Origin of the sequence: Kitasatospora sp. NBC_01300 (genome assembly GCF_041435235.1) — a bacterium.
Lineage (GTDB): Bacteria > Actinomycetota > Actinomycetes > Streptomycetales > Streptomycetaceae > Kitasatospora.
The window spans coordinates 566,595-621,850 of record NZ_CP108408.1 but is presented as its reverse complement, the minus strand read 5'-3'; the positions used below and the strand labels follow the sequence as shown (position 1 = coordinate 621,850).

The following is a 55,256-nucleotide window of genomic DNA, read 5'->3' as shown; positions in this document are numbered from 1 at the left end:
ACTCCTCGCGCAGCTGCGGGATCCGGGCCAGGGCCCGGCGCAGTCCGGCCTCGTCGCGGGCCATCCCGCACTCGTCCCAGAGGAGTTCGCCGAGTTCGCGGTGGAAGGAGTCGGGGGTGCGGTCGCCGTCCACCGCGAGGATGAGGTTCAGCCGGTCCCCGACCTCGGCCTCGGCCTCGGTGACCGCCGGGTGGTCGGCGGGGACGGCCGGCAGCGGGTTGCGGGCCAGGTAGTCGTTCAGGGTGGGCGGCAGGACGAAGTAGCCGTCGGCGAGGCCCTGCATGAGCGCGCTGGCGCCGAGCCGGTTGGCGCCGTGGTCGGAGAAGTTGGCCTCCCCGACGGCGAACAGGCCGGGGACGGTGGTCTGCAGGTCGTAGTCGACCCAGAGTCCGCCCATCGTGTAGTGGATCGCGGGGTAGATCCGCATCGGCACCCGGTACGGGTCCTCGGCGGTGATCCGCTCGTACATGTCGAACAGGTTGCCGTACTTGGCGGCGACGGCGTCCCGGCCCAGCCGGCGGATGGCGTCGGCGAAGTCCAGGTAGACGCCCTGCCCGCCGGGGCCGACGCCGCGGCCCTCGTCGCAGACGTTCTTGGCGGCCCGGGAGGCGATGTCGCGCGGCACCAGGTTGCCGAAGGCCGGGTAGATCCGCTCCAGGTAGTAGTCCCGCTCGTCCTCGGGGATCTCGGCCGGCGGCCGGGTGTCGCCCTGGGCCCTGGGCACCCAGATCCGGCCGTCGTTGCGCAGCGACTCGCTCATCAGGGTGAGCTTGGACTGGTGGTCGCCGGAGCGCGGGATGCAGGTGGGGTGGATCTGGGTGAAGCACGGGTTGGCGAAGTGGGCGCCGCGCCGGTGGGCCCGCCAGATCGCGGTGGCGTTGGAGTTCTTGGCGTTGGTGGAGAGGTAGAAGACGTTGCCGTAGCCGCCGCTGGCGAGAACCACGGCGTCGGCGGTGTACGTGCTGATCGCGCCGGTGACCAGGTCGCGGGCGACGATGCCGCGCGCCCGGCCGTCGACGACCAGCAGGTCGAGCATCTCGGTGCGCGGGTGGATCTCCACGTTCCCGGCGGCGATCTGCCGGGACAGCGCCTGGTAGGCGCCGAGCAGCAGCTGCTGGCCGGTCTGGCCGCGCGCGTAGAAGGTGCGGGAGACCTGAACGCCGCCGAAGGAGCGGGTGTCCAGCAGGCCGCCGTACTCGCGGGCGAACGGGACGCCCTGGGCGACGCACTGGTCGATGATCTCGACCGACACCTGGGCGAGCCGGTGCACGTTGGACTCGCGGGCGCGGAAGTCGCCGCCCTTGACGGTGTCGTAGAAGAGCCGGCGGATCGAGTCGCCGTCGTTGCGGTAGTTCTTGGCCGCGTTGATGCCGCCCTGGGCGGCGATCGAGTGGGCGCGCCTCGGGGAGTCCTGGAAGCAGAACTGGACGACGTGGTAGCCCTGTTCGGCCAGCGTGGCGCCGGCCGCGCCGCCCGCCAGGCCGGTGCCGACCACGATCACGGTGTGCTTGCGCCGGTTGGCCGGGTTGACCAGCTTGGCCTCGAACCGCCGCTGGTCCCAGCGCTGTTCGATCGGCCCGGCGGGGGCCTTGGTGTCGGCGACGGGCTCGCCGACGGTGTAGTCCAGGTAGCTCATTTGACGACTCCGAACATCACGGCCACGGGGACGGACAGGAAGCCGGCGGTCAGCACGAGCGCCAGGCCGTTGGCGGTCAGCTTGAGCGCCCGGTCCCGGCGGGCGTTGTTGGCACCGAGGGTCTGCGCGGCGCTCCAGAAGCCGTGCCGGATGTGCAGGCCGGCGGCGAGCATCGCGACGATGTAGATCAGGCAGCTGTACCACTGGCCGAAGGAGGCCACGATGTTCTGGTACGGGCGGCCGTGTTCGGCGGCGGGGTTCACGGTCAGCGTGGTCAGGTCGAGGATGTGCCAGACGATGAACAGCGCCAGGATCACCCCGCCCCAGCGCATGGTCCGGGTCGCGTAGCTCGCCCGGCGGCGCTTGTGGACGTACTTGCTCGGCCGGGCGGCGAGGTCGCGGCGGCTGAGCTGGTAGGCCGAGACGCCGTGCAGCACGACGGCGGCCAGCAGGCCGAAGCGGGCGATCCACAGGAACCACTCGTGGCCCAGGAACGGCTGGCCGATGGTGCGCAGCCAGGCCGCGTAGCCGTTGATGTCGTCCGGGCCGGCGAACACCTTGAGGTTGCCCAGCATGTGCGCGACCAGGTAGAGCAGCATGGCCAGGCCGGTGACGGCCATGACCGCCTTCTTGCCGACGGTCGACCGCCAGAGCGTCGCCAGGGTGGACGGATGCCGGGCCGTCCGAGTCGCGGTTGTCATGGCTGCAACGGTAAGGACGAACGCCAGGGTGCGTCCAAGACATGCTACGGCTCGTGACAATAGCCCTGGCCTATCGATGCGGCCTATCCTGGCCGGGTGCAGCTCCAGCAACTCCGCTACTTCCTGGCCGTCGCCGAGACCCGCCACTTCACCCGGGCCGCCGAGGCGGCACACGTCGCCCAGCCCTCGCTCTCCCAGCAGATCCGTTCACTGGAACGGGAGTTGGGCGCCGAGCTGTTCCACCGCACCCGGGGCAACATCGCCCTGACCGACGCCGGGGAGGCGCTGCTGCCGCTGGCCCGCCGCATCCTCGCGGACACCGAGAGCGCCCGGCTGGCCGTCCAGGAGACGGTCCAGCTGCGCCGCGGCCGGGTGCGGCTGGGGGCGCCGCCGAGCCTGTGCACCAGCCTGGTGCCGGACGTGCTGCGGGTGTTCCGGGACCGCCACCCGGGGGTGGCGCTGGCGGTCCGGGAGGGCGGCTCGCGCGACCTGGTCCGCTCGCTGGCGGCGGGGGAGCTGGACCTCGCGCTGATCATCACCCCGCCGAGCGGGGAGGCCGCACCGGCGCTGGCCGTCACCGAGCTGTTGCACGAGGAGCTGGTGCTGGTCTCCGCCGAGCGGCAGACCCGGCGCAAGGCGCGGGTGGCGGAGCTGCGGGGCCGCCCGCTGGTGATGTTCCGGGAGGGCTACGACGTCCGGGAGGCGACGTTGGCGGCCTGCCGGGCGGCCGGCTTCGAGCCGGAGTTCGCGGTGGAGGGCGGCGAGATGGACGCGGTCCTCGGCTTCGTCCGGGCCGGACTCGGGCCCGCGGTCGTCCCCGGCATGGTCGCGGCCCGCTCGGGCCTCGCGGTCACACCCTTCGCCGGGCCGGGCCTGGGCCGCACCATCGCCGTCGCCCACGGCCACGAAGTGCCACTCACCCGCGCCGCAGAGGCCCTGCGCACGACCCTGCTGGCACATCTGCACCACGCCGCCGGCTCCGGCGAACTCCCCCCGGGGACCCGCCTGTTGCTCTGACGGGGAGGGCCGCCGGACGCGACCCTCCCCACCGGCGGGCGGATCAGGCCGGGAGGACGGCCTCGATTGCGGCGGTCAGCTCGTCCGACTCCGGCTCGATGCGCGGCCGCAGGCGGGCGGCGACGGTGCCGTCGGGGGAGATCAGGAACTTCTCGAAGTTCCAGGCGACGTCCCCGGTCTCGCCCTCGGCGTCGGCGGCCTGGGTCAGCTGCCGGTACAGCGGGTGCCGGTCGTCGCCGTTGACGTCGATCTTCTCGAACAGCGGGAAGGTGACGCCGTAGGTGGTGGAGCAGAAGGTCTGGATCTCCTCGGCGCTGCCCGGCTCCTGCCCGGCGAACTGGTTGCAGGGGAAGCCCAGCACGGTGAACCCGCGTGCGGCGTACCGCTGCTGGAGCTTCTCCAGGCCGGTGTACTGCGGGGTCAGGCCGCACTTGGAGGCGACGTTGACGATCAGCAGCGCCTTGCCCTTGTACTCGGCCAGCGAGGTGCGCTCGCCGGTGAGGGTGTGCAGCGGGATGTCGTACAGGCTCACGGGGGTGGTCCTTTCGGCAGGTGTGCGGAACAGGGTGTCGCCGAGCCACCGTAGTGGCCGTGACCACCTGAGCCGGGCCCGACCTACCGGTCTTCCGGCAGATCGGCCCCGAAGGTGGAGAAGTCGGCGCTCGACCAGTGCTCGGGGCGCATCCGGAGCGTGATGTCGGCGGCCAACTGTTCCCGGGCGGAGGCCAGGTAGTCGCGCGCGGCCTCGGGCGCCAGGTAGCGGTTGGCGAGGGCGGCCCACTCGTCCGGGTCGAGCCGGTCCTCGATCGCCACCACCGGGCCCTCGACGCTCACGTACGCGGCCGGGTACTGCTCGTGCTGGGCACAGAGGGTGAACCGCCCGGCGGCCTGGATCCGCCGGGCCTTGACGGAGTCGCGGCCGGTGATGACGGTGAGCAGGCCGCCCGGGACGTAGGAGTACCAGACCGGTACGGCCAGCGGGCCCCGCTCCGGTCCGGTGCCGGCGTCGACGGCCAGTACGCCGACGTGCGGTGCGGCGAGGAACCGCTCGCGCTCGGTCCTGCTCATGCTGAAGGGCATGGTGTGCGCTCCCGGGGGTTCCGGGCCCGCGCGCGGAGGTCGGGCGCGAGCGTCGTCCGGTTTGTACCCGGTACGCCTGCGGGCCACTCGGGGCGGGTGCGGTGCCGCGCCCGCCCCGGGTGGCCCGCGGCGGGGTCAGAGCGCGAGCGGCTTGACGGCGGTCGGCGCGTGCTCGGGGAGGGTGGCGATCTCCTCCCACTCGTTGACCTTGTCGATGTCGGCGGCGGCCATCGAGATGTTGGTGACCCGCTCCAGGATCGCCTCGACGACGACCGGGACGCGGAACTCGGCGGCGAGCTTCTTGGCCTCCTCGAAGGCCGGCAGCAGGCCTTCGGGCTCGGTGACCCGGATCGCCTTGCAGCCCAGGCCCTCGGCGACCCGGACGTGGTCCACGCCGTAGACGCCCAGCTCCGGCGCGTTGATGTTCTCGAACTCCAGCTTGACCTGGAAGTCGATGTCGAAGTTGCGCTGCGCCTGGCGGATCAGGCCCAGGTACGAGTTGTTCACCAGCACGTGGACGTACGGGATGCGGTGCTGGGCGCCGACGGCCAGCTCCTCGACCATGAACTGGAAGTCGTAGTCGCCGGAGAGCGCGACGACCTGGCCCTCGGGGTCGGCGGTGGCGACGCCGAGCGCGGCCGGGATGGTCCAGCCGAGCGGGCCGGCCTGGCCGCAGTTGATCCAGTGCCGCGGCCGGTAGACGTGCAGCAGTTGCGCGCCGGCGATCTGGGAGAGGCCGATGGTGGTGACGTAGCGGGTGTCCGGGCCGAACGCCTTGTTCATCTCCTCGTAGACGCGCTGCGGCTTGAGCGGCACGTTGTCGAAGTGGGTGCGGCGCTGGAGCCGGGCCTTGCGGTCCTGGGTGGCGGCGGCCCACTCGCTGCGGTCCTTGAGCTGCCCGGCGGCCTGGAGCTCCCGGGCGACCTGGAGGAAGAGCTCCAGCGCGGCCTTGGCGTCGGAGGCGATGCCGAGGTCGGGGGCGAAGATCCTGCCGATCTGGGTGGGCTCGATGTCGACGTGGACGAACGTGCGGCCCGCGGTGTAGACGTCCAGGCCGCCGGTGTGGCGGTTGGCCCAGCGGTTGCCGATGCCCAGGACGAAGTCGGAGGCGAGGAAGTTCTCGTTCCCGTAGCGGTGCGAGGTCTGCAGGCCGACCATGCCGGCGTTCAGCTCGTGGTCGTCGGGGACGATGCCCCAGCCCATCAGGGTCGGGACCACCGGGACGCCGGTCAGCTCGGCGAACTCCCGCAGCAGTTCGGCGGCGTCGGCGTTGATGACGCCGCCGCCGGCGACGATCAGCGGGCGCTCGGACGCCTGGAGCAGGGCGAGGGCCTTCTCGATCTGGATCCGGTTGGCGGCCGGCTTGTAGACGGGGAGCGGCTGGTAGGCCTCGGGGTCGAAGTCGATCTCGGTCAGCTGGACGTCGATCGGCAGGTCGATCAGGACCGGGCCCGGGCGGCCGGAGCGCATCAGGTGGAAGGCCTGCTGGAACACGCCGGGGACCTGTGCGGCCTCCAGCACGGTGGTGGCGGCCTTGGTGACGGGCTTGGCGATCGAGGCGATGTCGACGGCCTGGAAGTCCTCCTTGTGCAGGCGGGCGACGGGCGCCTGGCCGGTGATGCACAGGATCGGGACGGAGTCGGCGATCGCCGAGTACAGGCCGGTGATCATGTCGGTGCCGGCCGGGCCCGAGGTGCCGATGCAGACGCCGATGTTGCCGGCCTTGGCGCGGGTGTAGCCCTCGGCCATGTGGGAGGCGCCCTCGACGTGCCGGGCCAGCGTGTGCCTGATCCCGCCGGAGGCCTTGAGTGCGGCGTAGAACGGGTTGATGGCCGCGCCCGGCACGCCGAACGCGACCTCAACGCCTTCGAGCTTGAGGATCTCCACGGCCGCGCGGGCGGCTGTCATACGAGGCATCGGGTCTCTCCTGCGTCGGCCCGCAGTGGGTCGGAGGGCTCATCTCCAGAATTCCACCATACGGAAGAATGGTTTCTGTATGCGGAAATACGGTACGACTGGGCTCGGCGGGGCGTCAAGAGGGGGTTCAACAGAATGTGGACGTCGGCCCCGGAGGGTGAAACCGCAGGTCGCCACGGGCGTCCGGGGGTGGGGAGGCGGGGCCGGGTTCGTACAGGTGGGCGCCGATCGTGCTGGTGTGCCCGGGGAACCGGCTGTTCCGCGCCGGAAAGCGCGGCCGGTGTGCAGTGCGGGTGAAGGGACGGTGCCCGAGGTCGGCCCACCCCGCACCCCTGGGTACCGTCGGTGGCACGCCGGGCCCGTGATGTCCAACTGAGGCCGCGGCAAGGGGGATTCGGGACGGTCCGGGAGCGGGGGAGCTCCGGCGGCCGGTCCCGTCCAGGACCAGCGCGCCCGGTCCGCCGCACCCGAGCGAGGGACGCACCCCCTGGCCGCACCGACCCGACACCCGCCGCCGCCGTCCGGTCCACCCGGACCTGCGGCCGTACCGCTGTCGCCCCCACCGTGCGGTCCACCTCCCTTTCCCCTCCTCGCCCCCGTGACCTCCTCACCCCCCTGTGACGGCGTGCCCGCAGCGGCGGGCGCGCGAAAGGAACGCCGCCATGCGCTGTCTCCCTGCCTGCCCCCCGGTGGTGACCGGGTGAGCCGAACTCCCCGCCGCCGCAAGGCCCCGCCGGGCCATCCCGGCAAGGCCGCCCCGCCGGGCCGCCGCCGGCCCCCGCTCGCCGTGCTGCGCGCCGTCCCCTGGCGCTACGACCTGCCCGCCTCGCTGGTGGTGTTCCTGGTCGCCCTGCCGCTGTGCGTCGGGGTGGCGGTCGCCTCCGGCGTTCCCGCCGAACTGGGTCTGGTCACCGGCATCGTCGGCGGCCTGCTCGTCGGCGTCCTGCCCGGCAGCAGCCTCCAGGTCAGCGGCCCGGCCGCCGGGCTGACCGTCCTGGTCTACGACGCCGTCCAGCGCTTCGGCGTCACCGCCCTCGGCCTGCTCGTCCTCGGCACCGGGCTGCTCCAGATCGCGATGGGAGCCCTCCGGCTCGGCCGCTGGTTCCGGGCGATGTCCGCCTCGGTGGTGCACGGCATGCTGGCCGGCATCGGGCTGACCCTGCTGTTCGGCCAGTTGTACGCGCTCGCCGACCGCCGCGCCCCGGCCACCGGGCCGGAGAAGATCGCCGGACTGCCCGACCTGCTGGCGGACGTGGTCACCGGCGTGGCCAACCCGAGCGCGGTCGCCCTGGGCCTGGCCACCCTGCTCGTGCTGGTCGGCTGGAAGTACCTGCCCGGGCGCGTCGCCCGCGGCGTCCCCGCGCCGCTGGCCGCCGTCGGACTGGCCGCCGCCGTCACGGCCGCCGCCGACCTGCCGGTGGCGAGGGTCCGGGTGGCCGGCCTGCTCGACGTCGTCCACCTGCCCGACCGCGCCGCGCTCGACGCGGTGGCGGGCACCGCCGGCCTCGGTACGGTCGTCGCCTTCACCCTGATCGCCTCCGCCGAGACGCTGTTCAGCGCCGCCGCCGTCGACCGGATGCACCACGGCCGGCGCACCGACTACGACCGTGAGTTGACCTCCCAGGGCATCGGCAACACCGTCTGCGGGCTGCTCGGCGCCCTGCCGATGACCGCGGTGATCGTCCGCAGCGCGGCCAACGTCCAGGCGGGGGCGCGGACCAAGGCCTCGCGCACCCTGCACGGGCTCTGGCTGCTGCTGTTCACCGCGCTGCTGCCCGGCGTGCTCGGGCTCGTCCCGCTCACCGCGCTGGCCGCCGTCCTGGTCCACGCCGGCGCCAAGCTCGTGCCGCTGCGGCGGATCGCCGCGCTCTGCCGCGACCACCGGGGCGAGGCGCTGGTGCTCGCGGTGACCGCGGGCGCCATCATCGCCACCGACCTGTTCGAGGGTGTGCTGATCGGCATCGGCCTGGCCGTGGCCAAGTCCGCCTGGCAGACCTCGCACCTGCAGATCGGCCTGGAGGAACTGGTCCTGCCGTCCGGCGAGGCCCTGCAGCGCGTCCGGCTCAGCGGCAACGCGACCTTCCTGCGGCTGCCCCGGCTGCTGGACGCCCTGGAACGGCTGCCGGCCGACCGGCCGGTGGAACTCGACTGGTCCGGGCTGCGCCACCTGGACCACGCCTGCACGGTGGCCCTCGCCGCGTGGGCCGCCCAGCACCGGGCCCGCTCCACCGCTCCGCTCGCGGTCGAACCGCCGCTGCCGACCGTGGTGTGAGGACGGGCGGGCGCGGCCCGGGTCCGTCGACGGACTGACCCCGCACAAGTCAGTCCGTCGTGCCGTCCGTTGAGCCGCCGAGCTGTCGTGCCGGCGTGCCGTCGTGCCGTCGAGCCGTGCCGTCCGTCGAGCTATCCGCCGGCCGGGTTCTCAGCCGACCGCCGGGCCGGGGGCGCTCAGCCGGCCCGGCCCGGGTGTGCTCCCGCCGGGGCGGGCTGGGCGGCCGGCTCGGCCGTGCTGCGCCGTATCAGCAGCCGGTCCAGGGCGTAGGGGCCGGAGCCGAGCACCGCGATGGCGAGGAAGGCCCAGCAGAACATGACGGAGGGTTCGCCACCGTTCTGCAGCGGCAGCAGGGAGTGCTCCTGGTGGACGGTGAAGTAGGCGTACGCCATCGAGCCGGAGCAGAGCAGGGCGGCGGTCCGGGTGCCGACGCCGAGCAGCACCAGGGCGCCGCCGAGCAGTTGGATCAGCGCGGCCCACCAGCCGGGCCACTGGCCGAGCGGGACGGTGCCGCCGCCCTTGGTGCCGCCGAGGACGCCGAAGAGCGAGGCGGCGCCGTGGCAGGCGAAGAGCAGCCCGACGACGACCCGGAAGGCCGTCAGGACGAGCGGGCGGGCGGCCTCGGCCGCCCGCTGGGGAGAGGTGGGAAGGTTCGCGGGCATGGGGAAACGCCTCCTGTGGGGGGAGGAGGAGGTACGGGGCGGTAAGGGTAGCCTTGGTCTAGTCCACTTGGCAATGCTCCGTCAGATCCCACGTGTGCGACCTTCGAGGTGGATCTTGACCGACCGTTCTGGAAAGGGTTAGCGTTCACCCATGGCGCGAACGAAGGAATTCGACCCGGACGCCGTGCTCCAGTCGGCCCTTGAGCTGTTCTGGCGGCGCGGTTACGAGGCCACCTCGATGGCCGACCTGGTCGAGGAGCTCGGGATCGCCCGGGCGAGCATCTACGCCACCTTCGGCAGCAAGCACGAACTGTTCCTGCGGGCGCTGGAGCGGTACGGCGAGCAGGCCGACCCGGTGCTCGTGGCCGAGCTCTCCCAGCCCGGCCCGGTGCTGCCGGCCGTCCGCGCGCTGGTCCGCCGGTTCGCGGCGGAGTCCGCCGAGGACGGGCTGAAGCGCGGGTGTTTCATCACCAACACCGCCATCGAGCTCGCCGCGCACGACCCCTCGGCGGCCCGCCGGGTGGAGGCCGGGCTCGGCCACCTGGAGACGGTGCTGACCACCGCCCTGGTCCGGGCCGAGGCGCAGGGCGAACTGCCCGCCGGGCGGGACCCGAGGGCGCTGGCCCGGATGCTGCTGGTGCTGTTGCAGGGCGTGCGGGTGCTGGGCCGGACCGCCGACGGCGCGTCCCGGGTGCGGGACGCCGCCGAGCAGGCGCTGGTGCTGCTCGACTGACGGATCGGCTGACGGATCGCGGGGCGATGGCAGGGCGACGGGGGAGGTTGCCATGTGCTGTCCCGATACTGGACCGAACGGTCATTTTGGGGAGGGTGGTTTCCATGAGCGTCGCCACGGTCGACCGGCCCGGCTTCGCGCTGCTCGGCGGCGTGCAGGCCGCGCTGATCTTCACGATCATGATCCTGTCCGTGCCACTGCCCCTGGTGGCCAGGGAGTTCGGGCTCGGCCCGTCCGGCGTGCTGCTGCTGAGCGCCGCCTACGGACTGTCCTTCAGCGCCCTGCTGCTCCTCGGCGGGCGACTGACCGACCGTCACGGCGGCCGCCGGCTGCTGCGGGTGGGCCTGGCCCTGCTCGGCGCCGCCTCGATCGCCTGCGCCCTCGCGCCCGGCTACCCCGTCCTGCTGGCGAGCCGCTTCGCCCAGGGCGTCGGCGCCGCCCTGGCCGCCCCGGCGGCGGTCGCCGTGGTCCGGGTGCTGCGGCCCGAACCCGCCGACTACCGGCGGGCGATGGCCGCCTGGGGCGGCCTCTCGGTGCTCGGCGCCACGGCGGGCAACCTGCTCTCCGGCGCCGTCGCCGCCTGGGTCTCCTGGCGCTGGCTGTTCGCGGTGCCCGTCCTGGTCGCCCTCGTCGGCCTGGCCCGCTCCGGCTCGCTGCCGCCCGCCGAACCGGACGGCCGACCGTCGGCCGTCGGCCGGCCGGCGCTGGACCTGCCCGGCGCCGCCCTGGCCGCCGCCGGTGTCTGCGCGGCCAGTTACGGGCTGGTGGCGTCCACCGAGCACGGCTGGCGAAGCCCCGGGACACTGCTGCCGCTGGCCGCCGGGCTCGCCCTGCTGTGCGCCTTCGCCGCCGTCGAACGCCGCACCGCCGACCCGCTGCTGCCGCCCGGCTTCCTCGCCGACCGCCGCCGGGCCACCGCCCTCGCCGCCGTCATGGCGACCGCCGCCGGCACCGCGCTGACCTTCCTGCTGCTCGCGCTCTACCTCCAACAGGTCCGCGGCTGGGGCGTGCTGGCCACCTCCGCCGCCTTCCTGCCGTACGCGGCGGCACTGCTGACGGCCGGCCGCCTGGCCGGGCCGCTGACCGCCCGCTACGGCGCCGTCGCGGTCACCGCCGGAGGGCTCGCCCTCGCGGCCGCCGGGCTCGGCCTGCTGGCGGGCCTCGCGCCCGGCAGCGGCTACGCCACCGGGCTGCTGCCCGGGTTGCTCCTGCTGCCCGCCGGGGCCGCGACCGCCTTCGCCGGCGCGGCCGTGCTCGCCACCGCGGGCGTACCGCCCGAACGGACCGGCCTCGCCGCGGGCGTGCTCAACACCGCCATGGAACTCGGCCCCACCGCCGGGGTGGCCGCCCTGATGGCGCTCGCCGCCACCCGCCCGAGCGTGGTCGGCGGCTACGCCACGGCCTTCGCGGCGGCGGGCACCGCCCTGGCGCTGACCGCCCTCGCCGTCGCCCTGTCGGCGCGGGCGGCTCCCGAGGCCACCACAGAGACCGACACCGCACCAGAACGCACCATCCAGATCAAGGAGCACCTCTCATGACCACGCGTTTCACCGACAAGTCCGTCCTGGTCACCGGCGGCGGCAGCGGTATCGGACGGGCCGTGGCGCTCGCGTTCGCCCGGGAGGGCGCCCGGGTCGCGGTCGCGGGCCGCAGCGCGGGCCCGCTCGCCGAGACGGTCGAGCTGATCGAGCAGGCGGGTGGCAAGGCCGTCGCGCTGACCGGCGACGTGGCGGACGGTCAGGACGCCGCCCGGCTGGTCCGGGAGACCGTCGAACTCCTCGGCGGCCTGGACGTCGCCGTCAACAACGCCGGTGTGCTCGGCGCCGTCGGCCCGGTCGCCGACATCGACGAGGACGAGTGGCACCGGGTGTTCGCGGTCAACCTGACCGGCACCTGGCTCGCCATGAAGCACCAGATCGGCCACATGCGGGCCCACGGCGGCGGCGCGATCGTCAACGTGTCGTCCAACCTCGGCGTCCACATGCGGGTGCCCGGCCTCGGCGCCTACGCCGCGAGCAAGGCCGCCGTCACCGCGCTGACCCGCAGCGCCGCCCTCGACCACATCGCGGACGGCGTCCGGATCACCATGGTGAGCCCCGGCCCGGTGGACACCAGCATGTCCACCCGGCCCGGCGAGAACGCCGACGACAAGGCCGCGCGGATGAAGGAGAGCCTCCCCGTCGGTCGGGCGGGTGCGGTCGAGGAGGTCGCCGCCGCGGTGCTGTACCTGGCCTCGTCCGAGGCGGGCTTCACCGTCGGCGCCGACCTCGTCCTGGACGGCGGCGCCACCGCCTGATCCACCCGTGGCCCAACGGCGGGGAGACGCCCCGTCGTTGGGCCACGGCCCGATCCACCAATGGCCCAACGGCCGCACCGCACAACGGCGTTGGGCCATCAGATCACTGCTCGGCCAGTGCGTCCCGGGCCTCCTCGGTCCGGGCCCGGGCCACCACGAAGTCCTCGTCGAGCTCGACGACCAGCACGTCCGGCCCGGTGAACCAGCGGCAGCCGCGGCCGAGCCGGGGCAGCTCCGCCAGCCCCTCCGGCACCTCCGCCCCGGACTCGGCGAACACGCTCAACTCGTCGTCCTGCAGCAGCTTCTCCACCATCACCATCACCGCCGCGGCCGTCGAGAAGCGCTCCTCCCAGGGCTCCCAGCACTCCGCCGACTTGTCCGCGAGGTCCGGCCGGCCGACCGTCGGCGGATCGTCCTGGTCGAGGTCGGCCAGCAGCACGCCCCAGTGCGCGCACGCCTGGTTCTCCTCCTGGTACACCAGGGCGCCGTCCAGGACGAACAGTCCCTCCGGCGGCAGCAGCCGGTTGTGGTTGCCGGTGAGGTCCTCCCGGCGGCCGAACAGTCGGTACGCCTCGCGCAGCGCGGCCGGCAGCCGCAGGCCCAGGCGCCCTTCGGCGGCGTCGAGTTCGGCGTCCGTGAAGCCGTCCCCGGGCCGCAGCGGCTCGCCCCAGTAGGCGGCGAAGCCCTCGACCAGCGCCCGGGTGCCCGCGCGGCCCCGCAGCGATTCGGCCATCGCGGCCCGGATGTCGAATTCGGTGTCGTCCATGCGGGAACCGTACGACGCCCCACCGACAGGCCCGGGTCACCGGAGGGCGTACCGGAACGGGCGGGAGCGCGCCGCACAGCCCGCCCGCCAGGACCGGCCGGGGACGCGCCCCAACGCCCGTCCGCCCACGACCGGCCGAATCTGACGCGAACGCGTAATCCCGACGACACCCGTTGCTCACCGTGGGGTTTCCGACCCGTCGTGTGGGCAGGACACGGTTTCGGCCGGAACCGACGCAACGAAAGGCGGGACGCGCAAACCCATGCCGACCGCACCACACACCAAGCCCCACCAGGGCCGCCGAAGCCGCTGGGGTGAGCACGGCCTCGCCTGGGCCTTCCTGCTGCCCTCCCTGGTGGTCTTCGTCCTCTTCATCGGCTACCCGCTGGGACGGACCATCTACCTGAGCGGACACGCCAACGACCTGTTCGGCGCGCCCTCGCGCTACGTCGGGCTGAAGCACTACACCGAGCTGCTGACCTCGGCGGACTTCCGGCGCACGCTCGTCACCACCGCCCTGTTCACGCTGCTCACCGTGGTGCCCGGCGTGCTGGGCGCGCTGGTGCTGGTGCTGCTCCTGGAGAACCGGATCCGGGGCGTGCGGCTGCTGCGCTCCGCGTTCGCGCTGCCCTTCGCCTTCTCGGTGGCCAGCGCGTCCGTGGTCTTCGCGGTGTTCTTCAACCCCGCCAGCGGGGTGCTCAACGGCCTGCTCTCGCACGTCGGGCTGGGCCCGATCGGCTGGCTGACCGACTCCCGGTACGCGCTGGTCTCGGTGGCCGTCACCACGGTGTGGATGAGCCTCGGCTACAACGTGCTGGTGCTGTCCGCCGGCATCGGCTCGATCCCCGGCGAGATCCTGGAGGCCGCGCGGATCGACGGCGCCTCGGGGCTGCGGCTGGCCCGTTCGATCACGGTGCCGATGCTCGGCCCGAACCTGTTCTTCCTGACCGTGGTCTCCACCGTCCACTCGCTGCAGAGTTTCGGCCAGATCCACATCCTCACCAAGGGCGGCCCCGACGGCGCCACCCGGACCCTCGTCTACTCCGTCTACGAGAAGGCCTTCGCCTACGGCTCCAGCGACTTCGGCACCGCGAGTGCCCAGGCCGTGGTGCTGCTCGTGGTCGTCCTCGCCTGCACGGCCGTCCAGTTCGGCGTCCTGGAGCGGAAGGTGCACTACGCATGACCGTGACCGCCACCGAGGCCGGGCCCGGGGCCCAGGACGGGGCCGCCGCGCCGCGCCCGCGCCCCCGCGTGCTGGCCGGACGCTCGCCGCGCGACCTGCTCGGCCGCGCCGCCGTCTACCTGCTGCTCGCCGTCGCCGTCGTCACCGTGGCCTTCCCGGTGTACTACGCGATCGCCGGCGCCTTCATGAGCCCGTCCGAACTCTCCTCCTACCCGCCGGCACTGGTGCCCCACTCGGTCACCGGGCGGAACTTCGCCGGCGCCGTCGACACCGTCCCGCTGGCGAGGCAGTACGCCAACTCGGCGATCGTGGCGACCGTCATCACGCTCGCCCAGCTGTTCACCTCGGTCCTCGCCGCGTACGCCTTCGTGTTCCTGCCGCTCAAGGCGCGGGCCGTGGTGTTCGGGGTGTTCCTGGCGACGCTGATGGTCCCGTGGGAGGCCATCATCATCCCCAACTACCTGACGCTGTCCGGTTGGGGGCTCGGGAACACCTACTTCGGCCTGGTGCTGCCCTTCCTCGCCTCCGGCTTCGGCACCTTCATGCTGCGGCAGGCCTTCCGGCAGCTCCCCGGCGAACTGCGCGACGCCGCGCGGATCGACGGCGCGGGCCACTGGCGGTTCCTGTGGCGGATCGTCGTCCCGCTCAACAAGCCGGCCCTGGCGGCGCTGTCGATCTACGTCTTCCTGTCCGCCTGGAACCAGTACTTCTGGCCGCTCATCATCACCCGCACGGCGAAGATGCAGACCCTGCAGATCGGCCTCACCTCGCTGCGCGACTCCGAGATGTCCGACCCGGGCCTGATCCTGGCCGGCGTCGTGCTCTCCCTGCTGCCCACGCTCGCCCTGGTGGTCTTCGGCCAGCGCTTCATCGTCCGCGGTCTCACCGCGGGCGCCGTCCGCTGACCCGCTCCGCCGCTTCCTCCCGCTCGTCCCGCTCCTCCCGCTCCTTCGAGCACGTCCCTCCCGACAGAGAGAGAACCCTCCCGTGAAGAAGAGTGCCCGCGCGCTCGCGGCCCTGCTGGTGGCCGGCCTGTCCCTGACCGCCTGTAGCTCCGGTGACTCCACCTCCGGCTCCGGCGGCTCCTCCGACGCCGCCCCCGGCGCCCAGGCGCTCGACCAGGCCTCGGGCGTCACCGGCGTCGAGTTCTGGCACTCGATGACGGGGAAGAACGCCGAGGTCCTCACCGGGCTGGTCAGCCAGTTCAACGCCGCCCACCAGGGCAAGATCGAGGTCAAGGCGCAGTTCCAGGGCAAGTACGACGACCTGGTCGCCAAGTACAAGGCCGCGGTGCAGCAGAAGGGCACCCCCGCCCTGGTGCAGGTCTACGACATCGGCACCCGGTTCATGATCGACTCCAAGCAGACCGTCCCGGCCCAGGCCTTCGCCGACAAGGACGGCTTCGCCCTCGACGACCTCGACCCGAACATCCGCAACTACTACTCCGTCGGCGGCAAGCTCGTCTCGATGCCGTTCAACTCCTCCATGCCGCTGCTCTACCTCAACGCCGACGCCTTCAAGGAGGCCGGCCTCGACCCGGCCCAGCCGCCCAAGGACCTCGCCGAACTCGGCGAGCTGGCGAAGAAGCTGACCAAGAAGGACGCCGACGGCAAGACCGTCCGCTACGGCTTCGGCGCCGCCATCTACGGCTGGTTCGTCGAGCAGCTGCTCGCCGAGTCCGGCACCATGTACTGCGACCAGGACAACGGCCGCACCAACAAGGCCGGCAAGGCCGTGTTCGACTCCGCCCAGGGCGCGCAGATCGTCCAGTGGTGGGCCGACCTCGTCAAGGGCGGCTACGCGGCCAACACCGGCCGCAACACCGACGACGCCCAGGCCGCATTCAAGGCCGGCACCGTCGCCATGCACCTGGAGTCCACCGGCGTGCTGCGCGGCTACACCGAGGCCGCCAAGTTCGCCGTCGGCACCGCGGCCTTCCCCAAGCTCGCCGCCGCCGACCAGGGCGGCCCGGTCATCGGCGGCGCCTCGCTGTGGATCAGCGGCCCCGGCCACTCCGACGCCGAGAAGCGCGCCGCCTGGGAGTTCGAGAAGTTCGTCACCGCCCCCGAGCAGCAGGCCGCCTGGCACACCGGCACCGGCTACTTCCCGGTCAACCGCAAGTCCCTGGACGACCCCAAGGACAAGGAGTGGGTGGCCAAGTACCCGCAGTTCCAGACGGCCATCGAGCAGCTCAAGGCCACCAAGCCCTCCCCGGCCACCGCGGGCTGCCTGCTCGGCGTGATGCCGCAGGCCCGCAAGGGCGTCGAGACCGCGATCGAGCAGACCATCGCCGGCTCCAAGACCGCCCAGCAGGCCCTGGCCGACGCGGCCAAGGAGCTCCAGCCCGCCATCGACAGCTACAACAGCTCCGTGAACTGACCACCTCCCTGCCCCACGACGGCCCGCCCGGCGCAGCACGCGCCCGGCGGGCCGCCGCCGTTCGGGATCGCCGTCCGGAGCGCGGTTCGGGGCTCAGCCGTCGGCGTCCGCCCCGGGGATCTCCGGGAAGAGGAAGCTCCCGGCCAGGACGAGCAGGGTGTGGCGGCAAGGCGGCAAGGCGGCAAGGCGGCAAGACGGCAAGGCGTTGAGGCGTCACGCCGAGAGGGCTTCGCCGTCCTCCGGGAGCGCGCACACGGCCGCCAGCTCGTCCAGCGACAGGTCCAGCGCGAACGCCAGCGCGGCGATGGTGAAGAACGACGGCGTCGGCGCCCGTCCGGTCTCGATCTTGCGCAGCGTCTCCGCCGAGACGCCGGCCACCGCCGCCACCTCGACCATGCTGCGCGCGCCGCGCGCCTCGCGCAGCAGCGCCCCGAAGCGCTCCCCGCGCTCGCGCTCCCACGGGGTCAGTGGAGTCCTCACCATGCCGTCGATACTAGGCCCTCCCCGCCGGGGTCACGCCGTGTGCCCGGCTCGGTGCTCCCGTCCTGCCGCGTGGCCGCCCCCACCTCCGACCGTGATACAAATACCGGTATAAGAATTGGATCGAGGGGAGAAGGCTCACCGTGGTCGAAATCAAGTCGGACGCCGCCCTGGACGCGATGCGCGAAGCCGGGCGGGTGGTGGCGGACGCGCTGGCCGCCGTGCAGGACGCGGCGGCCGTGGGCGTCAGCCTGCTGGAGCTGGACGAGGTGGCGCACGGCGTCCTGCGGGCGGCCGGCGCCACCTCGCCGTTCCTCGGCTACCGGCCGTCCTTCGCGCCCGTGCCGTTCCCGGCCGTCATCTGCGCCTCGGTGAACGACGCCGTCGTGCACGGCATCCCGGGCGGCTATCGGCTGCGCGACGGCGACCTGGTGAGCATCGACTGCGGCGCCCTCCTGGACGGCTGGGCCGGGGACTCCGCCGTCAGCTTCACCGTCGGCGCCGCCCGGCCCGAGGACGCGGCACTGATCGACACCACCCGGCGCGCCCTGGAGGCCGGGATCGCCGCCGCCGTGGTCGGCAACCGGATCGGCGACATCGCGCACGCCATCGGCAGGGTCGCCCGCGCCGGGCGCTACGGCCTGCTCGAAGGCTTCGGCGGGCACGGCATCGGGCGGAGCATGCACGAGGACCCGCACGTGCCCAACGAGGGCCGCCCGGGCCGGGGTTACCCGCTGCGCCCCGGCCTGGTGCTGGCGCTGGAGCCGATGCTGACGGCGGGCGGCCGGGGCGACTACCGCACCGACCCGGACGGCTGGACGCTGCGCACCACGGACGGCAGCCGCGCCGCGCACATCGAGCACACCGTCGCCATCACCGAGGACGGCCCGCGCGTCCTGACCCTCCGGTAGCCGGAGCGCGGTGGGCGGGCGGGCATCCGGGCGGGAGCAACAGGCCGTAGGCGAACGGTCCTTGTCCGAACCCGGGCGCCCGTCCGACCGGCTGGAATGAGCCGAATCTGTGGCGGATTTGTGACAAAGCTTCGCCAACACCCTGCCCTGGCACGGTATTCGCGGCCGTAGTGTTCCAGTTATGTCACCGAAGAGCCGCATACCTGCCCCGGACGCGGGCGACACCTGGGTGCCGCGCCCGCGGCGCCGTGAGACCCCGATCGGATTCCTGGGTCACACGGTCACGTTCCTCGGCTGCTGCACTCTCGGCGGTGTCCTGCTGGCCGGTCTCATCCTTCCCGCGGCGGGCGCCGTCGGGCTCGGGGCCAAGAGCAGCGCCGAGGGCTTCGAGAGCATCCCCGACGACTTCAAGGCGCCGGCGCTGTCGCAGGCCACCCAGGTCTTCGACGCCAAGGGCGGCCTGATCGCCAAGGTCTACGAGCGGGACCGCACGGTGATACCCGCCGAGCAGATGTCACCGCTGATGCGCCAGGCGCAGGTGGACATCGAGGACGCCCGCTTCTACGAGCACGGCGCCGTCGACCTCAAGGGCATCCTGCGGGCGATCACCAAGAACGCGGAGAGCGGCGCCGCCGTCCAGGGCGCGTCGACGCTGACCCAGCAGTACGTGAAGAACGTCAACGTGGAGAAGGCCGGCGACGACCCGGTGGCCGTCCTGGAGGCGCAGCGCAAGACGCTCGGCCGCAAGATCCAGGAACTCCGGTACGCCATCAAGCTGGAGGAGGACCTGACGAAGGATCAGATCCTCACCAACTACCTGAACATCACCTTCTACGGCCACCAGGCGTACGGCATACAGGCGGCCGCCCAGCGGTACTTCAGCAAGGACGCGAAGGACCTCGCCCTCCCCGAGGCGGCCATGCTCGCCGGGCTGGTGCAGAACCCGTCCCAGTACGACCCGAAGCTGCACCCGGTGGCCGCGCAGAAGCGCCGGGACACCGTCATCGACAAGATGGTCGAGAACAAGCACATCACCGCGGACCAGGCCAGGGAGGCCAAGGCCGCACCGCTGGGCCTGAAGTACCAGGACCCGCAGAACGGCTGCATCACCGCCCAGGCCGGCATGGGCTTCTTCTGCGACTACGTGCGCCACGTGGTCAAGCAGGACCCGGTGTTCGGCAAGAGCGCCGCCGAGCGCAAGAAGCTGTGGGACACCGGCGGCCTCAACATCTACACCACGCTGGACCCGGAGAAGCAGGCCGCCGCCCAGAAGGCCGTCTCCGAGCAGGTGTACGTCACCGACCCGGTCTCGGCGGCGATGACGATGGTCGAGCCCGGCACCGGCAAGATCCTGGCGATGGCGCAGACCCGCCCCTACGGTCTGGCGAAGGAGAAGAACCAGACCGTCGTCAACTACAACGTGGACGCGGCGATGGGCGGCGGCATCGGCTTCCAGCCCGGATCCAACTTCAAGCCGATCGTGGCCGCCGCCGCCCTGGAGGCCGGCCTGCCGCCCACCCAGCGGTACGACTCGCCCAACCGCATGGACTGGCCGACGATGAAGACCTGCGACGGCACCTGGAAGAACCTGAGCAAGGGCAAGAAGGAGGGCAGCATCCCGAACGAGAGCGCGCGCGAGGTCGGCCCGTACGAGCTCAAGGAGGCGATGGCCCTCTCGGTGAACACCTACTTCGTGCAGATGGAGCAGGAGATCGGCCTCTGCGCGGTCAAGCAGATGGCCAACAAGCTGGGCGTCACCGGCAAGGCCGGCGGCGACCCGCTGCAGGAGCTGCCCGCCCTCGGCCTCGGCACCCAGGAGGTGAGCCCGCTGACGATGGCGAACGTGTACGCGAGCTTCGCCGCCCGCGGCACCTACTGCGCGCCGTTGGCGATCAACAAGATCTCCACGGTGGACGGCAAGGACGTCCCGGTGAGCCCGGCCAAGTGCACCGAGGCGATGTCCACGGACACCGCCGACGTGATCAACAGCGTGCTGCTCGGGGTGACGGAGAAGGGCACCGCCAAGGAGCTCAGGCTGGACGACCGCCGGCAGATCGCGGCCAAGACCGGGACGACGGACGAGAAGAAGTCGGCCTGGTTCACCGGCTACACCGGCAACCTGGCCGGCTCGGTCTGGCTGGGCAGCCCGGGCACCAAGGTGCCGATGAAGAACATCCGGATCGGCGGCCAGTACCAGCAGGAGGTCTTCGGCGCGACCGGCCCGGGCCCGATCTGGGAGCAGGCGATGAGCGACGCCGTCCGGAACATGCCGGAGAAGGAGTTCCCGACGGTCTACATCCCGGACCCGCCCAAGCGCGACCCGAACTGCGTCACCCCCAGCGGCTCGCCGACCGGCACCTGCGGGAGCGGCTCGGGCAAGCAGCGCCCGAGCAGCCCCGGCAACCCGAGCAGCCCCGGCGCCCTGAGCACCCCGGGCAGCACCGGCAATCAGGGCAGCACGGGCAACCCGGTCGGCCCGCTCAACCCGAACAGCCCGGTCGGCCGCTCCGCGCCGTCCACGCCGGCCGGGCAGTCCACCCCGTTCGCCCCCTCCGCGCCGGCCGACCCCGGCGACAACCAGGACCAGTGAGCCGCCCGGCCCCGCCTGAGTACCCGTACTCAGGCGGTTCGCCGACGTAGTGGGGCTGCCGTGGCGCGGACGCTACCGTGCCTCGACCGGCTCGCCGGTGTCCTGGTCCAGGTTGAAGACCCGCCGGTAGGAGTCGGTGACCACGGTGATCTGGTCCCGGCCGGTCCAACTCGCCTCCACCAGCCGGGCGTCGTCCGGCGCCCGGCCGATCTGGGCCAGCGACCAGCGCCGCCCGGACCAGCCCGCACCGACCTCCAGCAGCACCTGCCAGTCGTCGTTGTCCTTCGGCGCGGTGGCGTACGAGCGGTGCACCACGACCAGGGCCAGCTCCGGGCGGGCCGGGGCGGTCTCCCGGCTGCGCGTCTCGGCCGCCGAGACCTTGTGCGCGGCCAGCACGCCGAGCAGGAACACCACCCCGGCCGTCACCGTGACCGCCCGGGTGGCCGTCCGTACGGCGGTGCGCCGGTCGCCCAGCCAGGCGGCGGCGATCAGCGCGGCCAGCGCCGCGCCGAGCAGCAGCTCGGGCCGGTTGAGCAGGTCGGCGACCAGCATCAGCCCGCCCGAGCGGCTCTCCCACTGCCCCTCGGTGTAGAGCAGCACGGCCGCCGCCCCGCCCGCCAGCAGCAGTCGGACCAGGACGCGCCTGGCCTTCGGCATCCGGTTCCTCATCGTCCCCCCGTCCGATGCGTCACAGCTCTGCGAGCAGCTTGCGGCCCTCCGGCCAGTCGCCCAGCCCGGAGTCCGAGTTGAGGTGTCCGTACGCGCCCGGCTCGACGTACCGGGCGCCCCACGCGTCGGCGAACAACCGGGCCCGCTCGGGGCTGACCCACGGGTCGTCGGTGCTGGCGACGACCACGGCCGGGAACGGGAACGGCGCCAGGGCCACCGGCCGGAAGCCGGTCAGCTGCGGGACTTCGGCGGTGTCGATGTCCGCGGGGGCGACCAGCAGCGCGCCGCGCACCGCGGCGGTCCGCCCGGCGGGAGCGGCGGCCACCCAGCGGGCCACCGTGACGCAGCCGAGGCTGTGGGCGACCAGCACCACCGGCCCGTCGGCGGCGGCCTCGGCCACCGCCGCGTCCACCCGGGCGATCCAGTCGTTCTGGTCGGGGTGGTCCCAGTCCGCCTGCTGGACCCGGCGGAAGGTGTCCGGCTCGGCGGCCTCCCAGCGGGTCTGCCAGTGCTCCGGGCCCGAGTTCTGGTAGCCGGGCAGGACGAGGTGGGTGGTGCGGTCCGGCATGGGCTCCTCCGGTGTGCGGTCGTGGCGGGCAGCAGGAGTCTAGGACGCGGGCAGCCGTGGTCCGCAGCCGGGCGGTGGCCCGGCGCGCACGGCCCTCGGCAGGCGCGTACGCCCGGTGACGCGCCGCAGTACGCCCGGTGCGCCCTGTTGCCAACGGCACGGCCGGTGCGGGAGGTTGGTCCGGGCCCGCGGCCGGTGGCCACCGGCCGGGGCCCACGCCGTGTCGGACGCTCGACCATGTGGAGGGATGTCGGCGATGACATCGAAGATCCTGCTCGTCACCGGGGACGCCGCCGAGTCGCTGGAGGTGTTCTACCCGTACCAGCGGCTGCGCGAGGAGGGCTACCAGGTCGACATCGCCGCCCCGACCAGGAAGCGACTCCAGTTCGTCGTCCACGACTTCGTCGACGGCTACGACACCTACACCGAGAAGCCCGGCTACACCTGGCCCGCCGACCTCGCCTTCGCCGACGTCGACCCGGCCGACTACGTCGCGCTGGTCATCCCCGGCGGCCGCGCCCCCGAGTACCTGCGCAACGACCCGGACGTGCAGCGGATCGTCCAGCACTTCTTCGCGGGCGACAAGCCGGTCGCTCAGATCTGCCACGGCCCGCTGATCACCGCCGCCGCCGGGGTGCTGTCCGGCCGCCGCAGCTCCGCCTACCCGGCGCTGGCGCCGGACGTGAAGGCGGCGGGCGCCGAATTCGTCGACGGCGAGGCGGTGGTGGACGGCGTGGTCGTCTCGGCCCGCGCCTGGCCCGACCACCCGGCGTGGCTGCGCGCGTTCATCGAGATCCTGCGCACCAAGGCGCCGGCCTCCTGACCCGCCCCGGCCCGCCGCGCCCCCGACCCGTCTCGGGGGCGCGACTCCGGGAACCCGTCAGGGTCACGCCCCTCCCCAGGTAGCAGACACGCCGCCCCGGAGGCTGACGACCGCCCCGCAGTCACCCTGCCATGGTGTCAAACACCGTGGCAGCGGCTGAGGTTGACAGCCCTGCCGGCCGGACCAGGGAGGACGTCATGACCACCGACCCAGCCGCCACCACCCGGCGCCGCCGACGCGGGCCGGCCCTGCGCGCCGCCGTCGCGGCCCTCGCGGGCGCGGGCCTGATCGCCGCGCTCGCCCCGGCCGCCGCCGCCCAGGACGCGGCCCGCCCGGCGAGCGCCACCGACCGCAGCACCGACTGGACGGCCCTCGACACCGCCCTCGCCGACCTGACCGCTAAGAACGTCGCCACGTCCTCCCTCGCCGCCGTGCGGGAGAACGGCCGGCTCGTCCACCGCGCCGCCGTCGGCGTCGCCCGGCTCGGCGCCGACACCCCCGTCGACCCCGCGGGCCGCTTCCGGATCGGCAGCACCACCAAGACCTTCGTGGCCACCGTGCTGCTCCAACTCGTCGGCGAGGGACGGCTGGGACTGGACGACCGCCTGGAGAGCCTGCTGCCCGGCGCGGTGCCGAACAGCGCGGACATCACCGTCCGCGAACTCCTCAACCACACCAGCGGCGTCGCCGACTACACCCAGGACCCGGCCTTCAACTCCTACGACCAGAACTGGCTCGACACCGGCCGCTACACGTCCTACAGCCCGCAGGACCAGGTCGACCTCGCCGACAAGTACCCGCCCGCCTTCCGCCCCAGCCAGGACTGGCAGTACTCCAACACCAACTACGCCCTGGTCGCGCTGATCATCGAACGCCTCACCGGCCACGGCTGGAACGAGGAGGTGGAACGCCGGATCATCCGCCCGCTCGGCCTGACGGGCACCTCGATGCCGCTCTACTCCCCGGCCATCCCCGGCCCGCACGCCCACGCCTACCTCAAGCTCGACAGCGGCCCGGCCGACGTCACCGCGCTCAACCCCTCCATGGCCGGCCCCTCCGGCGCGGGCATCTCCACCACCGCGGACCTGACGACGTTCATCCGCGCCCTGCTCGGCGGCCGGCTGCTGCGCCCCGCCGAACTCGCCGAGATGCAGAAGACCACCGCCCACGGCGGGGGCCAGGCCTACGGGCTCGGCCTCCAGCGGGTGGACACCCCGTGCGGTGCGTTCTGGGGCCACGCCGGCGGGATCCCCGGCTACAGCACGATGATGCTCGGCTCGCTCGACGGGAAGCGCCAGTTCGCCAACAGCACGACCTTCTACGACACGCCGGATCCGGCCGCGGCCCTCGCCGCCTGGCAGCGGGCGGTGAACGCCGGCCTCTGCGGCGGGCAGGGGTAGGGCGGGTGCCGCGGACCGGACCGCCCCCTACGCTGTCCGGCGACAGGAACGGCCGACCGTCACCAGGAGGACGAGACATGGCAGAGCCGCTGATCGCCGCAGTCGGGGGCAAGGTGCCCACCGTCGACCCGGGCGCCTTCCTCGCGCCGAACGCCGTCGTGGTCGGGGACGTGACGATCGGCCCCGGCGCGGGCGTCTGGTACGGGGCGGTGCTGCGCGGCGACGCCGAGTCCATCACCGTGGGCCGGGACAGCAACATCCAGGACAACTGCACCCTGCACGCCGACCCGGGCTTCCCGCTGGTGGTCGGCGAGCGGATCTCGGTCGGGCACAACGCGGTGCTGCACGGCTGCGTGGTCGAGGACGACGCCCTGGTCGGGATGAACGCCACCGTCCTCAACGGCGCCCGGATCGGCGCCGGTTCGCTGGTCGCGGCGGGCGCGGTGGTGCCGCAGGGCATGCGGGTGCCGCCCGGCTCGCTGGTCGCCGGGGTCCCGGCCAAGGTCCGCCGCGAGCTGACCGAGGACGAGAAGGCCGGCATCAAGGCCAACGGCGAGGGCTACCTGCTGCTGGCCGCCGCCCACCGCGAGCTCGAACCCCTCGCCCAGCCCCAGGCCCAGGCCCAGCCCTAGTTCTGGACGCCGACCGGAGCCGCCGCGGCCGCAGCCACCGCGGCGGGCTCCGGTGCAGCGGGCACGGGCCGGCGCCGGTCGGCCGCCCAGGCGAGCACCGCGATCAGCGCGCCCGCAGCGGCCAGCCCGGCGCCCACCAGCGTCGGCGCCGTCCAGCCGAACCCGGCGTCCAGGGCCAGCCCGCCGAAGTAGGCGCCCTGCGCGTTGGCCAGGTTGAACGCGCCCTGCACCGTCGCCGAGGCCAGCGTCGGCGCGCTGCGCGCCTTCTGCAGGACCAGCGTCTGCACCGCCGGCACGATCGCGAAGCCGAACAGCCCGATCAGCACCACCGTGACGGCGGCCGACCAGCGGGCGTGCGCGGTCACCGCGAACAGCGCCAGGGTGGCGGCCAGCAGCACGAAGGCGGCGCAGACCGTCGGGCGCAGCGCCCGGTCGGCCGCGAACCCGCCGATCACGTTGCCGATCGTCATCCCCACCCCGAACAGCGCCAGCACCAGCGTCACCGAGCCGGTGGCGTACCCGGAGACCTCGGTGAGCAGCGGCGCGATGTAGCTGTAGCAGGCGAAGAAGCCGCCGCAGCCGAACACCACGGTGGCCAGTGCCAGCCACAGCTGCCCGTTGCGGAAGGCCCGCAGCTCGTGCCGCAGGCCGGCCTGCCCGGGAGAGGGCAGTGAAGGCACCAGCCGGGCGATGGCGAGCGTCCCGGCGGCGGCGATCAGGACGACCACCAGCATGGTCGCCCGCCAGCCCAGGTGCTGGCCCAGCAGCGTGGCGGCCGGCACGCCGACGATGTTGGCGATGGTCAGGCCGGAGAACATCACGGCCACCGCCCGGGCCCGGCGGTCCGGGGTCACCAGTTCGGCCGCGGCCACCGCGCCGGCCCCGAAGAACGCGCCGTGCGGCAGTCCGGTGATCAGCCGGGCGGCGGCCAGCGTCCAGAAGTCCGGTGCGAGCGCGCACAGCAGGTTGCCGGTGGCGAACAGCCCGGCGAGCGCCACCAGCACCGCCTTGCGCGACCGGCCGGAGGCCAGCGCGGTGAGCAGCGGGGCGCCGATGACCACGCCCAGCGCGTACGCGGAGATCAGCCAGCCGGCCTGCGGGATGGAGACGTGCAGATCGTCGGCGACCTGGGGGAGCAGCCCCATGGCGGCGAATTCGGTGGTGCCGATGGCGAACGCGGTGACGGCCAGCGCGAGCAGCGCGAGAGGCAAGGGGGTGACTCCGGGGTGACGCCCGCGGACGGGGAGGCGCGGCGGGACGGGGGGATTCGTTCGTCCGGCATCCTAATCCGGCCGGATGACGCCGCTGTGAGGTGCGTGTGACGGGAGGGGGTCGCCAGTACGGCGTCCACGCGCGAGACTGGGTGCATGTGCCGCAACATCAAGACGTTGCGTCCGCCGGTGACGCTCGACGCCGACGAGGACGACTTCCGCGCCGCCGCGCTGCAGTACGTCCGCAAGGTGTCCGGGTTCCGCGCCCCGGCGGCGCACAACCGCGAGGCCTTCGACCGGGCCGTGGACGCGGTCGCCGAGGCCACCGCCCGGCTGCTCACCGAGCTGGAGGTCCGCGGCGCGCCCGCCCGGGCCACCGAGGCCACCGCGTAGGCCGACCGCCGTCGGGCGGCCCCGCCGACCGCGGCCGCGCATCGGGACCAGGAGATCGGGACAATCGGGACAGGAGATGGAGATGACCCCCGCGAACCGTTACGTGCTCACCTTCCCCGGCACCCCCGGCACCCAGGCCCCGCAGGACGTCGTCGTGGTCGTCCGCACCAGCGCGACGGGCCCGGGCGGACACCCGGTGTACGAGGACGCCAGCGGCATCGTCCGCGCTGAGATCAGCGACGCCGGCGAGGTCCGGATGCTCGCCAGCGGCGGCCACCAGTCCCCGCACCTGCCGGTCCACGCCGAGCCGCTGCCCTGACCGCCGCCCCGGCCGTCTGGAATCCGGCGTCCGGCATCCGCCGACGATTTCCGCGAAGCACCCGGGTGCGGCCCGCCCCTGGGGCACAATCGGCCGCATGACCACAGCGCGCTGGCAGGGCACCGTCGTCGCCGAGAGCGACGAGACCGTCGTCGTCGAGGGCAACCACTACTTTCCGGTCGATTCCGTCCGGACCGAATTCCTGCGTCCGTCCGACACCACCACCGTCTGCAGCTGGAAGGGCACCGCCGGTTACTACACGCTGGAGGTGGACGGGCGGACCAACCCCGACGCGGCCTGGTTCTACGCCGACCCGAAGCCGGAGGCCGAGGAGATCCGCGGCCGGGTGGCGTTCTGGCGCGGGGTCGAGATCACCGGGTAGGGCGTACCCCGGGAGCGGAGGGGGTACCGGACATCTATGGCAGTCTTCCGTAAACCCGGACGTTCCAGGCCTGTCCCCGAGCCCGACCCCACCCCCGCCGCCGTGCCCGACGCCGGCCTGGCCGGCGAGCTCGCCGAACTGGTCGAGCAGGCCGAGCAGCCCGGGGGCGAGTGGCGGATCGCCGAGTACCGGGCCGGCCGTGGCCGCGGCCGGGCCCTGGTGGCGAATGTGGCCCGCCTGCTCGGCCGGGGCGGCCGGGTCGCCGCCAAGGGTGCCGCGTTCGGCGGCCGCGCCCTCACCGAGCAGCTGGTGCAGGCCGCGCCGCGGATCCCGGTGCGCGACCTCGCCACGCTGCGCGCCCAGCACCCCGGCGCGGCCGACCCCGAGGCGCTGGCCGACCTGCTGGTCACCGGCGCGGCCCGGGCCTCCGGCGCGCTCGGCGCCGGCGTGGGCGCGGCGGCGATGCTGCCGGTGCCGCCCGCGATGCCGGTGGAGATCGCGGCCGAGACGCTCGCCGTCGCGGCCGTGGAGATCAAGCTGATCGCCGAACTGCACGAGGTCTACGGCGCCCGGGCGCCGGGCAGTGTCACCCAGCGGGCCGGGGCCTACCTGGCAGCCTGGGCGAACCGCCGGGGCATCGACGCGAGGCTGCTGTCCCGGCCGGCCGGGTTCGCCGCCCTGGCGCTCGGGGCGGAGGTGCGCCAGCAGCTCAGCCGCCGGCTCACCCGCAGCTCGTTGCGCCGCCTGCCGTCGCTCACCCCGCTGCTGGTCGGCGCCGGCATCGGCGCCACCGTCAACCGGCGCGACACCCGCCGGCTGGCCGGCGAGGTCCGCGCCGACCTGCGTGCGCGTCCCCCGGCCGACCGCGCCTACTGGGCCGCCGCGGCGCCGGCGGTGCGGGGCGAGGTCGTCCCGGGGGACTGAGGTTCCTAGGGCCTGTCCGGCGGCGCCGGGGCGGCCGCGCCCCGGCCGGCCTTGACGCCGTTCACCATCGCCTGGTGTATCGCCCGCGCGGTGGTCTCGTCGGCCGCCGGGACGGGGCTGCCGGTCACCGTGTACCAGTCCAGCGCGCCGGTGTACTGGACGGTGAGCCGGGCCTCGCCGTCCGCCCAGGTGGTGTGCACGGTGAGGTCGCCGGAGATGGGGCCGATCTCGGTGGTGGTGACCCCGCCGGGTCCGCTGATGATCGACTGCGTGGTCCAGGTCGCCCACGACGTGCGCGGGTCGACGGGCGGTCGGGCCTGCCTGCCGTTTTGATCGTGTTCGGTCATGCGCTTATCCTCCCCCGCCGGTGAGCCGCTGTCCGGGCAGCGACACCTGCGGTCGCGAAGACCGCCCGGTCCCACCGGGCGGTCGGGTGCTCACAGCTGTTCAGCGGTCCGGACCGGACTCCTCCAGGGTGGGCTCGCCCTCCGCCTGGGAGGTGTCCTGCGCGTGCAGGTTCTGCATCGAGGTGATGCCCTCTTCGGGATCCGCGGCGCGGACGTCCTCGTCACGGTCCGTGCTCATCCCGGCCCGTTCGCTCATGTCGGTCATGGCGGGCTCCGTCTCCTCGGCCGGTCCGGGCGCGCTCCGAGCCGGGGTGCGGCAGGGCCGGGTCTGTCTCTCACCCCCCAGCCTGCCCCCGCCCCGGCCCCGGGGCCAGCCGAACGGGCTAGTCGCCGGCCGGCCCCGCCCTCCGTCCGACGGCCGTCACCAGGTGACGGGCAGCGACCGCATTCCGTAGATGAACGCCTCCGAGCGGAACTTCCGTCCCTCCCCGGTGGCCGCTGGCCGCAGGCCGGGCAGCCGCCGGAACAGGGTGGCCAGGGCGATCTGGAGCTCGGCGCGGGCGAGCGGCTGCCCGAGGCACTGGTGCACGCCGAAGCCGAAGGCCATGTGCCGCCGGGCGTCCCGGCCGAGGTCGAGCTGGTCGGTCGGCCGCAGGTCGGCGCCGCCGAACATCTCCTCGTCCTGGTTGGCGGTGGAGATCAGCGCGATCACGCCCTCCCCGGCCCTGATCACGGTGCCGCCCAGCTCGACGTCCTCCAGCGCGACCCGGGGCAGGCCGTGGTCCACGATGGTCAGGTGGCGCAGCAGTTCCTCGACGGCGCCGGGCAGCGTGGCCGGGTCGGCCAGCCTGGCGATCTGCTCGGGCTGGTCGAGGAGCAGGGCGGTGGAGAGCGAGATCATGTTCGCGGTCGTCTCGTGCCCGGCTATCAGCAGCAGGATGCCGGTCGTGGCGACCTCGTCCGGCGTGAGGTCGTCCCGGACGGCGAGCCGGCTGAGTATGTCGTCGCCCGGCTCCTCCCGCTTGCGGGCGGCCAGGCCGCCCAGGTACTCGCGCAGTTCGTCCGAGGCGGCCTGGACCTCCTCGGCCGAGCTGTGCTTGTTGAGCAGGGTCCGGCTGAGGCCCTGGAAGCGGTCCCGGTCCTCGTACGGGACGCCGAGCAGCAGGCAGATCACCAGCGAGGGGACGGGCAGCGCGAAGTCGGCGACCAGGTCGGCCTCGGTCCGGCCGTCGGTCATCCGGTCGAGCGCCTCGTCGACGATCTGCTGGATGCCGGGGCGCATCGCCTCGACCCGCTTGACCAGGAAGTCGCCGGTGACCATCCGGCGCTGCCGGGCGTGCTCGGGGTCGTCGAGCCGCAGGAAGCTCGGGTTGGCGAGGAGGGCCTCCCGGCGGCCGGGCACCAGCATCGGGAACCCCGGGTGGCGGGCGTCCGCGCTGAACCGGCGGTCGGACAGGATGGTGCGGACCTCGGCGTAGCCGGTGGCCAGCCAGCAGGACTCGCCGCTGGGCAGGTCGGCGCGGGTGATGGGCGCCGTCGCGGCGGCCTCGGTGTAGGCGGGCGGCGGGCTGAACGGACAGCCGGCGTCGCGCGGGGCGGGCATCGGGAAGGTCCGGGCGGTGGGTGTGCTCGTCAAGGTGGGGTCTCCTTGCGTCGCAATGTCCTCGGGTGGGTGGGGTGGCGCCGGGGCCGACGGCTCGCGTGACGGCGGCCGGGGGCGGCGGTCGTCACGGTGGCCGGGGTCGGCGCGGGCGGGGGACCGTCGGGAGCCGGTGGGGGCGTCAGCCGGCGTCCTCGGCGGAGTCCTCCTCGGTGACGGTGATCGCGCCGCCCGGGCAGAGCTCGGCGGCGAGCCTCAGCACGGCGAACTGCGGGGGCTTGAACTCGGTCTGACGGAGGACCACCAGACTGTCCTGCTCGTCCTGGTCGAAGATCTCCGGAGCGTTCAGGACGCACATCCCGGAACTGCAGCAGCGGTCCCGGTCGACGCTCACCTTCATGGTCGAGCACCTCTCGCCAGTGCGGCGCCGGGCGTCCGGCGGCCGCCTCTCGTTGTCATTGCCAACCTAACCGCCACCCTTGCGTCCACGGAGGGGCGATGCGGGGATCGTCCAGAATGGCCGATTCGGTTCGGAGCCGGTCCAGCGCCGCCGCAAAGGGGTTTGAAATTGACGTTACTCCGCCAAAGGACGGCTCACAGCCCCTCGGCGGCGGCAATCTCCCGGACGGTGGCGACGGTGTCGGCCTCGGCCGCGCCCTTGTCCGGCCGGTAGCGCACCACCCGGGCGAACCGCAGGGCCAGCCCCGCCGGGTAGCGGGGGCTGCGCTGGAGACCGTCGAAGGCGATCTCGACGACCAGTTCCGGCCGGACCCGCACCGTCCAGTCGTCCCGCCCGCTCTCGCGGGCGAGGAGTTCGGCGGTCTGCCAGGCGAGCGTCTCGTCGGTCAGGCCCTTGAAGGTCTTGCCGAGCATCACCCACGGGCCCAGCCCGGGCTCGCCCGCCGCCCGGGCGCCCAGGTGCAGATTGCTGAGGAGCCCGCGCCGCCGGCCGCTGCCCCACTCGGCGGCCAGCACCACCAGGTCCAGGGTGTGCCGGGGCTTCACCTTGATCCAGCCGGCGCCGCGCCGCCCGGCCGCGTACCCGGCCGCCGGGTCCTTGACCAGGACGCCCTCGTGACCGCGGGCCAGGGTCTCGCGGAAGAACGCCAGTGCCCGCTCGCCGTCCCCGGTCTCGGTGCGGGGCACCCGCAGGCCCTCCGGCACCGCCTCGTCCAGCGCCTCCCACCGCTCCCGGCCGGGGCGGTCCACCAGGTCCTCGCCGTCCCGGTGCAGCAGGTCGAAGAAGAAGGCACTGAGCGGGACTTCGGCGCGCAGCCGCTCCGGATCCCGTCGGGAGGCGGTGCGCGCGGCGGTCTCCTGGAACGGGCGCGGCCGCCCGTCGGGCCCGAGCGCGATCGCCTCGCCGTCCAGCACCGCCGAGCGCAGCGGCAGCGCGAGCGCCGCCTCGGCCACCTCGGGGACGCGCGCGGTGATGTCGTCCAGGCCGCGGGTGAACACCGCGACCTCCGCGCCGTCCCGGTGCACCTGCACCCGGACGCCGTCCAGCTTCCACTCCAGGGCGGCCGGGCCGGTGCGCTCCAGCGCCGAGGCCACGTCGGGCGCGGAGGCGGCCAGCATCGGCCGCACCGCCCGGCCCACCTCCAGCCGGAACGCGGCCAGCGCGGGCGCCCCGCCGGTCAGCGCCGCCTCCGCCACCGCCCGGGCGGAGCCGCGGAACATCAGCGCCCGGCGCACGGCCGCCGCGGGTACCCCGGCCGCCTGGGCGACGGCGTCGCCGACCAGCGCGTCCAGCGCGCCCTGGCGCAGTTCGCCGACCAGCACCGCGCGCAGGAACGCCTGCTCGACCTCGGTCGCCCGGGCGAACAGCCCGGCCAGCAGCCGCCGCCGCTCGGCCTGCGCGCCGGGACCGTGCACCCCGGCGATCCGCTCCAGCTCCCGTTCGGTCTCCCGGACGCCGAGCGAGGCCTCGGCGGCGGGCGGCGGCAGGTCGCGCAGGGCCGCCGGGCCGACGCCGGTACGCAGCCGCTGCGACTCGCCCGACAGCAGGCCCACGGCCGCCGGGGCCTCGGCCGGGCCCAGTGCGCGCAGGCAGTCCGCGAGCAGCGCCGTCTTGGCCCGCCGCCCGGGCTCGGCGGCGACGGCGCGGGACGTCCGGGCCAGGTGCCGCAGCCGCATGGCGCTCCTCGGGTGGTGCGGGGCCGGGCGTCCAGGATCGGTCACCCGACCGGCCGCCGCACGGCGGGCGGCGCGCCCGTACCGCGCCGGAGTGGAGTGCGCGGGCGGCCGGTCTTGGCCGTGGTGGAGCTCGGCTCGGAGCCGACGGCCCGTCATGCTGGCGCCACACCGCGGCCCGGCGATCCCGGGACCCGCCCGATCGAGGGAGACCGAGTTGACCACCACGACCCGCTGGAGCGTCGGCGCGCCGGAGCGCGCCGACTACCCCGCCTGGCGCGAACTCTTCCGCGGATACTGCGCGTTCTACCGGGTGCCGATGCCGGAGGAGAAGGCCGAACTGGTCTGGTCCTGGCTCCACGACCCGGACCACGAACTGGAGGGCCTGCTGGTCCGCGACGGCGACGGCACGCCGGTCGGACTCGCCCACTACCGCCCGTTCGCCCGCCCCCTGCACGGCGCCGTCGGGGGCTTCCTCGACGACCTGTTCGTCGCGCCGGAGGTGCGCGGCGGCGGCGCGGTGGACCAGCTGCTGGCCCGGCTGCGGGCGATCGCCGCCGAGCGCGGCTGGAACACCGTCCGCTGGATCACCGCCGACGACAACCACCGCGCCCGCAGCAAGTACGACCAGGTCGCCACCCGGACGATGTTCGTCACCTACGACATGGCCCCGGACGCCCCGTGACCCGCGGCCGGGCGGCCTGAGGGCGTGCCCCGGGTGCGGCCTGGGGAGCGTGCCCCGGGTGCGGCCGCGACCGGGCCCGCACCCCTGTCGCCGGACATTCGTTCGGACTTTCTGTTATCGGCGCGCCGCCGGGCGGTCTCCCAGGTGTCGGCACCCGACCCGCCGACCCGGACAGAAAGCGTGGGCACGTGAACAGCGACGACAGGACGACCATCCTCCCGGCGAACGGTGCCGAGAGCGGTGCACGGAGCGGAGCCTCCGGCCGACCCGGCGGCCGCGCCGCGCGCCGGGCCGCCCAGCGGCACACGGAACGCCCCGGAGACCGGGGCCGCCGGGCCCGACGGCGCGGTCCGGTCGGTCCGGTCGCCGCCGTCGCCGCCGCCGTGGCCGGCACCGGACTGCTCGCCGCCCTGGTCGGCGCCGGCTACGCGGCCTACGGCGGCAAGCAGGTCGACCGGGACGCCACCGGCCAGGCGCTGGCGGCGGACGCCGCCCTGATAGCAGCCGAGGCCGGTACCCACGACGGCATCCAGGTCCCCGGCGCCGGGGGAGCGGGCCCCGATGTCGCCGCGCCGCCGGTCACCCCGACCGCCACCGACCCGGCACCGGCCCCGACCAGTGCCGCCGCGACCACCCCCGCCGCCCCGGCGTCCCCGACGGCTCCGGCGACCGCGACGCCGACTCCGACGGCCACCGGGAAGGCGAGCCCGAGCACGCCCGCGACCGCTCCCGCTCCGGCTCCTGCCAAGCCCACCGGCACCCCGGCCGCCGCGCAGCGCACCGGTGCCCCCGCACCCACGAGCGCCTCGGTGCCCACCCCGGTCGGCGGCGGCGCCGCGCCTTCCTCCGCCCAGCAGGTCGTCGACCTGGTCAACGTCGAACGCGCCAAGGCCGGCTGCGGCCCGGTCAGCGCCGAGCCCCGGCTGGCCGGCGCCGCCCAGTCGCACAGCGACGACATGGCGGACCGCAACTACTTCGACCATGCCAGCCCCGACGGCGACCACGCCGACCACCGCATAGAGGCGACCGGCTACCGCTGGAGCACCTGGGGCGAGAACATCGCCCGCGGCCAGAAGGACCCGGCCGCGGTGATGGATTCCTGGATGAACAGCCCCGGTCACCGTGCGAACATCCTGAACTGCGCGTTCAAGCAGCTCGGGGTCGGTGTGCGGACCGGTTCCGGCGGCCCCTGGTGGACCCAGGTCTTCGCCGCCCCGGCCTGACCGGTCCTCCGGCAGGGTCCGTTTTCCGATTCCGCGCAAATTGTTGTTATCTGATCACTCACCACAGGTCTCCGAGGAGGCAGCGGCGAACGGAACACGGCAAGACGGAGTGCGGACCATGAACGCTGACGTGCAGAACAGGACCGGGACCACCCTGGTACGCGCGGCCCAGGCGGGCGACCGGCAGGCCCAGGAGGCGCTGGTCGCCGCCTGGCTGCCGCTCGTCTACAACGTCGCCGGGCGCGCCCTGGACGGTCACGCCGATGTCGACGACGTCGCCCAGGAGACCATGATCCGCGCCCTGGACGGCCTGGACGGGCTGCGCGAGCCGGAGTCCTTCCGCTCCTGGCTGGTCGCCATCACGATGAACCAGATCCGTCGTCGCCACGCCGCCGGCCAGCAGCAGCCCACCGTCGGCGGCCTCGACGAGACCTGGGAACTCGCCGACCCCAGGGCCGACTTCACCGACCTCACCGTCCTGCGCCTCGGCCTCTCCGGCCAGCGCCGGGAAGTCGCCGAGGCCACCCGCTGGCTCGACCCCGACGACCGCGAACTCCTCGCCCTCTGGTGGCTGGAGGCCAGCGGCGAACTCACCCGCGCCGAACTGGCCGAAGCCCTCGACCTGACCCCGCAGCACACCGCCGTCCGGGTGCAGCGGATGAAGAAGCAGCTCGAAGCCGGCCGGATCGTCGTCCGCGCCCTCGGCGCCTACCCTCGCTGCCCCGAACTCGCCGACGTCACCACCGGTTTCGACGGCACCCCCAACTCCGTGTGGCGCAAGCGCATCGCCCGCCACATCCGCGGCTGCGCCACCTGCGACCGCCTCGGCCGCGACCTCTTCCCCGCCGAAGGACTGCTGGCCGGCCTCGCCCTGGTGCCGATCCCGCTCGGCTCGCCCGCGCTGCTGCACTTCCAGCACACCGCGGCCACCGTCGCCACCACCGCCCCGACCGCCGCGAGCACCCATGCGGGCTGGGCCGGGACCGCCGCGCGCAAGGCCGTCCTGGCGAGCGGTGCGGTGGCGGTGGTGACCGTCACCACCCTCGCCCTGGTCTGGTCGCACCCCACCGACACCCCGAGGGAGGCGCCCCCCGAACCCACCACCCCGGCCGCCGCTCCCGCCGCCCCGGTGCCCGCCGCGACCCCGGCCGCCGCCCCGGTCACCCTGACGGCCACGCCCACGCCGACCCCCAGCGAGACGCCGACGGCCACGCCGTCACCCACCGCCACCCGGTCGGTGGCCCCGCCGCCGCCCAGCCCGGAGCGCCAACTCGTCGACCTCGTCAACGCCGAACGCGGCAAGGTGGGCTGCGCCCCCCTGCGGATCGACCCCCGGTTGCACGCGGCCGCCCAGAAGCACGCCGACGACATGGTCGCCCGTGGCTTCTTCGACCACGTCAACCCGGACGGCGTCCGCACCGACGCCCGGCTGACGGCGGTCGGCTACCGCTGGTCCCAGTGGGGCGAGAACCTCGACCGGGGTCCGACGTCCCCCGCCACGGTGGTCGCCCACTGGATGGACGGCGGCATCCACCAGACCAACATCCTGGACTGCGGCTTCAAGGACGTCGGCATCGGCCTGGCCACCGGCCCCGCCGGCACCTACTGGACCCAGGACCTCGGCGCCCAGCTGCCCTGACGCCGCACTGCCCTGACGCCGCAGTGCCCTGACACCGCAGTGCCGCGCTGCCCTGACGCCGCAGTGCCCTGACACCGCAGTGCCGCGCTGCCCTGACGCCGCAGTGCCCTGACACCGCAGTGCCGCGCTGCCCTGACGCCGCAGTGCCCTGACACCGCGCCGCCGCGCTGCGCTGACGCCATGCCGCTGCGAGCTATGCGGGGGTGACCCCGACCAGTCCGTCGGCCGAGCCCGTCACGTACCCGGTCGCCTCCCCGACCACGCCGCCCGCGTCCCCGACCTGCCCCGGCAACGCGCCCGGCGCACTGGTCAGGGATCCGGACAGTCCGTCCTGCCCCCCGACCGCACTGGCGTGCGCACTCGGTGCGGTGAGCGAGGCCACGAAACCCACGGCGAGCGAGGCGACGGCGAGCATGCTGCGCTTCTTCATGGCGGGTCCAACGACGATCCGCCGGTCGGGTTACGAGGACGGTGGTGGATTCCCTCGTCCGTGGCCGTGCGGCCGGGGCCGCGGGCACCGGACGGGCTGTCGGGCCCCGAGCCTTTTCCGGTGGCGGGAGGCGTGGGAGGGCGGTGGGATGGGGAGGGGTCGGGAATGATTCCGGCAAATCGGTTGAATCACCACACTTTCGGTCTCGTCGACGTCGGTCTCATCGACCAGGACCCCCCCACCGCGACACGAAGGGCACCCGATGCACGCAGCCGAACTCACGCCAGCCGTCCTCGCCGAGCTGCGCCGCCCCCGGCGCTACCCGGCCGTCTCCGTTCTGCTGCCCACCCACCGCAGCGAGCCCGACAACACCCAGGACCCGGTCCGCCTGCGCAACCTCGTCGCCGAGGCGAAGAACCGGCTGCACGCCGACGAGGCGGTCAGCCGGGCCGACCGGCTGGACGTCGTCGAGCAGCTGGACCGCGCGCTCACCGAGGTCGACCTCGTGCACGCCGAGGACGGCCTGGTGATCTTCGCCGCCCCCGGCGAGCACCAGGTGTGGTCCCTGCCGCGCCCGGTGCCCTCCCGGGTCGTGCTGTCCGAGACCTTCCTGACCCGCAACCTGGTCTCCGCCTACACCGCCGGTGCGCCCTACTGGGTGCTGACCGTCGCCGCCGACCGGGTCGCCCTGTTCAGCGGCAGCGGGGCGCACCTGGCCGAGCACACGGGTGCCGCCTTCCCGCTCGACCAGGTTCCGCCGGACTGGGACGTCGAGCGCAAGGAGCGGATCGGGGACGTACCGAGCACCTTCCGCGACGAGGAGACCCGCCGCTTCCTGCGTTCGGCCGACACCGCGCTGGCCGCCGTGCTGGAGGCCGACAACCGCCCGCTGTACGTGCTCGGTGAGGCCGCCGCGATCTCCCTGCTCGACGAGGTCGGCACCGCTGCCAAGCGGGCCACCGCCCAGGTCTCGCACGGCGGCCTCGGCCACGCCGCCGCCGCCGCGGTGGCCGAGGCCGTCCGGTCCACGGTCGCCGAGCAGGGCAGCAGGGCCGTCACCGAGCTGCACGAGCGCCTCGACCAGGCCCAGGGCGTGAAGGGCCTGGCCGCCGGCATCGACGAGGTCTGGCAGACCGTCGCCGAGGGCCGCGCCGCGCTGGTCGCGGTGGAGGAGGACTACCGGCAGCCCGTCCGGGTGACCGACAACCACCTCGTCCCGGCGGCGGCCGGTGAGCCCGACGTCCGCGAGGACATGGTCGACGAGATCGTGGAGCGCGCCCTCGACACCGGTGCCAAGGTGCAGTTCGTCCCCACCGGCGAACTCGACGCCCGCGGCCACATCGCGGCCGTCCTGCGGTACTGACCAGCTCGGTACTGACCCGACTGGTACTGATCGCCCGGTGCGGGCCCGGCACGGCAGCCGGGCCCGCACCGCCGTGTCACGGCCGCGTCAGGACCGGTGGAACGCCCGCCCGGCGGCGCCCGAGGAGACCGGCCCGACCCCGGGTATCAGCCCGCCGGTGATCGGCCGGACGCCCGCACCGTGCAGGGCCGCCCCGCCGCCCGCGCCGTACCACCGCGCCGTCCACCGGTCGCAGACCCCGGTACCTGCCCGTCGCTGCTCGCCACCCATGAGAGGACCCCCGTTCTCTGATCGTGCTCGGGACGCTAGCAGGAGCCACTGACACTGGACCCAGGTCGGCCAGGTCGGCCCGGGAGGCCCGGCCAGCCCGGCCGGTCCTCAGCGGGTCGCCCTTGACGAGGGAGTGCTCCCCTCGGCGGCCCGGATCGAGTCCAGCACCTGCTGCACCTGCTGGATCGTCACGTGCGACGGCTCCCGCATACAGGCCGTCAGCTGGATCAGCACCAGCGTGCCGGTCCGGGCGACGGCCCGATGGCCGATGAGCTGGCGGGTGCCGCCGAGCGTGAGGCATTCCTTGTTGAGCGCGATGTCGGAGGCGGCGGCCGACGAGGTGGTGAACTTCCCGACCAGGTCCGGTTGGTCCACCAGCCGGAGGGTGACGAGGGCGCCGCCGACGGGCAGCAGCGTGTCGGACGGGCAGGTGATGCCCGCCGTCCGGCAGGGGGACGCGGGGCTGATCGGCCCGGTGGCCAGGTAGCCGATGCCGTTCCGGGGGTCGCCGTTGAAGATGCTCTGGCTGTACCAGCCGCTCGGCAGGTCGAGCACCACGTTCGGGTACGACGAGAAGTGGACCTGCGATCCGGTCGTCGGCGCCGTGGTCGGTGCGGCGCTGGTGCCGGCCGTCGGAGCGGGCGGTTCCCCGCCCGGTACCGTCTCGGCCGGTCCGGCCGCCAGGCTCGGCCCCGCCGCCACCCCGTGCTCCGGCGTGGGCGCGATCGCGGGCGCGGCGGCGAGCGCCGCGGCGACCAGCCCTGCGGTCAGTCCGGCCCCGAGTCCGGCGGCCCGCCGTCGGCGTTGGGTGCCGATGGCGCGGGCACGTACCCGTTCCATCCGGTCCTCGGGCGTGGCGAGCTCCGGTACGGCCTGGTGGAGCAGGACCCGCAGCTCCTCGCCCTCACCGCCGTCCGGCCTCGGGTCGTCCGGGTCCAGCAGGTCAGTACCGATCACTGGGTCCCCCCGCCAGCAGCAGTTCCCGGGCCGGCAGCCGGCCGCGCAGCGCGGCGAGCGCGCGGTGCGTCTGGCTCTTGACCGTGCCGGTGCTGCAGCCCAGGACCTCGGCGGTCTCCTCCACGCTGAGGTCCTCGAAGAAGCGCAGCACCACCACGGCCCGTTGGCGCGGCGGCAGGGCACGGACGGCCTGGGCGACCACCTCTCCGAGCACCACCCCTTCGTACGGGTCCACGCTCGCCGGCGGCGGCTCCGGCAGTTCGCCGTGCGGCAGTTCGCCGGTCCAGCGGCGGCGCCACCAGGAGACGTTGCAGTTGACCAGCACCTTCCGCAGGTAGGCCTCGGGCCGGTCGATGGAGATCCGGTCCCATTTGGGCCAGATCTTGGCGAGCGCGGTCTGCAGCAGATCCTCCGCCTGGTGCGGGTCGCCGGTCAACAGCCAGGCCACTCGCAGCATCTTCGGACCGCAGGCGGAGACGAACTCCTCGAAGTCCGGTGTGCCATCCCTCATCCCGCCGTCCCCGCCATGGTGTCCGTGCCGTCCCTGTCAGCTGTGGCGGCCTGCTGGGCCGCGATCGTGGTGTCCTACTCACAGCTGATGAACGTGCTGGACGGTGTTCCGGGTTGTCTTCCGGGCGCGGTGACTTTCGGTCGGCCGGCGCGGGGAGGTCGGCCGGCCGGCGCGGGGAGGTTGGACGGCCCGCGAGCCGGCCGGGACTCGGCCGGGCGGCGGGCGGGCCGTGGGCACCACGATGGCCGCGTCGGGCCCGTCCGGCCAGAGGCGCTCACGGGGCGTCCGGGCGCACGATGCGGCGCGCCAGGGGCGTACGGGTGGGACGCAGGAGGCGGCGGACCACGGATCGGGCCGACCGGGTGGCGGTGGGTCAGAGCGTCCCGGAGCCGCGCGGCGCCTCGGTGGGGACACCGCGGGCGGCGGCCGCCGGGGCCGAGGTCACCGGGGTGACCGTCCAGTCGGGGTGGCCGGGCATCGGCGGGGTGCGCAGCCCGTACAGCCAGTCGGTGAGGAAGCCGGAGAGGTCCTGGCCGGAGACCTCGGAGGCGGTGCGCAGGTAGTCCCGGGTGGTGGCGGTGCCGTACCGGTGCTCGCGCAGGAAGGTGCGTTCGATCCGGTCGAAGGTCTCGGCGCCGACCCGCTCGCGCAGCGCGAACAGCACCAGCGCGCCGCCGGTGTAGCGCTGGCTGTCGAAGAGCTTGGCGGCGCTGGGAGCGGCGACCGGTCCGGAGTCGTGCCGCCACTGGTCGCCGAGGCCGTAGAGGGCCCGCATCCGGTCGACCAGGGTGGTGTGGCCCCAGGCGTCCGGCCAGCCGCGCTCGTAGCGGTAGACCAGGGCGTAGTAGTCGGCGTGCCCCTCGTTGAGCCACAGGTCCGCCCAGCTGGCGGGGGAGACGCTGTCGCCGAACCAGGAGTGCACCAGCTCGTGCATCTGGTGCGAGCCGATCGCGGACTCGGGCCGGCGCAGGAAGTCCGGCTTGTACAGGGTGAGGGTCTGGGTCTCCAGGCCGGTGAAGCCGAACGCGTCCGGGTCGTCGGTGTCGGCCGGCAGGAGGCCGTAGGTCTCGAAGGGGAACGGCCCGAGGTGCTGCTCGGCCCAGGTCAGCTGGCCGGCGGTGAGCGCCAGGGCGGGTTCGAGGTCGGCGGCCCGGGCGGTCGGGACGACGTCGCGCAGCGGCAGGCCGTGCGGGCCGGTGCGCTCGCGGACGGTGTAGTTCCCGACGGAGACCTGCACCAGCTCGGTGGCCATCGGCGCGCGGGAGGCGTAGCGCCGGGTGGTCCGGCCGTCGCCGAGCCGTTCGGTCTGCGCCAACTTCCCGTTGGCGACGCCCAGCAGGCCGTCGGGCGCGGTGACGGCGATGGTGAACCGGGCCTTGTCGCTGGGGTGGTCGTTGCACGGGAAGACGGTGTGCGCGCTGTCCGGCTGGCCGGCCACCGCGAAGCCGTCCGGGGTCGGGACCCAGCCGGTGTGCGGGAGCCTGGCGCGCGGGTCGGCGGTGTACTCGACGGTCAGCCGCGCGGTGGTCCCGCGGTGCAGGGGCCGGGCCGGGGTGATGGTCAGCTTCTCGTCGTGGGCGGCGAACCCCGCCGGGCGCCCGTCGACCCGGACGGCGCGCACGGTCAGGCCCAGCGCGTCCAGCTCCAGGCGCGCCAGGGTGCGGGACGGCCGGGCGGTGATCACCGCGGTCGCGTCGACCGTGCGGGTGTCGGCGCGGTAGTCGAACGACAGGTCGTAGGCGAGCGCGTCGTACCCGCTGTTGCCGAGCGAGGGGAAGACCGGGTCGCCGAGGCCGTCCGCGGCGGTGGCGGTCGGGGTGCCGGCGGACAGCAGCACCGCACTGAGCACGAGCGGGAGGACGAGGCCGACACGGGGCCTGGACAGGGCGATCACCGCACTTCGGGAGTCGTGGCCTCGGGGGCCTGGCTTGCGGGAGTCGGGGCTTCGGGACTCGTGGCTCCGGGAGCCCCGGTGAGGAGCGGGGCCGGGCGGCGGTGCGTGCGCGACGCACCGGGCACGGACCCTAGCGGACCGGGGCGCCCGCCGGGCGCCGCCACCCGGACGGCCGTCGACACGGGGCCATCCCCCGGACGGCCTACAGCGATGGCGGGGCCGCCGCGCACTGACTAACGTTCGAAGTGCTTCGCCCCCTGACGGACGAGGCCACGGCCGTCGGAGAACCTGGCCAGGTCCGGCGGCCGTCCTTCATGCCCGGGTGCACCCCGTAGGCTGGCGGCCGAGACGACGCCCGCGTACCGGATGCCAGGAGCCGCCGTGACCAGCCCCGATTCGCACGTTCTGGTGATCGGCGAGTGCGTCGCCGACATCGTCCGCACGGATGGCGCCCCGGACACCGTCCACCCCGGCGGCAGCCCCGCGAACGTCGCCTACGGCCTGGCCCGGTTGGGGCGGCCGGCCACCCTGCTCACCCAGCTCGGGGACGACGCCAACGGCCGGTTGATCCGGACGCACCTGGAGTCGGCGGGGGTGGTGGTCCGGGCCGCCGGGGTGGCGCGGACCCCCTCGGCCGTGGTGCGCCTCGACGGGCAGGGGCAGGCGGGCTACACCTTCGACATCGGCTGGACGCTGCCGCCGACCGAACTCGCCGAAGCGCCGGGCGCGATCCACCTCGGCTCGATCGGGGCGGTCACCGACCCGGGCGCGGCGGCGGTGCTGGCACTGGTCGAGCGGTGGCGCGGCCGGGCGCAGATCAGCTACGACCCGAACGTGCGCCCCGCGCTGATGGGCGAGCGGGCGCAGGCCGTGCGGCGGGTCGAGCGCTGCGTGGCGCTGAGCGACGTGGTCAAGGCGAGTGACGAGGACCTGGCCTGGCTCTACCCCGGCGAGGACGCGGAGGCGGTCGCGCGGCGCTGGCTCGCCCTCGGCCCGGCCGTGGTCGCGGTGACCCTGGGCGCCGACGGCGCGTTCGCGCTCACCGCCGGGGGCGGGCACGCGCGGGCCGCAGCCGTTCCGGTGCCGGTCGCCGACACCGTCGGCGCCGGGGACTCCTTCACGGCGGCCTTCCTGCACGCCCGCGCGGTCGGCGCCGACCTCGCCGGCTGCCTCACCCAGGCGGTGACGGCCGCCGCGCTGACCGTCTCCCGCCCCGGCGCCAACCCGCCCTCGACGGCGGAGCTGACGGCCGCCCTGACGCAGGCGGGTTAGCCGGCCAACTCCTTGCCGTACCAGACCTGGGCGTACGGGCCGCTGCTGTAGGCGGGGATCTCGCGGTAGCCGTGGCGGGTGTAGAGCGCGCGGGCCTCGACCAGGTCGAGGCGGGTGTCGAGGACGATCCGCCGGGCGCCGAGCGAGCGGGCGGCCTCGTCGACGGCGGCGAGCAGCCGGGCGCCGCCACCGGTGCCGCGCAGGCCGGGACGGACGAACACCCTGGTCAGCTCGACGGTGTCGGCGTCGCGTCGGCGCAGCCCGGCGCAGGACTGGGCCGCGCCGTCGTAGTGGCCGAGCAGGAAGAGGCCGTCCGGTGCGGCGAGGTCGTCGCTGGGGGAGCCGGCCAGCCCCGACTCCAGTTCCTCGGGGGTGCCTTCGCGGCCGAGGTGCAGGCGGTAGTAGCGGTTGGCCACGTCGTAGTAGTACTCGCGCAGCAGGGCCAGGGCCTCGGGTGCGGTGACGTCCGCCGTGGCGACGGACCAGAGGCGGGCGGTGCGGGGCGCGGTGTCGGTCATGGGCGCATGATCGGTGGTCGCGGGCCCGGTCCGCAATCGGGTTTCGCACGGCCGCCCGGTCGGCTCGGGTGCCCGGCCGGCTCGGCAAAGGAAGGGCAAGGAGCCCGGCGCGTCGTTGCCCCGCACGGGTGATGAGGGGATTGGCGGGGGTGCGCTGCGGGGGAGCAGTGCGTCTATGAACAGATCATCAAATCATCGCATTAATGCGGGTTTGAGGCGGATTCAGGGACGATGCGCCGGTGCTCGGGCGGGTGTGCGGACCGGCCTGCTGGCCACCGTCTGCCTCTCCGCCGTCGCCGCCGGCTGTGCCGGGCCGGTCGACCCCGCGCGGCCGGCCGTCGTCCCGCCCGCGCCGGGTGCCGTGCCCGTCGTCGAGCACGGGGTCGGCCGCCCGCCCGAGGCGCTGCCGGCGCTGCCGGGCCTGGCCCGCAAGGAGGAGGAGGCCGGCACCGAGGCGGTCGCCCGCCGGGAGTCGGAAACCCGGGCGGCCCTGGAGACCGCGCACCGCTGGGGCCTGCAGGCCCCGCCGCTGAAGGCGCCGCCGCACCCGGCGACCAGGCCGGTGCTGGTCCAGTCGCAGGGCGTGAAGCTCAAGGACGGGCGGCCGCCGGTGGTCTACCGGGTGCCGACCGACGAGAAGGTGGTCTTCCTCACCGTCGACGACGGCTCCGAGAAGGACCCGGAGTTCTCCCGGATGGCCGACGAACTCGGCATCCCGCTCAGCACCTACGTCTCCGACTACCTGGCCCGCGAGAACTACGGCTACTTCCGCGACCTGCACGCCCAGGGGGTGGAGATCAACAACCACACCATCAACCACCGCAACCTGAAGGTCCTCGGCTACGACGCCCAGCGCGACGAGATCTGCCGTCAGCAGGACCAGCTGGAGCAGCAGATCGGCGTCCGCCCCCGGCTGTTCCGGCCCCCGTACGGCGAGTACAACGACGACACGCTGCGCGCGGCGGCGTCCTGCGGGGTCCAGGCGGTGCCGCTGTGGAACGAGGAGGCCTTCCCGGACCACATGGAGTGGCGCTACGACGACCGCAGGCTCCACCCGGGCGACATCATCCTCACCCACTTCCGGGGCGTCGACCTCTGGAAGGCCTCGATGCCGGACCTGCTCCGCAAGGTCGTCAACGACGTCACCGCGCAGGGCTTCGCCCTCGGCCGGCTGGACGACTACCTGTAGGAGCCCGCCCGTCGGGGGCCCGACGGTCAGCCGAGCGAGAGGGCGTCGAGGTACACCCAGGCGCCCTCGTGCCGGACGAACCGGCTGTGCTCGGTGAGCACGCCCTGCTCGCGGCCCTCGGTCCAGTGCGCCCGGAAGGCGACGGTGCCCTCCGCGTGGAAGGCGCCGCCCTCGGTGGTGGACACCACCTCCAGGCCGGTCCAGCGCAGCGCCGGGTCGAAGTCCACCTCGGCGGGCCGGGTGTCCGGGTGCCAGGTGCGCAGCAGGTAGGCCTCGTCCTGGGCGGCGAAGGCGCTGTACCGCGAGCGCATCAGGGACTCGGCGGTGGTGGCAGCCGTCTGGCCGCGGTGCAGCCGCCCGCAGCAGTCGCCGTAGGCGGCGGGCAGGCCGCAGGGGCAGGGCGAGGAGGGCAGCAGCCGGGGCGCGGCGGCGGCGCGGGGCGCGGAGTGACGTCGGGACATGCGGTCCATTCTCTCCCCCCCCCGGCCCCGGCCGCCCCGACCGGGGCCGGTGGGGCGTCCGGGTGCGGGTGCTCAGCAGCGGGCGGAGTCCGGTTCGCCGAACCAGGCGTGCAGCGCGCGCAGCAGCCCGTCCGGATCCTCCTCCCCGGGAGCGCTGGCCCAGGCGACGTAGCCGTCCGGGCGCACCAGCAGCGCGTCGGCGGGCGGTTGCGGGCAGTCGGCCGTGAGGACGTCCACCCGGCCCTTCCAGCCGGCCGCGAGGTCGGCGAGCCGGGGCGGGCCCTCCGCGAGGTCGAGCAGCAGGGCCCGGCCGCCGCGGGCCAGTTCGGCGAGCCGGGCGGGGCCGGCGGCGGTGGCCAGCGGGAGGTCCGGTGCGAAGCCGCCGGCGAGCGGGTGCGGACAGTCGGTGTCGTACCGGACGTCGCTGCCCGCCATGAGCGCGGCGATCCGCCCGAGGTTGTCCTGGTACGCGAGCAGTTCGCCGAACAGGGCGCGCAGGGCGGTGACGGCCGGGCCCGGGGACATCAGGGCCATCTGGGCCTGCGAGTGCATGAAGACCCGTTCGCCGATGGGGTACCGCTCGCGGTGGTAGCTGTCCAGCAGGCCGGGCGGGGCCCAGCCCCGGAGGTCGGCGGCCAGCTTCCAGCCGAGGTTCGCGGCGTCCTGGAGCCCGAGGTTGAGGCCCGGACCGCCGGTGGCGGCGTGCACGTGCGCGGCGTCGCCGACCAGCAGCACCCGGCCCTCGCGGTAGCGCTCGGCGAGCCGGGTGTTGTGCCCGACCTGGCGGCGCGGGGTGTGCGCGCCGGGCGTGTCGGCCGGGGCGAGCGGCAGGTCGGCGCCGGTCACCCGGCGGACGCTGGCGCGCAGTTCGTCCAGCGTGGCCGGCACGGTCTCGTCGACGGGCGGGCCGGCCCACTCCATGGTGGCCATCATGGCGAGTTCCGGGCCCATCGGGGCGAGCACGAACACGCCGTGCGCGGTGCGGGTGTGGGTGAACGGGCGGAACGGCGTCGGGCAGCCGGGCAGCAGGACCTCGCCGGTGTCGAGCACCTGCAGCCCCTCGGGCGGGCGCACGTGGGCGATGCGTGCGACGGGGTCGGGTGAGGTGACCCCGGGGAAGCCGATCCCGGCCAGCTTGCGGACGGTGCTGCGGCCGCCGTCGGCGCCGACCAGGTAGCGGGCGCGCAGCCGCTGCGGCCCGTCCGGCCCGTGGACCTCGACGGTCACCCCCGCCGCGTCCTGGGCCAGGCCGGTGACCTCGCGGCCGTGGTGCACGGTCACGCCGAGTTCGCGGGCCCGCTCCTCCAGGGCCTGCTCGATCCGGTGCTGCGGCACCGGCAGGGCGTACAGCGGGTTGCCGTCGAGCTCCCGGAGGTCCAGCGGGAACGCGCCGAACACGAAGCGGGGCACCGGGGTCGGGGCGCCCGGGCCGCCGAGCCGCTCGTACAGGCCGCGGTGGTCCAGCAGTCGGATCACCTGGCCGACCAGCCCGTTCGCCTTCTGTTCCGACGAACGTTCGGCCAGCCGGTCCAGCACCACCGGCCGGACTCCGGCCAGCGCCAGTTCGCAGGCCAGCATCAGCTCGTTCGGGCCTGCGCCGGCGATGATGACATCGTGGGTCATGGTAGATCCCCCTGTGCGACGGTGAGTTCAGGAAGACGACGGTTCGGGGAGGCCGGCCGCCAGCTGCCGCAGCGCCTCCGCCAGGAGTGGTTGCAGTGGTACCGGCGGGTCGGCGCGCAGCCATACGTCGCTGGCCGCCCTGAGCGCGGCCAGGACGCCGGCGGCGACCAGTCTGGGGTGGAGGCCGCCGGCGTCGGCCCCGGTCCGGGCGGCCACCGCCGCGGCGAGCCCGGCCTCGGCGTCCGCGCCGGCGCGGGCCAGCTCGGCCTGGAGGGCCGGTTCGCGCAGCAGTAGCCGCACCGAGGCGGTCCACCGCGGGTCCGGCTGCTCCGCCGCGCCGTCGAAGGGCGCGAGGGCGGCCCGGGTGAGCGCCTCCCAGAGGGGTTCGGCCGCGGGCCGCTCGCTCAGCGCCTCGCCGACGAGCCGGATGCGGTCGCAGTGCCGGGAGACGATGGCCTCGGCCTTGCTGGAGAAGTAGTTGTTGTAGGTGCGCGGCGACACCCCGGCGGCGGCCGCGATGTCCTCCACCCGGACGTTCTCCAGGCCCCGTTCCACCGCCAGGCGCAGCGCGGCCCAGCTCAGCGCCTCCCGGGTCGCGGCCTTCTTCCTTTCCCGCAAGCCGATCTGACTCTTCGTCATGACCACCACTCTCCCCGGAAGTCTGCGTGCCGCGCAAGAGTGCGTGGCACGCAACTTTTTCGGATCCGACACCCCGGGCGGATCCGCCCGGGGTGGGTGTGAGGAGTCGCGCGGCGGCTCGGCGAGTCGCCCCGCCCACCCGGGTGGTCACTGATAGTAGTGGCCTGGTTGCGGAGTGGTCTCCCGCGCCGGTTCGGCGGGACGGTTCGACAGGGCGTCCCGACAGCACACCTCGACAGGACATGAGGAGCGGTCATGGGTGGCAGACAGCGTCCGCCGGGAGCGCGGACCCCTCGGCAGGGCAGGCCCGTCGCGGGCCTCCGGGTGAACGCCCGGACGGAGATCGCCCGGCTGGAGGGCTATCTCGCCTGGGAGGCCGAGGTGGCGGCGGCCGAACGGGACGCCCGGGCCTTCGCCGGGCAGTTCCCGTGGCTGCCCGCCGCGGAGCGGGAGAGCCTGGAGCAGGCCTACGCCGCGGACCGGCTGCGCTACGCCGAGGAGGTCGTCGACCGCGCCGTCGAGCGCTGCCGCCGGCTGGCCGCCCGCTACCGCAGCGAGTGCCGCCGGATCTGCGCCCGCTGGGCCGCGCTCTGCCTCTCCGTCACCCTGGCGGCGGCGCTGTTCGCCGTCGTCCCGGCGGCCCTGCGGGCCTGAGTCGGGCCGATCCGCCGGCACGCCCGAGGGCCCGCCGCGCCGATGACGGCGCAGCGGGCCCTCGGGCGTCCGCGGGGATCAGTGGTGGCCGTGGCCGCTGCTGATCTCCTGGTGCTCCTCGGCGGTGGGCTTGGCGATCTGGCTGCCCTCGCCGTAGAAGCCGCGGGACAGCTTGGCCCTCGTCCGGGCGAACAGCCCGGCCTTGCGGACCACGCCGTTCTCGTCCACCTCCGGCGGCAGGTCCTCCGGCTGCGGCTGCTCGTGCGCGGTGAGGGTGTACATCCGGCCCGGCGGGAGCGGGGCGTGCACCTCGACGAACTCGCCGTGCTGGAGCCGGTTGATGACGCCGGTCTCCCGGCCGTGCAGCACCTTCTCCTTGTCGCGCCGCTGCAGGCCCAGGCACCACCGCTTGGTGATCACGAAGACGACCACCGGTACGACGAAGAAGCCGGTGCGCACCGCGTAGGTGATCGCGTTGATCGACAGGTGGAAGTGGGTGGCGAGCAGGTCGTTGCCGCCGCCGGCCAGCAGGATCAGGTAGAGGCCGATCCAGGCCGCGCCGAAGGCCGTGCGCACCGGCGCGTTGCGCGGCCGGTCGGCGATGTGGTGCTCGCCGCGGTCCCCGGTGACCCAGGCCTCCAGGAACGGGTAGCACCAGATGATCAGCAGCACGGTCGGGAAGACCATCAGCGGGACGAACACCCCGAGGTTCAGGGTGTGGCCGCCCCAGACGCTGATCTCCCAGCCGGGCATCACGCGCACCAGGCCCTCGGAGAAGCCCATGTACCAGTCCGGCTGGGCGTCGGTGGACACCTGGTCGGGCCGGTAGGGGCCGTAGGCCCAGATCGGGTTGACGGTGGCGATCGCCGACATGAACGCGACCACGCCGAAGACCAGGAAGAAGAAGCCGCCGGCCTTGGCCATGTAGACCGGCATCAGCGGCATGCCGACCACGTTGTCGTTGGTCCGGCCGGGCCCGGCGAACTGGGTGTGCTTGTGGTAGAAGACCAGGATCAGGTGCGCCGCGAGCAGGCCCACCATGACCCCCGGGATCAGCAGGACGTGCACGGTGAACAGCCGCGGCACGATGTCCTGGCCGGGGAACTCGCCGCCGAACATGAAGAACTGCAGGTACGAGCCGACGATCGGCACGGCCAGGACGGCACCCTCCATGAACCGGATGCCGGTGCCGGAGAGCAGGTCGTCCGGCAGCGAGTAGCCCATGAAGCCGTCGAACATGCCGAGGAACAGCAGCAGCGCGCCGAAGACCCAGTTGATCTCGCGGGGCTTGCGGAACGCGCCGGTGAAGAAGACGCGCATCATGTGCGTCAGCATCGAGGCGACGAACACGATCGCCGCCCAGTGGTGGACCTGGCGCATCAGCAGGCCGCCGCGCACCTCGAAGCTGATGTCGATGGTCGAGGCGTAGGCCTCCGACATCTGGATGCCCCTGAGTGGGACGTACGAGCCGTCGTAGATGACCTCGCCCATGCTCGGCTTGAAGAAGAGGGTCAGCCAGACGCCGGTGATGATGATGATGACGAAGGTGTAGAGCGCGATCTCGCCCAGCATGAAGGACCAGTGGTCCGGGAAGATCTTGCGCAGATTGGCCTTGGCCAGGGAGTAGATGCCGACCCGGCCGTCTGTCCAGTCGGCCAGGGCCTCGGCCTTGTTCGCGGGGTTGGCGCGCGTGCTGGTCACCGGTCCCGGCTGCGACTGCTGGTCGGTTCTCACGACGGACTCCCCGGCGTCCTCGGCGTGCCGGGCTGGAGGCCCGCCGGCAAAGACGCCGGCCGGCGAAGTGTTGTGATCATGGGACCTCTCGATACGGGCCCGCCGGCTGAACCGGCACGCGGAGCGGGTGACCCACTGGCCCGTTGCTCAGGGTGATGAAGCGCTTACTCTGTCATGCTGTCGGCAGGGGGCCGACTGTGCACGTCCATCGGTCCGTACGGCCGCGCGTGTCGGGCCGGACGGGGGGTCCTGGCGTCCGATCGGCCGCCGGACGGGTGGCGGTGCTGCGCCCGGGTGCCGCTGAACCGTTTCGGCGCGCGCCGCGTCCGGAGGTCGCGCGATCCCGGGCCTACGCTGCGCCAATGGTGGATCACCCTGAACTCTTCGAGGACGTCACCGCGGCCCTCGCCCGCGCCGGGATCGACGCCGGGCCGGGCCCGTCCCTGCTGCGGATCGGCCATCGGCCGCCGGGGGTGGCGGTCGGCTGGTCGCCGGGGGAGGGGCCGGACGGCCTGCCCTCCCGGGGGGTGCGCGAGGCGGTCAGCGGTGCGGCCGCCGTCGTGCTGCGCGAGTGCGGCTACCTGGTCGCCGAGACGGCCGGTGGCGAGCTGCTGGTGACGCCCGCCGCCGTACCGGTGGCGGTGCCGGCGGAGCCGGAGACGGTTCCGGAGCAGTGGTGGGGCTGAGCCGGGCCGGCTCGGCAGCCCTCATACCGAACCCTTACCTGAACGGGGGGTGCTGTTGACCACGGCGGCTCTAAGGTTTGCCTAAGCTAAGTCGAAGCGCCCTGGGCCCTCGTGTCCGGGGCGTTCGGCTGTGCCGCGCCGCCGCCACCCGCGGCGGGCCGCCGAGTTCAGGTACGACCCGGGGTGACCGGGGGAGGAGCCCGCTGCATGTGGGATGAGGCGTTTCCCAGCTTTCTGATCGGGCTGCGCGAAGGTCTGGAAGCCGGACTGATCGTGTCGATCCTGGTCGCCACGCTCGTCCGCTTCGGACACAAGGCCCGGTTGCCGCAGGTGTGGACCGGCGTCGCGGCGGCGATCGCGCTCAGCCTCAGCTTCGGCGCGGTGCTCACCTTCACCGCCGCCAACCTCTCCGGCCACGCCCAGGAGGCGTTCGGCGGGGTGCTGAGCCTGATCGCGGTCGGCTTCGTCACCGCGATGGTGTTCTGGATGCGCCGCTCGGCGCGCACCCTCTCCGCCGAGCTGAAGGAGAAGGTCCAGGCCTCGCTGGCGATGGGCGCCGGCGCGCTGGTGCTCACCAGCTTCCTGGCCGTCGGCCGCGAAGGCCTGGAGACCTCGCTCTTCCTGTGGACCAACGTGCGCACCGCCGGGGAGTCCACCGGGCCGCTGCTCGGCGCGGCCGTCGGCCTGGTGCTCTCGGCCGGCCTCTGCTGGGGCCTGTACCGGCGGGCGCTGAAGATGAACCTCACCCGGTTCTTCACCATCACCGGCGCCGGCCTGATCGTGGTCGCGGCGGGCGTGCTCGGCTACGGCCTGCGCGACCTGCAGGAGTCCGGGCTGGTCGGCGGCGGCAGCTCGTACGCCTTCGACCTGAGCGGCCACCTGGACGCCTCCTCCTGGTACGCCACGCTGGTGCAGGGCACCCTCAACCTGACCGTCACCATGACGGTCCTCCAGGTCGTCGGCTACCTCGCCTACCTGTGCATCGTGATGACGCTGTTCGTCGAGGGCGTCCGCGGCGGCAGGACCGCTCCGGCCGCCGGGAAGACGGCGCAGGGCGAGGCTGCGCAGGGCGAGACGGCGCAGGGCGAGAAGGCGGGGGCCGCCGGGCCGGTGCGGTCCGGGCGGCCGCGCTGGGCCGTGCCGACCGCGCTGGTCGCGGTGCCGGTGGTGGTCGCCGGGGCCGTGATCGCGGTCAGCGACGGCAAGCAGAGCAGCTCCGCCACCGTGTCCGTCTCCGAGCAGGAGTGCGGCAAGGGCTTCAGCACCCCGCTGCCCGGCCAGCAGGTGTTCCAGATGCACAACACCGGGGACAAGGTCTCCGAGGTCTACCTGGTCAACCCGGCCAGCGGCGCCGTCTACGGCGAGATCGAGGGCCTGGCCCCCGGCACCACCCGCGCGCTGACCGCGACCATCGGCTCCGGCGACTACGCCTGGCGCTGCGTGCCCACCGGCGGCACGTCCGTCACCTCGGCCGCCGTGCACGTCACCGGCGGCGGCCAGGTCAAGGCCGTCAAGCCGGTCGCCGAGGACGACCTCAAGGGCCCGCTCGACGCCTACAAGGACTACGTCAACAAGGGCCTCGCGACCCTGCTGACGCAGACCCAGAAGCTCCAGGCCGACATCCACGGCGGCGACCTCGCCACCGCCAGGGCCGACTGGCTCACCGCCCACCTCCAGTACGCCTCGCTCGGCGCCGCCTATGGCACCTTCGCCGACCTCGACGGCAAGATCAACGGTCGGCCCGACGGGCTCGCCGACAAGGCCCAGGACAAGGACTTCACCGGTTTCCTGCGCCTGGAGTACGGCCTGTGGCACGGCCAGTCCGCCGCCGACCTGACGCCCGTCGCCGACCAGCTGACCGCCGACGTCGCCAAGCTCGGGCAGGACTTCCCCGGCCAGGACTTCGACCCCGGAGACCTCCCGCTGCGCGCCCACGAGATCCTGGAGAACACCCTCCAGTTCGAGCTCACCGGCGACACCGACCAGGGCAGCGGCACCAACCTGGCCACCACCCAGGCCAACCTGGCCGGCACCCGGGAACTGCTGACCGTCCTGCAGCCTCTGCTCGACGAGCGCGACCCGCAGCTGCTCCCCCGCGTCGACGCCGGGATGAAGCGGGTCGGCGACCTGGTCGCCGCCGCCCACAAGCCCGAGGGCTGGACCGCACTGGAGCAGCTCCCCGCCGACGCCCGCCGCCAGCTCAACGGCGCCACCGGCCAACTGCTCGAAGACCTCGCCCCCATCCCCGCCCTGCTCGAGATCCGGAAGGCCGCCTGATGACCGACCACACCGCTGCCACCGGAGGCTCCTGCCCGTTCCCGCACGCAGCCGCGCCCGCCCCGGCCGTCGCCGAGGGCGGCTGCCCGGCCGGCCCGGCCCGCCGCAGCTTCGTCCGGACCGCCCTCGGCGCCGGCGCCGGAGCGGCCGTCCTGGCGGGCGGGGCGTTCACCCTGGCCGCCGGCCCGGCCTCCGCCGGGGACAGCCGCCAGGCGAAGAGCGGGGCCGTCCCGTTCCACGGCGACCACCAGGCCGGCGTCACCACCCCGGCCCCCGGCTACGCCGCCTTCGTGTCCTGCCAGGTGATAGCCCAGGACCGCAAGGGCCTGGAGGACCTCCTCAAGACCCTGACCGAGCGGATCCGCTTCCTCGCCGCCGGCGGCACCCCGCCCGACCTCGGCGTCGGCGCTCCGCCCGCCGACAGCGGCATCCTCGGCCCCACCGTGCCCACCGACAACCTGACCGTCACGGTCGGCGTCGGCGCCTCGCTGTTCGACGACCGGTACGGGCTGGCCAAGGCCAAGCCGACCAAGCTGGCCCCGATGAGGACCTTCCCCAACGACAACCTGCGGGCCGCCGAACTCCACGGCGACCTCTCGCTGCAGATCTGCGCCGACCGCCAGGACACCGTCCTGCACGCGCTGCGCGACATCACCCGGCACACCCGCGGCGCGATGCAGATCCTCTGGCGGATCGACGGCTTCCAGAACGAGTCCCGCCCGGACGGCGCGCAGCGCAACCTGCTCGGCTTCAAGGACGGCATCGTCAACCCCGACACCACCTCCGCCCGCGAGATGGACCGGCTGATCTGGGTCACCGACGGGCTGGGCGAGCCCGCCTGGGCGACCGGCGGCAGCTACCAGGTGATCCGGATCATCCGGATGCTGATCGAGTTCTGGGACCGCGTCACCCTCGCCGAGCAGGAGAAGATGTTCGGCCGCCGCCGCGACACCGGCGCGCCGCTGGACGGCCGCCAGGAGACCGACGCGCCGGACTACGGCAAGGACCCGGAGGGCAAGGCGATCCCGCTCAAGGCGCACATCCGGCTCGCCAACCCGCGCACCGCCGACACCGACACCTCGCGCCTCCTGCGCCGCGGCTTCAACTACGACCGGGGCGTCGACCAGGCCGGCAACCTGGACATGGGCCTGGTGTTCTGCTGCTACCAGCAGGACGTGGTGCGGCAGTTCGAGGCCACCCAGACCCGGCTCATCGACGAGCCGCTGGTCGACTACATATCGCCGACCGGCGGCGGGTACTTCTTCGTCCTGCCGGGCGTGAAGGACAACGCCGACTGGCTCGGGCGCGGGCTGCTCGCGGCGGTCTGACGGCGGTCTCATAGCGGTCTGGCGGGCGGCCTCGCGGCGGCCGACGTGACGCCGGGCCCCGGGCGCTGCCGCGCGCCCGGGGCCCGGCGGCGTTGCGCGGACGGGAGTTCGAAGGCGCGCCCTACGGGCCGAGGGTGAAGCCGATCACCGCGCCGCCGCCGTCCCGGTTGGCGGCGAAGGCCTCGCCGCCGTGCGAGCCGGCCACCTCGTGCACGATGGCCAGGCCCAGCCCCGAACCGGGCAGGCTGCGCGCGGCGGTGGCCCGGTAGAAGCGGTCGAAGACCCGGGAGAGGTCGGCCTCGTCGATCCCCGGCCCGCCGTCGCGCACCTCGACCCGGCGGCCGCGCACCACCACCTCGATCGGGGCCGTCCCGGCCGGGTCGAACTTGGCGGCGTTGTCCAGCAGGTTGCCCACCGCCCGGGCCAGCGCGTCCGGGCGGGCCGTGACCACCGTGTCGTCGGCGTCCACGGTGATCTCCCGGCCGCTGCGCCGCCGGGCCTGCGCGGCGGCCTCGCGCACCAGCTCGGCCAGCACCAGCTCGGTCGGCTCCTCGTCGGCCTTCCGGTCCGCGGCGAGTGCCACCAGCTCCTCCACCAGCAGCGTCAACTCCCTTGCCTCCTCGGCCAGATCGGCCATCAGTGCGGCCTGTTCGGCGGGCGGCAGGCGGTCCAGGCTGGGCAGGACCGAGAGGTTGGTGCGCAGGCTGGTCAGCGGGGTGCGCAGCTCGTGCCCGGCGTCCTGGACGAGCCGGCGCTGGTTCTCCTTGGCCGTGGCGAGCCGGCCCAGCATCCGGTCGAAGGCCCGGCCGAGCCGGCCGACCTCGTCCGTTCCGGCGGCCGGCACCGGCACGTCCAACCGTCCGCTGGCGGCGACCAGTTCGGCCGCGTCGGTGAGCCGGACCAGCCGGCCGGTGATCCGCCGGGCGAGCAGCCAGCCGGCCCCGCCCGCGAGCACCGCGACCACCGCCACCGACACCCCGGTACGGATCCGCAGCGTCGCCAGCAGGTGCTCGGTGGGGCCCAGTTGCTGGGCGATCTGAACCGCGCCCCGGCCGCCGCCGAGCGAGACCACGGCCACCCGGTAGGTGTCGCCGTGCACGTTCCGAAGCCCGGACGAGGTCTGGCCGGGGTCGTCGGAGCGGGCGAGGGAGCGGTCCTCCGGGGTCGGCCGGAGGTCGATCCGGGCGGTGCCGGGCAGCACCTCCCCGTCGGGGCCGAGGGACTGCGAGGTGACCCGGATCGGGCGCAGCAGGTCCTCGCTCAGGCCGCCCGTGCCGTTGAAGTCGCCGGGGAACAGCATCTCCCGGCCGACCTGCTGGTGCACCGCCTGGACGGCCGCGGTGAAGTCGGCGCCCTCGTCGTCCCGGATCAGCCGGGCGGCGGAGCGGTAGCCGAGCGCGCCGATCAGCACCGCGACCAGGGCGGCCATCGCGGCGAAGGCGAGCGAGACGGTGGTGCGCAGCCCCGGGCGCGGCCACAGCAGCCGCGACCGGCCCCGGCCGGTCACGACTCGCGCAGCGTGTAGCCGACGCCGCGGACGGTGTGGATCAGCGGTGTCAGACCGGGCCGGTCCAGCTTGCGGCGCAGGTAGCCGATGAACACCGCGAGGTTCTTCGAGCCGGGGCCGAAGTCGTAGCCCCAGATCCGCTCGTACACCGTGGCCTGGTCGAGCACCGAGCCCGCGTGCCGGGTCAGCAGCTCCAGCAGGTCGAACTCGGTCCGGGAGAGCTCCAGCTCCTGCCCGGCCCGCCAGGCCCGCCGGGCGTGCGGCTCGACCCGCAGGTCGGCCACCGCGAGGACGCCCCCGGCGGGCTCGGGCGGGTTGCGGCGCAGCAGGGCGCGCAGGCGGGCGAACAGCTCGTCCACGTCGAAGGGCTTG

Annotated in this window: 55 protein-coding genes (2 of these 55 cut by a window edge); 27 read left to right on the top strand and 28 right to left on the bottom strand. The window is 74.0% G+C overall.

The features are described 5' to 3' along the window. Window positions 1–1,636, bottom strand: partial view of a fumarate reductase/succinate dehydrogenase flavoprotein subunit gene (locus OG556_RS02775; RefSeq protein WP_371515669.1) — the 5' portion only. 308 nt of this gene lie to the left of the window's left edge; the window shows 1,636 of its 1,944 coding nt (coding positions 1–1,636); the start codon lies at window positions 1,634–1,636; the stop codon falls past the left edge of the window. Then, complete coding sequence (locus OG556_RS02770) at window positions 1,633–2,337, bottom strand: succinate dehydrogenase cytochrome b subunit (RefSeq protein WP_371515668.1); 705 nt, start codon at window positions 2,335–2,337, stop codon at window positions 1,633–1,635. Before OG556_RS02770 ends, OG556_RS02775 begins: the two co-directional genes overlap by 4 nt. 96 nt (window positions 2,338–2,433) lie before the next feature. Here OG556_RS02770 and OG556_RS02765 point away from each other — a divergent pair, with 96 nt between their 5' ends. After that, window positions 2,434–3,354, top strand: coding sequence for a LysR family transcriptional regulator (locus OG556_RS02765; protein ID WP_371515667.1), 921 nt, complete (start codon window positions 2,434–2,436; stop codon window positions 3,352–3,354). A 43-nt stretch (window positions 3,355–3,397) separates the two neighbouring features. Here OG556_RS02765 and OG556_RS02760 read toward each other — a convergent pair whose 3' ends face one another. From OG556_RS02760 to gcl, 3 genes are all read right to left on the bottom strand, one after another. Further along, window positions 3,398–3,886: a glutathione peroxidase gene (locus OG556_RS02760; protein ID WP_371515666.1), complete on the bottom strand. Its 489-nt coding sequence runs from the start codon at window positions 3,884–3,886 to the stop codon at window positions 3,398–3,400. A gap of 83 nt (window positions 3,887–3,969) precedes the next feature. After that, window positions 3,970–4,422 (bottom strand): pyridoxamine 5'-phosphate oxidase family protein, encoded by a 453-nt coding sequence (locus OG556_RS02755; protein ID WP_371515665.1) that lies wholly within the window; start codon window positions 4,420–4,422, stop codon window positions 3,970–3,972. Window positions 4,423–4,569: 147 nt separating this feature from the next. Further along, a complete protein-coding gene (gene gcl / locus OG556_RS02750; RefSeq protein ID WP_371515664.1) occupies window positions 4,570–6,351 on the bottom strand; it encodes a glyoxylate carboligase in 1,782 nt (593 codons plus the stop codon). A gap of 787 nt (window positions 6,352–7,138) precedes the next feature. Between gcl and OG556_RS02745 the strand changes: the two genes are divergently transcribed. Continuing rightward, window positions 7,139–8,623, top strand: a complete 1,485-nt coding sequence (locus OG556_RS02745; RefSeq protein ID WP_371522535.1) for a SulP family inorganic anion transporter — start codon at window positions 7,139–7,141, stop codon at window positions 8,621–8,623. A 176-nt stretch (window positions 8,624–8,799) separates the two neighbouring features. Here OG556_RS02745 and OG556_RS02740 read toward each other — a convergent pair whose 3' ends face one another. Further along, complete coding sequence (locus OG556_RS02740; protein ID WP_371515663.1) at window positions 8,800–9,285, bottom strand: DoxX family protein; 486 nt, start codon at window positions 9,283–9,285, stop codon at window positions 8,800–8,802. Between the two features lie 151 nt (window positions 9,286–9,436). On the opposite strand from OG556_RS02740, the gene OG556_RS02735 reads away from it, so the two are divergent. The 3 genes from OG556_RS02735 (at window position 9,437) to OG556_RS02725 (ending at window position 12,314) form a co-directional block, all read left to right on the top strand. Then, window positions 9,437–10,018 (top strand): TetR/AcrR family transcriptional regulator, encoded by a 582-nt coding sequence (locus OG556_RS02735; RefSeq protein ID WP_371515662.1) that lies wholly within the window; start codon window positions 9,437–9,439, stop codon window positions 10,016–10,018. Between the two features lie 104 nt (window positions 10,019–10,122). After that, window positions 10,123–11,556, top strand: a complete 1,434-nt coding sequence (locus OG556_RS02730) for an MFS transporter (protein ID WP_371515661.1) — start codon at window positions 10,123–10,125, stop codon at window positions 11,554–11,556. Continuing rightward, entirely contained in the window at window positions 11,553–12,314 is a 762-nt protein-coding gene (locus OG556_RS02725; RefSeq protein WP_371515660.1) for an SDR family NAD(P)-dependent oxidoreductase, read from the top strand. Before OG556_RS02730 ends, OG556_RS02725 begins: the two co-directional genes overlap by 4 nt. A 103-nt stretch (window positions 12,315–12,417) precedes the next feature. Here the strand turns inward: OG556_RS02725 and OG556_RS02720 are convergent, their stop codons facing one another. Next, window positions 12,418–13,080 (bottom strand): SMI1/KNR4 family protein, encoded by a 663-nt coding sequence (locus OG556_RS02720; RefSeq protein ID WP_371515659.1) that lies wholly within the window; start codon window positions 13,078–13,080, stop codon window positions 12,418–12,420. A gap of 262 nt (window positions 13,081–13,342) precedes the next feature. On the opposite strand from OG556_RS02720, the gene OG556_RS02715 reads away from it, so the two are divergent. From OG556_RS02715 to OG556_RS02705, 3 genes are all read left to right on the top strand, one after another. Then, window positions 13,343–14,263 (top strand): carbohydrate ABC transporter permease, encoded by a 921-nt coding sequence (locus OG556_RS02715; RefSeq protein ID WP_371515658.1) that lies wholly within the window; start codon window positions 13,343–13,345, stop codon window positions 14,261–14,263. Beyond that, window positions 14,260–15,168, top strand: a complete 909-nt coding sequence (locus tag OG556_RS02710) for a carbohydrate ABC transporter permease (RefSeq protein ID WP_371515657.1) — start codon at window positions 14,260–14,262, stop codon at window positions 15,166–15,168. Before OG556_RS02715 ends, OG556_RS02710 begins: the two co-directional genes overlap by 4 nt. Before the next feature lie 82 nt (window positions 15,169–15,250). Then, window positions 15,251–16,642: an ABC transporter substrate-binding protein gene (locus OG556_RS02705; protein ID WP_371515656.1), complete on the top strand. Its 1,392-nt coding sequence runs from the start codon at window positions 15,251–15,253 to the stop codon at window positions 16,640–16,642. A gap of 213 nt (window positions 16,643–16,855) precedes the next feature. Here the strand turns inward: OG556_RS02705 and OG556_RS02700 are convergent, their stop codons facing one another. Beyond that, entirely contained in the window at window positions 16,856–17,125 is a 270-nt protein-coding gene (locus tag OG556_RS02700) for a helix-turn-helix domain-containing protein (protein ID WP_063346085.1), read from the bottom strand. Window positions 17,126–17,265: 140 nt separating this feature from the next. On the opposite strand from OG556_RS02700, the gene map reads away from it, so the two are divergent. Beyond that, the gene (map, locus tag OG556_RS02695; protein ID WP_371515655.1) at window positions 17,266–18,033 is read left to right on the top strand and encodes a type I methionyl aminopeptidase; all 768 of its coding nucleotides are present in this window, start codon (window positions 17,266–17,268) and stop codon (window positions 18,031–18,033) included. A gap of 181 nt (window positions 18,034–18,214) precedes the next feature. Further along, complete coding sequence (locus OG556_RS02690) at window positions 18,215–20,623, top strand: transglycosylase domain-containing protein (RefSeq protein WP_371515654.1); 2,409 nt, start codon at window positions 18,215–18,217, stop codon at window positions 20,621–20,623. A gap of 72 nt (window positions 20,624–20,695) precedes the next feature. Here OG556_RS02690 and OG556_RS02685 read toward each other — a convergent pair whose 3' ends face one another. Further along, complete coding sequence (locus OG556_RS02685) at window positions 20,696–21,280, bottom strand: hypothetical protein (protein ID WP_350886005.1); 585 nt, start codon at window positions 21,278–21,280, stop codon at window positions 20,696–20,698. Window positions 21,281–21,311: 31 nt separating this feature from the next. Next, a complete protein-coding gene (locus OG556_RS02680; RefSeq protein WP_371515653.1) occupies window positions 21,312–21,860 on the bottom strand; it encodes an RBBP9/YdeN family alpha/beta hydrolase in 549 nt (182 codons plus the stop codon). A gap of 256 nt (window positions 21,861–22,116) precedes the next feature. Between OG556_RS02680 and OG556_RS02675 the strand changes: the two genes are divergently transcribed. From OG556_RS02675 to OG556_RS02665, 3 genes are all read left to right on the top strand, one after another. Next, window positions 22,117–22,683: a DJ-1/PfpI family protein gene (locus OG556_RS02675; RefSeq protein ID WP_063346079.1), complete on the top strand. Its 567-nt coding sequence runs from the start codon at window positions 22,117–22,119 to the stop codon at window positions 22,681–22,683. 197 nt (window positions 22,684–22,880) lie between these two features. Beyond that, window positions 22,881–24,083, top strand: coding sequence for a serine hydrolase domain-containing protein (locus tag OG556_RS02670; RefSeq protein WP_371515652.1), 1,203 nt, complete (start codon window positions 22,881–22,883; stop codon window positions 24,081–24,083). Between the two features lie 77 nt (window positions 24,084–24,160). Then, a complete protein-coding gene (locus tag OG556_RS02665) occupies window positions 24,161–24,715 on the top strand; it encodes a gamma carbonic anhydrase family protein (protein ID WP_371515651.1) in 555 nt (184 codons plus the stop codon). On the opposite strand, the gene OG556_RS02660 is transcribed toward OG556_RS02665, so the two are convergent. Further along, complete coding sequence (locus OG556_RS02660) at window positions 24,712–25,926, bottom strand: MFS transporter (protein ID WP_371515650.1); 1,215 nt, start codon at window positions 25,924–25,926, stop codon at window positions 24,712–24,714. The genes OG556_RS02665 and OG556_RS02660 overlap by 4 nt on opposite strands. Window positions 25,927–26,082: 156 nt before the next feature. On the opposite strand from OG556_RS02660, the gene OG556_RS02655 reads away from it, so the two are divergent. The 4 genes from OG556_RS02655 (at window position 26,083) to OG556_RS02640 (ending at window position 27,944) form a co-directional block, all read left to right on the top strand. Continuing rightward, window positions 26,083–26,319: a DUF2277 domain-containing protein gene (locus OG556_RS02655; RefSeq protein ID WP_371515649.1), complete on the top strand. Its 237-nt coding sequence runs from the start codon at window positions 26,083–26,085 to the stop codon at window positions 26,317–26,319. 82 nt (window positions 26,320–26,401) lie between these two features. Beyond that, on the top strand, window positions 26,402–26,638 hold the full coding sequence (locus tag OG556_RS02650; RefSeq protein ID WP_350886018.1) for a DUF6296 family protein: 237 nt from the start codon (window positions 26,402–26,404) through the stop codon (window positions 26,636–26,638). A 97-nt stretch (window positions 26,639–26,735) separates the two neighbouring features. Next, the gene (locus OG556_RS02645) at window positions 26,736–27,020 is read left to right on the top strand and encodes a DUF427 domain-containing protein (RefSeq protein WP_371515648.1); all 285 of its coding nucleotides are present in this window, start codon (window positions 26,736–26,738) and stop codon (window positions 27,018–27,020) included. A 36-nt stretch (window positions 27,021–27,056) separates the two neighbouring features. Further along, window positions 27,057–27,944 carry a hypothetical protein gene (locus OG556_RS02640; protein WP_371515647.1) on the top strand — a complete coding sequence of 296 codons (888 nt, stop codon included), beginning with the start codon at window positions 27,057–27,059 and terminating at the stop codon, window positions 27,942–27,944. A gap of 5 nt (window positions 27,945–27,949) precedes the next feature. Here OG556_RS02640 and OG556_RS02635 read toward each other — a convergent pair whose 3' ends face one another. The 5 genes from OG556_RS02635 to OG556_RS02615 form a co-directional block, all read right to left on the bottom strand. Further along, entirely contained in the window at window positions 27,950–28,291 is a 342-nt protein-coding gene (locus tag OG556_RS02635) for a hypothetical protein (protein ID WP_371515646.1), read from the bottom strand. A 100-nt stretch (window positions 28,292–28,391) separates the two neighbouring features. Then, complete coding sequence (locus tag OG556_RS02630) at window positions 28,392–28,556, bottom strand: hypothetical protein (RefSeq protein ID WP_363621898.1); 165 nt, start codon at window positions 28,554–28,556, stop codon at window positions 28,392–28,394. Window positions 28,557–28,712: 156 nt separating this feature from the next. Continuing rightward, complete coding sequence (locus tag OG556_RS02625; RefSeq protein WP_371515645.1) at window positions 28,713–29,927, bottom strand: cytochrome P450; 1,215 nt, start codon at window positions 29,925–29,927, stop codon at window positions 28,713–28,715. Between the two features lie 145 nt (window positions 29,928–30,072). Next, entirely contained in the window at window positions 30,073–30,291 is a 219-nt protein-coding gene (locus OG556_RS02620) for a ferredoxin (RefSeq protein ID WP_363587319.1), read from the bottom strand. A 194-nt stretch (window positions 30,292–30,485) separates the two neighbouring features. Then, window positions 30,486–32,027 carry an ATP-dependent DNA ligase gene (locus OG556_RS02615; protein ID WP_371515644.1) on the bottom strand — a complete coding sequence of 514 codons (1,542 nt, stop codon included), beginning with the start codon at window positions 32,025–32,027 and terminating at the stop codon, window positions 30,486–30,488. 214 nt (window positions 32,028–32,241) lie between these two features. Between OG556_RS02615 and OG556_RS02610 the strand changes: the two genes are divergently transcribed. From OG556_RS02610 to OG556_RS02600, 3 genes are all read left to right on the top strand, one after another. After that, window positions 32,242–32,709 (top strand): GNAT family N-acetyltransferase, encoded by a 468-nt coding sequence (locus OG556_RS02610; protein WP_063346069.1) that lies wholly within the window; start codon window positions 32,242–32,244, stop codon window positions 32,707–32,709. A gap of 188 nt (window positions 32,710–32,897) precedes the next feature. Next, on the top strand, window positions 32,898–33,932 hold the full coding sequence (locus OG556_RS02605) for a CAP domain-containing protein (RefSeq protein ID WP_371515643.1): 1,035 nt from the start codon (window positions 32,898–32,900) through the stop codon (window positions 33,930–33,932). Window positions 33,933–34,050: 118 nt separating this feature from the next. Next, window positions 34,051–35,571, top strand: coding sequence for a sigma-70 family RNA polymerase sigma factor (locus OG556_RS02600; RefSeq protein ID WP_371515642.1), 1,521 nt, complete (start codon window positions 34,051–34,053; stop codon window positions 35,569–35,571). Window positions 35,572–35,764: 193 nt separating this feature from the next. Here the strand turns inward: OG556_RS02600 and OG556_RS02595 are convergent, their stop codons facing one another. Then, complete coding sequence (locus tag OG556_RS02595; protein WP_371515641.1) at window positions 35,765–36,001, bottom strand: hypothetical protein; 237 nt, start codon at window positions 35,999–36,001, stop codon at window positions 35,765–35,767. A 262-nt stretch (window positions 36,002–36,263) separates the two neighbouring features. On the opposite strand from OG556_RS02595, the gene OG556_RS02590 reads away from it, so the two are divergent. Continuing rightward, on the top strand, window positions 36,264–37,364 hold the full coding sequence (locus tag OG556_RS02590) for a chemotaxis protein (RefSeq protein ID WP_371515640.1): 1,101 nt from the start codon (window positions 36,264–36,266) through the stop codon (window positions 37,362–37,364). An 87-nt stretch (window positions 37,365–37,451) separates the two neighbouring features. On the opposite strand, the gene OG556_RS02585 is transcribed toward OG556_RS02590, so the two are convergent. The 4 genes from OG556_RS02585 to OG556_RS02570 form a co-directional block, all read right to left on the bottom strand. After that, the gene (locus OG556_RS02585) at window positions 37,452–37,634 is read right to left on the bottom strand and encodes a hypothetical protein (RefSeq protein ID WP_371515639.1); all 183 of its coding nucleotides are present in this window, start codon (window positions 37,632–37,634) and stop codon (window positions 37,452–37,454) included. Between the two features lie 108 nt (window positions 37,635–37,742). Next, complete coding sequence (locus OG556_RS02580; RefSeq protein WP_371515638.1) at window positions 37,743–38,591, bottom strand: hypothetical protein; 849 nt, start codon at window positions 38,589–38,591, stop codon at window positions 37,743–37,745. Beyond that, a complete protein-coding gene (locus OG556_RS02575) occupies window positions 38,578–39,102 on the bottom strand; it encodes a SigE family RNA polymerase sigma factor (RefSeq protein ID WP_371515637.1) in 525 nt (174 codons plus the stop codon). The genes OG556_RS02580 and OG556_RS02575 overlap by 14 nt, the downstream gene beginning before the upstream one ends. 373 nt (window positions 39,103–39,475) lie before the next feature. Then, window positions 39,476–40,987: a M1 family metallopeptidase gene (locus tag OG556_RS02570; protein WP_371522533.1), complete on the bottom strand. Its 1,512-nt coding sequence runs from the start codon at window positions 40,985–40,987 to the stop codon at window positions 39,476–39,478. 390 nt (window positions 40,988–41,377) lie between these two features. On the opposite strand from OG556_RS02570, the gene OG556_RS02565 reads away from it, so the two are divergent. Then, complete coding sequence (locus OG556_RS02565; protein WP_371515636.1) at window positions 41,378–42,268, top strand: carbohydrate kinase; 891 nt, start codon at window positions 41,378–41,380, stop codon at window positions 42,266–42,268. Here OG556_RS02565 and OG556_RS02560 read toward each other — a convergent pair. Next, the gene (locus OG556_RS02560) at window positions 42,265–42,786 is read right to left on the bottom strand and encodes a GNAT family N-acetyltransferase (RefSeq protein ID WP_363372990.1); all 522 of its coding nucleotides are present in this window, start codon (window positions 42,784–42,786) and stop codon (window positions 42,265–42,267) included. The genes OG556_RS02565 and OG556_RS02560 overlap by 4 nt on opposite strands. A 253-nt stretch (window positions 42,787–43,039) precedes the next feature. On the opposite strand from OG556_RS02560, the gene OG556_RS02555 reads away from it, so the two are divergent. Beyond that, complete coding sequence (locus OG556_RS02555; RefSeq protein WP_371515635.1) at window positions 43,040–43,975, top strand: polysaccharide deacetylase family protein; 936 nt, start codon at window positions 43,040–43,042, stop codon at window positions 43,973–43,975. 26 nt (window positions 43,976–44,001) lie between these two features. On the opposite strand, the gene OG556_RS02550 is transcribed toward OG556_RS02555, so the two are convergent. The 3 genes from OG556_RS02550 to OG556_RS02540 all read right to left on the bottom strand — a co-directional run bounded on the left by OG556_RS02550 (window position 44,002) and on the right by OG556_RS02540 (window position 46,698). Next, window positions 44,002–44,436 carry a YchJ family protein gene (locus tag OG556_RS02550; RefSeq protein WP_371515634.1) on the bottom strand — a complete coding sequence of 145 codons (435 nt, stop codon included), beginning with the start codon at window positions 44,434–44,436 and terminating at the stop codon, window positions 44,002–44,004. Between the two features lie 72 nt (window positions 44,437–44,508). After that, window positions 44,509–46,059, bottom strand: a complete 1,551-nt coding sequence (locus tag OG556_RS02545; RefSeq protein ID WP_371515633.1) for an FAD-dependent monooxygenase — start codon at window positions 46,057–46,059, stop codon at window positions 44,509–44,511. A gap of 27 nt (window positions 46,060–46,086) precedes the next feature. Beyond that, entirely contained in the window at window positions 46,087–46,698 is a 612-nt protein-coding gene (locus OG556_RS02540) for a TetR family transcriptional regulator (protein WP_371515632.1), read from the bottom strand. A 324-nt stretch (window positions 46,699–47,022) separates the two neighbouring features. Between OG556_RS02540 and OG556_RS02535 the strand changes: the two genes are divergently transcribed. Continuing rightward, window positions 47,023–47,352 carry a hypothetical protein gene (locus tag OG556_RS02535; RefSeq protein ID WP_371515631.1) on the top strand — a complete coding sequence of 110 codons (330 nt, stop codon included), beginning with the start codon at window positions 47,023–47,025 and terminating at the stop codon, window positions 47,350–47,352. 78 nt (window positions 47,353–47,430) lie between these two features. Here OG556_RS02535 and OG556_RS02530 read toward each other — a convergent pair whose 3' ends face one another. Beyond that, the gene (locus OG556_RS02530; RefSeq protein ID WP_371522531.1) at window positions 47,431–49,053 is read right to left on the bottom strand and encodes a cytochrome bc complex cytochrome b subunit; all 1,623 of its coding nucleotides are present in this window, start codon (window positions 49,051–49,053) and stop codon (window positions 47,431–47,433) included. Window positions 49,054–49,448: 395 nt separating this feature from the next. Here OG556_RS02530 and OG556_RS02525 point away from each other — a divergent pair, with 395 nt between their 5' ends. The 3 genes from OG556_RS02525 to efeB all read left to right on the top strand — a co-directional run bounded on the left by OG556_RS02525 (window position 49,449) and on the right by efeB (window position 53,377). After that, window positions 49,449–49,772 (top strand): hypothetical protein, encoded by a 324-nt coding sequence (locus OG556_RS02525; RefSeq protein ID WP_371515630.1) that lies wholly within the window; start codon window positions 49,449–49,451, stop codon window positions 49,770–49,772. Window positions 49,773–49,979: 207 nt separating this feature from the next. After that, window positions 49,980–52,049, top strand: a complete 2,070-nt coding sequence (gene efeU, locus OG556_RS02520) for an iron uptake transporter permease EfeU (RefSeq protein WP_371515629.1) — start codon at window positions 49,980–49,982, stop codon at window positions 52,047–52,049. After that, a complete protein-coding gene (gene efeB, locus OG556_RS02515; protein WP_371515628.1) occupies window positions 52,049–53,377 on the top strand; it encodes an iron uptake transporter deferrochelatase/peroxidase subunit in 1,329 nt (442 codons plus the stop codon). Before efeU ends, efeB begins: the two co-directional genes overlap by 1 nt. A gap of 121 nt (window positions 53,378–53,498) precedes the next feature. On the opposite strand, the gene OG556_RS02510 is transcribed toward efeB, so the two are convergent. Further along, the gene (locus OG556_RS02510; RefSeq protein ID WP_371515627.1) at window positions 53,499–54,884 is read right to left on the bottom strand and encodes an ATP-binding protein; all 1,386 of its coding nucleotides are present in this window, start codon (window positions 54,882–54,884) and stop codon (window positions 53,499–53,501) included. Next, on the bottom strand, window positions 54,881–55,256 hold the 3' portion of the coding sequence (locus OG556_RS02505; protein ID WP_363621862.1) for a response regulator transcription factor. 305 nt of this gene lie beyond the right edge of the window; only the last 376 of its 681 coding nucleotides appear in the window; its start codon lies off the right edge, out of view; its stop codon occupies window positions 54,881–54,883. The genes OG556_RS02510 and OG556_RS02505 overlap by 4 nt, the downstream gene beginning before the upstream one ends.

Coding starts and splice junctions, on each gene's coding strand:
- OG556_RS02770 (WP_371515668.1), bottom strand. CDS start 2,337: ATGACAACCGCGACTCGGACGGCCCGGCATCCGTCCACCCTGGCGACG.
- OG556_RS02755 (WP_371515665.1), bottom strand. CDS start 4,422: ATGAGCAGGACCGAGCGCGAGCGGTTCCTCGCCGCACCGCACGTCGGC.
- gcl (WP_371515664.1), bottom strand. CDS start 6,351: ATGCCTCGTATGACAGCCGCCCGCGCGGCCGTGGAGATCCTCAAGCTC.
- OG556_RS02740 (WP_371515663.1), bottom strand. CDS start 9,285: ATGCCCGCGAACCTTCCCACCTCTCCCCAGCGGGCGGCCGAGGCCGCC.
- OG556_RS02735 (WP_371515662.1), top strand. CDS start 9,437: ATGGCGCGAACGAAGGAATTCGACCCGGACGCCGTGCTCCAGTCGGCC.
- OG556_RS02730 (WP_371515661.1), top strand. CDS start 10,123: ATGAGCGTCGCCACGGTCGACCGGCCCGGCTTCGCGCTGCTCGGCGGC.
- OG556_RS02725 (WP_371515660.1), top strand. CDS start 11,553: ATGACCACGCGTTTCACCGACAAGTCCGTCCTGGTCACCGGCGGCGGC.
- OG556_RS02720 (WP_371515659.1), bottom strand. CDS start 13,080: ATGGACGACACCGAATTCGACATCCGGGCCGCGATGGCCGAATCGCTG.
- OG556_RS02715 (WP_371515658.1), top strand. CDS start 13,343: ATGCCGACCGCACCACACACCAAGCCCCACCAGGGCCGCCGAAGCCGC.
- OG556_RS02710 (WP_371515657.1), top strand. CDS start 14,260: ATGACCGTGACCGCCACCGAGGCCGGGCCCGGGGCCCAGGACGGGGCC.
- OG556_RS02700 (WP_063346085.1), bottom strand. CDS start 17,125: ATGGTGAGGACTCCACTGACCCCGTGGGAGCGCGAGCGCGGGGAGCGC.
- OG556_RS02690 (WP_371515654.1), top strand. CDS start 18,215: ATGTCACCGAAGAGCCGCATACCTGCCCCGGACGCGGGCGACACCTGG.
- OG556_RS02685 (WP_350886005.1), bottom strand. CDS start 21,280: ATGCCGAAGGCCAGGCGCGTCCTGGTCCGACTGCTGCTGGCGGGCGGG.
- OG556_RS02680 (WP_371515653.1), bottom strand. CDS start 21,860: ATGCCGGACCGCACCACCCACCTCGTCCTGCCCGGCTACCAGAACTCG.
- OG556_RS02675 (WP_063346079.1), top strand. CDS start 22,117: ATGACATCGAAGATCCTGCTCGTCACCGGGGACGCCGCCGAGTCGCTG.
- OG556_RS02670 (WP_371515652.1), top strand. CDS start 22,881: ATGACCACCGACCCAGCCGCCACCACCCGGCGCCGCCGACGCGGGCCG.
- OG556_RS02665 (WP_371515651.1), top strand. CDS start 24,161: ATGGCAGAGCCGCTGATCGCCGCAGTCGGGGGCAAGGTGCCCACCGTC.
- OG556_RS02655 (WP_371515649.1), top strand. CDS start 26,083: ATGTGCCGCAACATCAAGACGTTGCGTCCGCCGGTGACGCTCGACGCC.
- OG556_RS02650 (WP_350886018.1), top strand. CDS start 26,402: ATGACCCCCGCGAACCGTTACGTGCTCACCTTCCCCGGCACCCCCGGC.
- OG556_RS02645 (WP_371515648.1), top strand. CDS start 26,736: ATGACCACAGCGCGCTGGCAGGGCACCGTCGTCGCCGAGAGCGACGAG.
- OG556_RS02640 (WP_371515647.1), top strand. CDS start 27,057: ATGGCAGTCTTCCGTAAACCCGGACGTTCCAGGCCTGTCCCCGAGCCC.
- OG556_RS02635 (WP_371515646.1), bottom strand. CDS start 28,291: ATGACCGAACACGATCAAAACGGCAGGCAGGCCCGACCGCCCGTCGAC.
- OG556_RS02630 (WP_363621898.1), bottom strand. CDS start 28,556: ATGACCGACATGAGCGAACGGGCCGGGATGAGCACGGACCGTGACGAG.
- OG556_RS02620 (WP_363587319.1), bottom strand. CDS start 30,291: ATGAAGGTGAGCGTCGACCGGGACCGCTGCTGCAGTTCCGGGATGTGC.
- OG556_RS02615 (WP_371515644.1), bottom strand. CDS start 32,027: ATGCGGCTGCGGCACCTGGCCCGGACGTCCCGCGCCGTCGCCGCCGAG.
- OG556_RS02600 (WP_371515642.1), top strand. CDS start 34,051: ATGAACGCTGACGTGCAGAACAGGACCGGGACCACCCTGGTACGCGCG.
- OG556_RS02595 (WP_371515641.1), bottom strand. CDS start 36,001: ATGAAGAAGCGCAGCATGCTCGCCGTCGCCTCGCTCGCCGTGGGTTTC.
- OG556_RS02590 (WP_371515640.1), top strand. CDS start 36,264: ATGCACGCAGCCGAACTCACGCCAGCCGTCCTCGCCGAGCTGCGCCGC.
- OG556_RS02585 (WP_371515639.1), bottom strand. CDS start 37,634: ATGGGTGGCGAGCAGCGACGGGCAGGTACCGGGGTCTGCGACCGGTGG.
- OG556_RS02575 (WP_371515637.1), bottom strand. CDS start 39,102: ATGAGGGATGGCACACCGGACTTCGAGGAGTTCGTCTCCGCCTGCGGT.
- OG556_RS02560 (WP_363372990.1), bottom strand. CDS start 42,786: ATGACCGACACCGCGCCCCGCACCGCCCGCCTCTGGTCCGTCGCCACG.
- OG556_RS02550 (WP_371515634.1), bottom strand. CDS start 44,436: ATGTCCCGACGTCACTCCGCGCCCCGCGCCGCCGCCGCGCCCCGGCTG.
- OG556_RS02545 (WP_371515633.1), bottom strand. CDS start 46,059: ATGACCCACGATGTCATCATCGCCGGCGCAGGCCCGAACGAGCTGATG.
- OG556_RS02540 (WP_371515632.1), bottom strand. CDS start 46,698: ATGACGAAGAGTCAGATCGGCTTGCGGGAAAGGAAGAAGGCCGCGACC.
- OG556_RS02525 (WP_371515630.1), top strand. CDS start 49,449: ATGGTGGATCACCCTGAACTCTTCGAGGACGTCACCGCGGCCCTCGCC.
- efeU (WP_371515629.1), top strand. CDS start 49,980: ATGTGGGATGAGGCGTTTCCCAGCTTTCTGATCGGGCTGCGCGAAGGT.
- efeB (WP_371515628.1), top strand. CDS start 52,049: ATGACCGACCACACCGCTGCCACCGGAGGCTCCTGCCCGTTCCCGCAC.